This window comes from Bacteroides sp. 1001136B_160425_E2 (assembly GCF_015559655.1).
Taxonomy (GTDB): domain Bacteria; phylum Bacteroidota; class Bacteroidia; order Bacteroidales; family Bacteroidaceae; genus Bacteroides; species Bacteroides luhongzhouii.
The window spans coordinates 1-56,141 of record NZ_JADMQH010000028.1 but is presented as its reverse complement, the minus strand read 5'-3'; the positions used below and the strand labels follow the sequence as shown (position 1 = coordinate 56,141).

General features: G+C 41.1%; 48 protein-coding genes. 25 read left to right on the top strand and 23 right to left on the bottom strand.

Going from position 1 to position 56,141, the window contains the following annotated elements:
• Positions 1–142 precede the first annotated feature (142 nt).
• The 5 genes from I2I04_RS21650 to I2I04_RS21630 all read right to left on the bottom strand — a co-directional run bounded on the left by I2I04_RS21650 (position 143) and on the right by I2I04_RS21630 (position 3,898).
• On the bottom strand, positions 143–349 hold the full coding sequence (locus tag I2I04_RS21650) for a hypothetical protein (RefSeq protein ID WP_143260256.1): 207 nt from the start codon (positions 347–349) through the stop codon (positions 143–145).
• Positions 350–404: 55 nt separating this feature from the next.
• Positions 405–890 (bottom strand): cold-shock protein, encoded by a 486-nt coding sequence (locus I2I04_RS21645; protein ID WP_143260255.1) that lies wholly within the window; start codon positions 888–890, stop codon positions 405–407.
• Between the two features lie 59 nt (positions 891–949).
• On the bottom strand, positions 950–2,074 hold the full coding sequence (locus I2I04_RS21640) for a DEAD/DEAH box helicase (protein WP_143260254.1): 1,125 nt from the start codon (positions 2,072–2,074) through the stop codon (positions 950–952).
• Between the two features lie 94 nt (positions 2,075–2,168).
• Positions 2,169–3,242 carry an NAD(P)H-dependent flavin oxidoreductase gene (locus I2I04_RS21635; RefSeq protein ID WP_143260253.1) on the bottom strand — a complete coding sequence of 358 codons (1,074 nt, stop codon included), beginning with the start codon at positions 3,240–3,242 and terminating at the stop codon, positions 2,169–2,171.
• Positions 3,243–3,598: 356 nt separating this feature from the next.
• Positions 3,599–3,898 (bottom strand): RNA recognition motif domain-containing protein, encoded by a 300-nt coding sequence (locus tag I2I04_RS21630; protein WP_004315028.1) that lies wholly within the window; start codon positions 3,896–3,898, stop codon positions 3,599–3,601.
• Between the two features lie 331 nt (positions 3,899–4,229).
• Between I2I04_RS21630 and I2I04_RS21625 the strand changes: the two genes are divergently transcribed.
• Complete coding sequence (locus I2I04_RS21625) at positions 4,230–4,997, top strand: LuxR C-terminal-related transcriptional regulator (protein ID WP_195655856.1); 768 nt, start codon at positions 4,230–4,232, stop codon at positions 4,995–4,997.
• Between the two features lie 41 nt (positions 4,998–5,038).
• Here I2I04_RS21625 and I2I04_RS21620 read toward each other — a convergent pair whose 3' ends face one another.
• A complete protein-coding gene (locus I2I04_RS21620; protein ID WP_195655855.1) occupies positions 5,039–5,623 on the bottom strand; it encodes a phosphoglycerate mutase family protein in 585 nt (194 codons plus the stop codon).
• A gap of 133 nt (positions 5,624–5,756) precedes the next feature.
• Between I2I04_RS21620 and I2I04_RS21615 the strand changes: the two genes are divergently transcribed.
• Both I2I04_RS21615 and I2I04_RS21610 read left to right on the top strand, forming a co-directional pair.
• On the top strand, positions 5,757–7,820 hold the full coding sequence (locus I2I04_RS21615; RefSeq protein WP_195655854.1) for a HelD family protein: 2,064 nt from the start codon (positions 5,757–5,759) through the stop codon (positions 7,818–7,820).
• Positions 7,821–7,907: 87 nt separating this feature from the next.
• Positions 7,908–8,204: a DUF1905 domain-containing protein gene (locus I2I04_RS21610; RefSeq protein ID WP_143260277.1), complete on the top strand. Its 297-nt coding sequence runs from the start codon at positions 7,908–7,910 to the stop codon at positions 8,202–8,204.
• A 545-nt stretch (positions 8,205–8,749) separates the two neighbouring features.
• On the opposite strand, the gene I2I04_RS23345 is transcribed toward I2I04_RS21610, so the two are convergent.
• Entirely contained in the window at positions 8,750–8,935 is a 186-nt protein-coding gene (locus tag I2I04_RS23345) for a SocA family protein (RefSeq protein ID WP_229127027.1), read from the bottom strand.
• 156 nt (positions 8,936–9,091) lie between these two features.
• Here I2I04_RS23345 and I2I04_RS21600 point away from each other — a divergent pair, with 156 nt between their 5' ends.
• From I2I04_RS21600 to I2I04_RS21590, 3 genes are all read left to right on the top strand, one after another.
• Positions 9,092–10,747: a tetratricopeptide repeat protein gene (locus I2I04_RS21600; protein ID WP_195655853.1), complete on the top strand. Its 1,656-nt coding sequence runs from the start codon at positions 9,092–9,094 to the stop codon at positions 10,745–10,747.
• A 162-nt stretch (positions 10,748–10,909) separates the two neighbouring features.
• Positions 10,910–11,314, top strand: a complete 405-nt coding sequence (locus I2I04_RS21595) for an Ig-like domain-containing protein (RefSeq protein ID WP_195655852.1) — start codon at positions 10,910–10,912, stop codon at positions 11,312–11,314.
• A gap of 11 nt (positions 11,315–11,325) precedes the next feature.
• Complete coding sequence (locus I2I04_RS21590) at positions 11,326–12,612, top strand: leucine-rich repeat protein (protein ID WP_195655851.1); 1,287 nt, start codon at positions 11,326–11,328, stop codon at positions 12,610–12,612.
• Between the two features lie 136 nt (positions 12,613–12,748).
• Here the strand turns inward: I2I04_RS21590 and I2I04_RS21585 are convergent, their stop codons facing one another.
• Positions 12,749–13,456 (bottom strand): TIGR02757 family protein, encoded by a 708-nt coding sequence (locus tag I2I04_RS21585; RefSeq protein ID WP_195655850.1) that lies wholly within the window; start codon positions 13,454–13,456, stop codon positions 12,749–12,751.
• Between the two features lie 42 nt (positions 13,457–13,498).
• Positions 13,499–14,791 carry an MATE family efflux transporter gene (locus I2I04_RS21580; protein ID WP_195655849.1) on the bottom strand — a complete coding sequence of 431 codons (1,293 nt, stop codon included), beginning with the start codon at positions 14,789–14,791 and terminating at the stop codon, positions 13,499–13,501.
• Between the two features lie 442 nt (positions 14,792–15,233).
• Here I2I04_RS21580 and I2I04_RS21575 point away from each other — a divergent pair, with 442 nt between their 5' ends.
• A complete protein-coding gene (locus tag I2I04_RS21575; RefSeq protein ID WP_195655848.1) occupies positions 15,234–16,547 on the top strand; it encodes an aspartokinase in 1,314 nt (437 codons plus the stop codon).
• A 137-nt stretch (positions 16,548–16,684) separates the two neighbouring features.
• Here the strand turns inward: I2I04_RS21575 and I2I04_RS21570 are convergent, their stop codons facing one another.
• Entirely contained in the window at positions 16,685–18,025 is a 1,341-nt protein-coding gene (locus I2I04_RS21570; RefSeq protein WP_143260243.1) for a sigma-54-dependent transcriptional regulator, read from the bottom strand.
• Positions 18,026–18,155: 130 nt separating this feature from the next.
• Here I2I04_RS21570 and I2I04_RS21565 point away from each other — a divergent pair, with 130 nt between their 5' ends.
• The 4 genes from I2I04_RS21565 (at position 18,156) to I2I04_RS21550 (ending at position 22,569) form a co-directional block, all read left to right on the top strand.
• Positions 18,156–20,681, top strand: coding sequence for an FAD-dependent oxidoreductase (locus tag I2I04_RS21565; RefSeq protein ID WP_195655847.1), 2,526 nt, complete (start codon positions 18,156–18,158; stop codon positions 20,679–20,681).
• A 31-nt stretch (positions 20,682–20,712) separates the two neighbouring features.
• On the top strand, positions 20,713–21,063 hold the full coding sequence (locus I2I04_RS21560; RefSeq protein ID WP_143260241.1) for a MarR family winged helix-turn-helix transcriptional regulator: 351 nt from the start codon (positions 20,713–20,715) through the stop codon (positions 21,061–21,063).
• Positions 21,064–21,291: 228 nt separating this feature from the next.
• Positions 21,292–21,927 carry a DUF4136 domain-containing protein gene (locus I2I04_RS21555; protein WP_143260240.1) on the top strand — a complete coding sequence of 212 codons (636 nt, stop codon included), beginning with the start codon at positions 21,292–21,294 and terminating at the stop codon, positions 21,925–21,927.
• A 15-nt stretch (positions 21,928–21,942) separates the two neighbouring features.
• Positions 21,943–22,569, top strand: a complete 627-nt coding sequence (locus tag I2I04_RS21550) for a porin family protein (protein ID WP_004296194.1) — start codon at positions 21,943–21,945, stop codon at positions 22,567–22,569.
• A gap of 106 nt (positions 22,570–22,675) precedes the next feature.
• Here I2I04_RS21550 and I2I04_RS21545 read toward each other — a convergent pair whose 3' ends face one another.
• From I2I04_RS21545 to I2I04_RS21535, 3 genes are read right to left on the bottom strand one after another with little or no spacing between them, the layout of a single operon-like run.
• Positions 22,676–25,687: a glycoside hydrolase family 3 N-terminal domain-containing protein gene (locus I2I04_RS21545; protein ID WP_195655846.1), complete on the bottom strand. Its 3,012-nt coding sequence runs from the start codon at positions 25,685–25,687 to the stop codon at positions 22,676–22,678.
• Positions 25,684–26,517, bottom strand: coding sequence for a bifunctional metallophosphatase/5'-nucleotidase (locus I2I04_RS21540; protein ID WP_074558605.1), 834 nt, complete (start codon positions 26,515–26,517; stop codon positions 25,684–25,686). The genes I2I04_RS21545 and I2I04_RS21540 overlap by 4 nt, the downstream gene beginning before the upstream one ends.
• A gap of 27 nt (positions 26,518–26,544) precedes the next feature.
• Positions 26,545–27,330, bottom strand: coding sequence for a 5'-nucleotidase C-terminal domain-containing protein (locus I2I04_RS21535; protein ID WP_143260238.1), 786 nt, complete (start codon positions 27,328–27,330; stop codon positions 26,545–26,547).
• Positions 27,331–27,485: 155 nt separating this feature from the next.
• Between I2I04_RS21535 and rplS the strand changes: the two genes are divergently transcribed.
• Complete coding sequence (gene rplS / locus I2I04_RS21530; protein WP_008026232.1) at positions 27,486–27,839, top strand: 50S ribosomal protein L19; 354 nt, start codon at positions 27,486–27,488, stop codon at positions 27,837–27,839.
• Positions 27,840–28,117: 278 nt separating this feature from the next.
• Here rplS and I2I04_RS21525 read toward each other — a convergent pair whose 3' ends face one another.
• Positions 28,118–29,098, bottom strand: coding sequence for an ROK family protein (locus I2I04_RS21525; protein ID WP_004315007.1), 981 nt, complete (start codon positions 29,096–29,098; stop codon positions 28,118–28,120).
• A 179-nt stretch (positions 29,099–29,277) separates the two neighbouring features.
• On the opposite strand from I2I04_RS21525, the gene I2I04_RS21520 reads away from it, so the two are divergent.
• The 6 genes from I2I04_RS21520 (at position 29,278) to msrB (ending at position 36,208) form a co-directional block, all read left to right on the top strand.
• Complete coding sequence (locus tag I2I04_RS21520; RefSeq protein WP_143260237.1) at positions 29,278–29,994, top strand: ABC transporter ATP-binding protein; 717 nt, start codon at positions 29,278–29,280, stop codon at positions 29,992–29,994.
• Positions 29,995–30,084: 90 nt separating this feature from the next.
• The gene (locus I2I04_RS21515; RefSeq protein WP_195655845.1) at positions 30,085–31,344 is read left to right on the top strand and encodes an ABC transporter permease; all 1,260 of its coding nucleotides are present in this window, start codon (positions 30,085–30,087) and stop codon (positions 31,342–31,344) included.
• Positions 31,345–31,348: 4 nt separating this feature from the next.
• Complete coding sequence (locus I2I04_RS21510; RefSeq protein WP_195655844.1) at positions 31,349–32,590, top strand: ABC transporter permease; 1,242 nt, start codon at positions 31,349–31,351, stop codon at positions 32,588–32,590.
• A 56-nt stretch (positions 32,591–32,646) separates the two neighbouring features.
• Complete coding sequence (locus I2I04_RS21505; protein WP_195470583.1) at positions 32,647–33,747, top strand: efflux RND transporter periplasmic adaptor subunit; 1,101 nt, start codon at positions 32,647–32,649, stop codon at positions 33,745–33,747.
• Positions 33,748–33,756: 9 nt separating this feature from the next.
• On the top strand, positions 33,757–35,094 hold the full coding sequence (locus tag I2I04_RS21500) for a TolC family protein (RefSeq protein WP_143260234.1): 1,338 nt from the start codon (positions 33,757–33,759) through the stop codon (positions 35,092–35,094).
• Between the two features lie 85 nt (positions 35,095–35,179).
• On the top strand, positions 35,180–36,208 hold the full coding sequence (gene msrB, locus I2I04_RS21495) for a peptide-methionine (R)-S-oxide reductase MsrB (protein ID WP_143260233.1): 1,029 nt from the start codon (positions 35,180–35,182) through the stop codon (positions 36,206–36,208).
• 138 nt (positions 36,209–36,346) lie between these two features.
• On the opposite strand, the gene I2I04_RS21490 is transcribed toward msrB, so the two are convergent.
• Entirely contained in the window at positions 36,347–36,862 is a 516-nt protein-coding gene (locus tag I2I04_RS21490; RefSeq protein ID WP_195470581.1) for a DUF3836 domain-containing protein, read from the bottom strand.
• 312 nt (positions 36,863–37,174) lie between these two features.
• Here I2I04_RS21490 and I2I04_RS21485 point away from each other — a divergent pair, with 312 nt between their 5' ends.
• The gene (locus I2I04_RS21485) at positions 37,175–39,133 is read left to right on the top strand and encodes a biosynthetic peptidoglycan transglycosylase (RefSeq protein ID WP_195655843.1); all 1,959 of its coding nucleotides are present in this window, start codon (positions 37,175–37,177) and stop codon (positions 39,131–39,133) included.
• 27 nt (positions 39,134–39,160) lie between these two features.
• Here the strand turns inward: I2I04_RS21485 and I2I04_RS21480 are convergent, their stop codons facing one another.
• The 4 genes from I2I04_RS21480 to I2I04_RS21465 form a co-directional block, all read right to left on the bottom strand.
• Complete coding sequence (locus I2I04_RS21480; protein WP_195655842.1) at positions 39,161–40,426, bottom strand: hypothetical protein; 1,266 nt, start codon at positions 40,424–40,426, stop codon at positions 39,161–39,163.
• Between the two features lie 14 nt (positions 40,427–40,440).
• Positions 40,441–41,124 carry a DUF4476 domain-containing protein gene (locus tag I2I04_RS21475; protein ID WP_195655841.1) on the bottom strand — a complete coding sequence of 228 codons (684 nt, stop codon included), beginning with the start codon at positions 41,122–41,124 and terminating at the stop codon, positions 40,441–40,443.
• 26 nt (positions 41,125–41,150) lie between these two features.
• The gene (locus tag I2I04_RS21470; RefSeq protein WP_143260228.1) at positions 41,151–41,843 is read right to left on the bottom strand and encodes a DUF4476 domain-containing protein; all 693 of its coding nucleotides are present in this window, start codon (positions 41,841–41,843) and stop codon (positions 41,151–41,153) included.
• Positions 41,844–41,958: 115 nt separating this feature from the next.
• Positions 41,959–42,798: a S1 RNA-binding domain-containing protein gene (locus I2I04_RS21465; protein ID WP_195655840.1), complete on the bottom strand. Its 840-nt coding sequence runs from the start codon at positions 42,796–42,798 to the stop codon at positions 41,959–41,961.
• 185 nt (positions 42,799–42,983) lie between these two features.
• Between I2I04_RS21465 and I2I04_RS21460 the strand changes: the two genes are divergently transcribed.
• On the top strand, positions 42,984–43,985 hold the full coding sequence (locus I2I04_RS21460) for a malate dehydrogenase (RefSeq protein ID WP_195655839.1): 1,002 nt from the start codon (positions 42,984–42,986) through the stop codon (positions 43,983–43,985).
• Between the two features lie 70 nt (positions 43,986–44,055).
• On the opposite strand, the gene I2I04_RS21455 is transcribed toward I2I04_RS21460, so the two are convergent.
• A complete protein-coding gene (locus I2I04_RS21455; protein WP_195470577.1) occupies positions 44,056–44,496 on the bottom strand; it encodes a Fur family transcriptional regulator in 441 nt (146 codons plus the stop codon).
• Between the two features lie 7 nt (positions 44,497–44,503).
• Positions 44,504–46,456, bottom strand: coding sequence for a heavy metal translocating P-type ATPase (locus I2I04_RS21450; protein ID WP_195655838.1), 1,953 nt, complete (start codon positions 46,454–46,456; stop codon positions 44,504–44,506).
• Between the two features lie 206 nt (positions 46,457–46,662).
• On the opposite strand from I2I04_RS21450, the gene I2I04_RS21445 reads away from it, so the two are divergent.
• Positions 46,663–48,669: a lipoprotein gene (locus tag I2I04_RS21445; protein WP_195655837.1), complete on the top strand. Its 2,007-nt coding sequence runs from the start codon at positions 46,663–46,665 to the stop codon at positions 48,667–48,669.
• Between the two features lie 138 nt (positions 48,670–48,807).
• Here I2I04_RS21445 and I2I04_RS21440 read toward each other — a convergent pair whose 3' ends face one another.
• Positions 48,808–49,437 carry a porin family protein gene (locus I2I04_RS21440; protein WP_195655836.1) on the bottom strand — a complete coding sequence of 210 codons (630 nt, stop codon included), beginning with the start codon at positions 49,435–49,437 and terminating at the stop codon, positions 48,808–48,810.
• Positions 49,438–49,671: 234 nt separating this feature from the next.
• Between I2I04_RS21440 and I2I04_RS21435 the strand changes: the two genes are divergently transcribed.
• From I2I04_RS21435 to I2I04_RS21425, 3 genes are all read left to right on the top strand, one after another.
• On the top strand, positions 49,672–49,995 hold the full coding sequence (locus tag I2I04_RS21435; RefSeq protein ID WP_195655835.1) for a hypothetical protein: 324 nt from the start codon (positions 49,672–49,674) through the stop codon (positions 49,993–49,995).
• A gap of 116 nt (positions 49,996–50,111) precedes the next feature.
• The gene (locus I2I04_RS21430; RefSeq protein WP_195655834.1) at positions 50,112–51,455 is read left to right on the top strand and encodes an energy transducer TonB; all 1,344 of its coding nucleotides are present in this window, start codon (positions 50,112–50,114) and stop codon (positions 51,453–51,455) included.
• Positions 51,456–51,891: 436 nt separating this feature from the next.
• On the top strand, positions 51,892–53,994 hold the full coding sequence (locus I2I04_RS21425) for a BT4734/BF3469 family protein (protein WP_195655833.1): 2,103 nt from the start codon (positions 51,892–51,894) through the stop codon (positions 53,992–53,994).
• Positions 53,995–54,109: 115 nt separating this feature from the next.
• Here I2I04_RS21425 and I2I04_RS21420 read toward each other — a convergent pair whose 3' ends face one another.
• Positions 54,110–54,544 carry a DUF6078 family protein gene (locus tag I2I04_RS21420; RefSeq protein WP_195655832.1) on the bottom strand — a complete coding sequence of 145 codons (435 nt, stop codon included), beginning with the start codon at positions 54,542–54,544 and terminating at the stop codon, positions 54,110–54,112.
• Between the two features lie 192 nt (positions 54,545–54,736).
• Between I2I04_RS21420 and I2I04_RS21415 the strand changes: the two genes are divergently transcribed.
• On the top strand, positions 54,737–56,059 hold the full coding sequence (locus I2I04_RS21415; RefSeq protein ID WP_195655831.1) for an ATP-binding protein: 1,323 nt from the start codon (positions 54,737–54,739) through the stop codon (positions 56,057–56,059).
• Positions 56,060–56,141: the final 82 nt, after the last annotated feature.

Below are 56,141 nucleotides of genomic sequence, written 5' to 3'. Positions count from 1 at the left end.
TGAAAACAGAATACAGATATAAGAGGAAACTTACAACTGAATCCTGGTTCCATTTACACAAAATTGTGGACAGTGTCAAAAAATCCCTTGAACTTTTGAAGTTCAAGGGATTTTTTTATCCTTCTTTTGCATCTACAAGCACCTATACTTTGGAGCTATGTAGTTTTTTATAAACCTCTATACGAGCATCTATTTCTGCTTGAGTTAAATGTGCAGGAAGTTCAATGGTAGTCCGCGGAGTTATTGCTACCAGCACTACATCTCCCAAACCTTTTTTGTACTCCTTGATCACGTTTGCAGTAAACTGACTGGATGAAATAACATCACGCATTATATTACCTTTTTTCATATCTCAAATTATTTTTTTGTTTTTTGTTATATACACAAGCAGAATACAGATCTCCTTATACAGGCTCAGCTTGAGCTAAATTTTCCGGCTTAGATTTGTTTTCCAAAGAGATATTGATCGCATTCATACCTTTCACTCCACGTTCAAGGTCAAATGTTACGATATTATTTTCTGCAATATTACCAACGACATTGTTTACATGAAAAAAGTACTTCTCAACACCGGAAAGATCTTTAATAAAACCAAATCCTCTTGACTCATTAAAAAACTCAACCCGTCCTCTCAAAATAGTTGGCTCTTCATCCTCTTTTTTAGGAGTTGCTATAACTATTTCATCCGGGTTAATCTCTTCTTTTCTGACATTCTCTGTCGGAGGAGTTGACGTTATTCTCCCGTTCTCATCAACATAAGCAATCATATCTTCAAAGCTGTTTGAGCTGCCCGATAGTTTCTTACTTTCTTTCTTCTTTAATTTTTCTTCGCGTTTAGCGATTCTTTTCTTTTCATTTTCACGTTTACCTACTGTCATGGATTTTGCCATAGAAATAATATTTAGTTTATACTATATTTTTAATGAATAAATAATGTAATTGCTTACTTTCAAATAGTGAAATCAGCTTTATTGAGTTTCTTACCGGTTAACTTTTGAATATCATTCACCAGTTTACGTTCTTCCTGCGAACAGAATGTAAGTGCAGTTCCCGTATTCCCAGCTCTTCCTGTACGCCCAATACGGTGCACATAGGTTTCGGGAACATCCGGAAGATCATAGTTGATAACCAAAGGCAATTCGTTAATATCAATCCCTCTGGAAGCAATATCAGTAGCAACCATCACCCGAGTCTTTCCCGATTTAAAGTTGCCTAATGCAGACTGTCTTGCCGCCTGGCTCTTATTCCCATGAATAGCCTGGCTGCCAATTCCAGCCTTACCCAGAATCTTCACAATCTTATCAGCATTATGTTTCGTACGCGAGAAGATAAGTACTGACTGATCTTCTGCCTTCGACAATATCGAAATAAGCAACAGACTTTTCTCCTTCTTTTCAACAAAATACACCAGCTGTTTGATAGAATCTACAGTAGACGATTTCGGTGTTATATAAATCTTCACCGGGTTCTTCAACAGAGACTTAGTCAAGGAGATAATAGAATCAGGCATTGTTGCCGAGAAAAACAAAGTCTGCTTTTCTTTCGGAAGTTTGGGCAATATTCGCTTAATGTCATGGATAAATCCCATATCAAGCATACGGTCAGCCTCATCCAATACAAAATATTGGATGGCATCCAAATGTATATGTCCCTGATTCATCAGGTCAAGCAAACGCCCCGGAGTAGCGACCAGAATATCAATTCCTTTACGCAACAGATCAACCTGCGGGCGTTGATTTACACCACCAAAGATTACTCCATGGCGAATACGAGTATATTTTGAATAATCGTCAATACATTCACTGATTTGCAAGGCAAGTTCACGGGTGGGCGTCAATATCAAAGCTTTGATTCCCTGTCGTCTGGCAGCCTCTTTATCCAGTTGCAAATGCTGTATGATAGGAATAGCAAATGAAGCCGTCTTTCCGGTACCAGTTTGTGCACAGCCTAATATATCTCTTTTTGCCAGTGCAGCCGGAATTGCTTTTTCCTGAATAGGAGTTGGTACTGTATATCCTTTTTCTTCAATTGCTTTTAAAATCGGTTCGGTTATATTTAATTCTTTAAATGTCATAAATGTTATTTTTGCTGTACTCAAACAGCGATTAGTTTTATATATAGTGGGAAACTCAGACAAATTCAATCATGAAAATCCAGAGTTTCAATCATTAAGCCAGTTTATGGGTTGCCCAAAAAAACTCGCGTTCCAGTGTAGCCATAACTTCTTTTACGCTACTGATTTTTTCTGCGAGAAAGGCGTTGCTACCAGCAAATGCATAGCCTTTTTTCATATTTCCTCTAGCTGCATTATATAGAGCCTTAATAATGCAATAAGGACTTTTTGTATAATCACATGTTTTTATACAATGGAATGAGCAACTTTTAGGCCTCTCCAAACCATTATTCACATTGTGAATAAATTCTCCATCAATAGCCCTTCCCGGCATCCCGACAGGACTTTCAATAATAAGAACATCTTCGGACTTGGAATGAATATATACTTCTTTGAATGTTTCTGAAGCATCACATTCAAGGGTGGTAACAAAAATACTCCCCATTTGAACACCGGAAGCTCCCAATTCCATAAAATGTGCTATATCCTCACCTGTCGAAATTCCACCAGCAGCAATCACCGGAATTTGTTTCTGTTCTTTATAACTGGATGCAATCATCACCACTTCCGGAATCAATGCTTCCAGAGCATAATGCTGATCCTGTATTTGTTCTTTTTTAAATCCTAAATGCCCGCCGGCTTTAGGTCCTTCCACCACAATTGCATCGGGCAGATAGTTATAGTTTTTTTGCCACTTGTCACAAATAATCTTGGCTGCTCTTGAAGAAGATACAATAGGAACTAACTTGGTTACACTCTCCGGAGTCAGGTATGACGGCAAATCGAGCGGGAGTCCCGCACCGGAAAATACCACATCTATCTTTTCCTCAATCGCAGTACGCACCATATCGGCATAATTAGATAAAGCAACCATGACGTTTACGCCAATAATACCTTCTGTTTTTGTACGTGCCTTGTGAATTTCTTCTCTCAGTCCACTTATACATTTCTCCAGATAAGTGCCTTTCCCTTTGGGGTACAACAATCCCAGACCCGCACATGATATAACGCCTACTCCGCCTTCATTTGCTACTGCTGACGCCAGACCGGACAGTGAGATTCCTACTCCCATTCCACCTTGTATAACAGGTGTTTTAATTTCAATATTTCCTATAAAGAACGATTTCATATGTTTTATTTTGTATCGGCAAAACAGACAGATAGAGGTGAGCATACTTTATTCAAGTGCTCAATATTTGGTTCTGTCACGAATGATTTACCTTGTTGGATAATTTATTAAACTATTAGCTCCTGACTATTTCAAGAGTATTGTATTACAAAAAAGCCTAATAAATCTATTTTCAGAATGGAAAGTACAGGATTAGAAATTCCGAATTTTGCATAGAAGAGCCAGAATTAGCAGAACTTAAATGTAAAATGATTTTTCGTCCTCCCTATTCAGTAGAGACTCCTCCGTTGAATCATGAAACGGAAACAGCTTTTAAATAAAAGCAGAAGACAGTATCTTCTGCTTTCATTCGGATATTAATATCTTCTAGAGTTATTATAACCACCACGGCCTCCACCGTTTGACGGTCTTTCAGTACGAGGGCGTGCAACGCTTACTGAAATAACCTTCTGGTCGTATTCAACTCCATTCAGTTCATCAATTGCTTTTTGTCCTTCTCCATCGTTCGTCATTTCTACGAAAGCGAATCCTCTGGATCTACCAGTTTCTCTATCAAAAATAACTTTGGCTGAAGAAACTTCTCCAAACTCTGCAAATAAATTTGTTAAGTCGGCATCAGTTGTGCCATAGCTTAAACCTGAAATGTAAATGTTCATCTAAAAATTTTATTAAAATAAATACTATTTTGGAGTGAGGAGGATAATTACAGAAGAGGACTACTTACTAATAATATATTAAAAAGAAGAACTACACAATAATGATTCGTAACTCAAACTCTGGGAACAAAGGTAACACAATAAATTAGATAACTATGTTTTTATTCTATATTTTTCAATAGAAGCTCAATTATTATCATTTGTTAGCATGTCAATCACACAAAACAGTCACAATTAGCAATTCTCTCATTCATCCTTGACCATTTCCCATAATATATCTACTTTTGTTCCGGAACAATCATTAAGATACACCCTACAAATATATCCGAGGATGAAACTAAACACTACAACTAGAGAAGAAATGTGGGCAAAACAACATTTATCCGCTGTCGACATTAACTATGCCGTATGGGAACGGGATAAATCCATGCTTCATCAACTCTCGAAAATGGGTCGTAATTGCACATTTGTTGTCGATGTGTATAAATGCAAATATGCTTACGCCTCTCCGAATTTTGTTGATTTACTGGGATACGACAGCCACAAGATAGAAACATTAGAAAGACAGGGTGATTATCTGGAATCGCGCATCCATCCCGATGATCGTGCACAACTGGTAGCATTACAAGTCACACTAAGCCAATTTATCTATAGTCTGCCTTTTGAACAACGGAATAACTATTCTAACATTTACAGCTTTCGTATACTTAATGCGAAACAACAGTACATACGTGTCACCAGCCGACATCAGGTATTGGAACAGGACCGCAACGGTAAAGCATGGCTTATCATAGGAAACATAGACATATCACCCTACCAAAGAGCCTCTGAAACCATAGATTGTACCGTCCTGAATCTAAAGAATGGAGAAATATTCTCTCCTTCCCTATCGTTAACGCCTTCTACCAATCTTACTAATCGGGAAATAGAAGTATTACGTCTTATTCAAAAAGGCCTGTTAAGTAAAGAAATTGCAGACAAACTATGCATTAGTATTCATACAGTTAATATTCATCGACAAAATCTGTTACGTAAGTTAGATGTACAGAATTCCATTGAAGCCATTCGTTTAGGACAAGAGAATGGATTGCTAGGTTAATACATGCAATCTTTCTCTCCCCGCACAGTTATCCAATCCGGCTAGGGTATCCATTCTACCACGCCCGCAACCGGATGTAATCTTCTCCATTCCTCAAATTCCGGATAACTACGTACACCATCCTGAATCACAGCTTGATAATACTCCACTCCCATAATTTTTTCCGTATCAGGCGTTTCGTATTTTAAATTCAGAATAGCCAGTCTCATTTCATCTGTCAATACTGCAGAAATGCGTTCGGCTACCCTTTCAAAGTAGCCATCATAACGAGAGCCTTCTTGGATATGAATCATATCCATTTGCCAAAGTTCTCCTTCCATATCCTGATACCATGCATGCCACTCTATACACGCTTCTGCTGTATGTAATAAGTTCGTATATTCAATCTTCTTTACGGACGTATTTTCCGCCAATTCAGCCATCGCCCGAAAGCTGGCAGACAAATCCAAAGGAGAAGTGTAAATATGAAAGTCAATATCCCGATGCTTCATCAATAATCCCGTACGCAACGAACCTACCAGATTCACTTTGGCACCAATCCCCTCCCATATCCGGACGACACGGGTATCCTCTATAATCTCCCAAGCTTTCTGCTGGTTACGTTTGGCCAATTCAAGAATGTTCATCTTTCTCCTTTTTAAGCATGCAAAAATAGGGAAAAGGATACATATATAGCTATAAATAACTATTTAATCCTTAAATGGGTTGAGCTAACTTTGCCTGCAATTTCAATTCTTCATCATACAACTAAAAAAGATTATGATATTCAATCAAACAGAGAAACAGGAAAAAGAGTATTTACAGCAAGTCATTACCACTATAAATGATACGATTAACACCACCAGTACTTCCGTCAAAGAGCATATAGACACCCTGCAAGAGTACAAGGATTATCTATGGTCAAACAAAGATATCGATCCGCACGAAATCCGTTCCATGCGCGAAAGCATATTAAATCATTTTGCATTAGGTGAAAATGTAATTGACAAACGCAGGCGACTAAGCAAAATTCTGGATATCCCCTATTTCGGACGAATCGACTTTCAGGAAAAGAAAGACAAAAGCCAAGTTAGTCCAATCTATATAGGAATACATACTTTCTATGACTTCAATCAAAAAAAGAATCTGATTTACGATTGGCGAGCTCCTATTTCAAGCATGTTCTACGATCATGAATTAGGCAAAGCGTCCTACTCCTCTCCGGCAGGCAAAATTAACGGAACGATCTCACTCAAACGACAATATCGTATTCGTAAAGGAAAAATGGAGTATATGATTGAAAGTTCCGTAACTGTTCATGACGATATTCTGCAAAAAGAACTATGTTCCAATGCCGACAACAAAATGAAAAATATCGTCACGACAATTCAGAGGGAACAAAATCAGATCATCCGTAATGAAAATGCTTCTGTACTTATTATACAAGGTGTTGCCGGTTCAGGAAAAACCTCTATCGCGCTCCATCGTATTGCCTACCTGCTTTATGCACAGAAAGGACAGATTTCCTCCAAAGACATATTAATCATCTCCCCCAATAAAGTATTTGCCGATTACATTTCTAATGTACTTCCGGAACTTGGCGAAGAGACCGTCCCCGAAACCAGCATGGAACAAATTCTTTCGAATGTACTTGATAACAAATATAAATACCAGAATTTCTTCGAACAAGTAACGGAACTATTAGAAAACCCGACACCCGACTTTATCGAACGAATACAATACAAAGCCTCCTTCGAGTTTATATCACTACTTGACAAGTTCATCCTTTACATGGAAAACAACTATTTCAAAGCAACAGACGTAAAACTCACCAAATACATCACCATTCCTGCCGAATTTATTAACGAACAGTTCAAACGATTCCACCGCTACCCCATACGTCAACGATTTGAGACTATGACAGATTACATTCTGGAAATGATGCAACTACAATATAATCTCACTGTCAGCACTCCGGAGAAAAACCAACTAAAGAAAGAGATAAAAAAGATGTTCGCGGGCAATAACGATCTCCAAATCTATAAAGACTTTTTTGAGTGGATCGGAAAACCGGAGATGTTCAAGACACGCAAAAACCGCATACTGGAATATGCAGATTTAGCACCTGTGGCTTATCTGCATATTGCATTAAATGGGAACAACGTCCAATCTTATGTCAAACACCTTCTGATAGACGAAATGCAAGATTATTCTCCCATACAATACAAAGTGATTCAAAAACTTTATCCGTGTCGAAAAACAATTCTTGGAGACGCTTCCCAATCCGTCAATCCTTATGGATCTTCCACTGCCGGTATGATTCAGAAAGCATTTGCAACAGGAGAAATAATGAAACTTTGCAAAAGTTATCGTTCTACTTTTGAGATTACCAGTTTTGCACAAGAAATTCAACCGAACAATGAATTAGAACCAATTATGAGACATGGAGAGCAGCCCAAGATTCTTCCATTCAGAAATACAAAAGAAGAGATCCGAGGCATTACGGCTTTAGTAAACTCCTTCAAAAATTCCCATTATACCTCATTAGGGATCATCTGCAAAACAGAATCCCAAGCAAAAGAACTTGTTCAAAAGCTCCAGATATATGCAAACGACATCTCACTTTTGTCAAATCAAAGTTCTGCTTATGTGAAAGGAATTATCATCACTTCCGCCCATATGGCGAAAGGACTGGAATTTGACGAAGTAATCATTCCACAAACAGATGATAAGAACTATCATTCCAATATTGATAAAAGTATGCTTTATGTGGCAGTAACAAGAGCTATGCATAAATTAACTTTGACTTATTCTGTTTCTTCACCCGGTTGTCGATTCCTGTAATAGAATATAACATCAAAAATTAATTGAGAGAAAAAGAACAACCAATCTCCTATTATTCTCTATTTTTGTACAATGGAAAATAAAGGAATGAAATACGAGTTTACCGCAAAAGTTTGGAACTACTCATCGACCGTTGGAACGGGCGGTTGGCACATAGCCTGCCTGCCGAAAGAGATGTCCAAAGAAATAAGAGAAAATCTCGGTTTTTTAGAGGAAGGCTGGGGACGGTTGAAGATGACGGCCCAAATCGGCAATACCCAATGGGAAACCGCAATTTGGTTTGACACCAAACTTGATACTTATTTACTTCCTCTTAAGGCAGAAATCAGAAAAAAAGAAAAAATCGTAACTGATAAAGAGATAGAGATTATGATTTGGATTTAAAACAAGCAATTTCTAGTTTTTTTAGTGTATTTTGCGATTTAGTCAACACCTCATTAAACCAACAACTATAAAACTAAATGCTTTCTCTTTATTGCCCCTATAATCTACTCCTATTATTCTATTTGCTGATCATTTTTCTAATGTAAGCATTCGATTAAACTCGTCTTCTTAATATAATTCTCTTCTTTTACTAGTTTTTCTATCTTTCTTGGAAAAACTTGCAAAAGATTCAGAAACGACTTAGAGCTTTGTTAATAAATCTCATATATATATTTGATTGCCTTTCCTTTTTTCATCAACTTGCTGGAAGATTCCTTTCTTTTCTTCATATATATTATAAACTTAATATCCGTGGGAAAAGGATCAAGAAAAAACAGCCGGATTCATTTAAACAGAACACTGTTAACCATTTATTAGGACAAAGCTTAATATTACAACTGCCTCAAATCAAATACATAACTACAACTAAGCCATGCTGTTTTTCACTTTGAGGCCACGCTTCCCCAGCATGGCTCATTTCCGAAATTTCATTAACCTTACTCTACTCAAGACCCATAACTTATAGCTTGGCATTGTAACCCACTAATACCTTTACCATATTTCTTATAAGATAGAAAATCCGAATAGAATAATGATTTATTTAGTTTTGTAAAAACACCCTGTAATGGAGATGCAAAAAAGGTAATAATCCGCTTAACCTTCTTCGAAATTACAGAAACATAATCACTCATGTTTAAACGTAAGAACATATTTGAGAAATATTAACATTAGTCTGAGATATTCAATTCATATCTATTTCCCTACCTTTGCAAAATTAAACATCATAAGAATTATAAAGATATGACGATTCCATGTTAAACTCGAAATATTTTTATTACATTCACAGCATGAAATGCAGAATTATACTTGAACTGTTAGCAATTCTCCTTTTTACAGGATGTTATAATAGAGAACAAATGTCCCGGCTCGACGAGGCGGAAGCACTGTTACAGAATAAACCGGACAGCGCCTTAACAATATTACAACAACTAAAACCGGAAGGAAACCAAGCAGAACAGGCCAGATATGCGTTGCTTTATTCAGAGGCTTTAGACAAAAATCACATCAAAGTAACCAATGATTCGCTCATTCGCCGGGCTTGGAGCCATTATAAGCATCATCCCAAAGATTTACGCCGCCAATGCAAAACTCTCTATTATTGGGGACGGGTTAAACTGCGCGTAGGAGACAAGCCGGGGGCGTTACGTCTTTTCCTGGAAATTGAAGAGAAACTGAAGAATACCAATGAACCTTATTATACAGGGCTTTTATACAGTCAAATCGGTGAAGTGTATTATGACCAGATGAACTATAGCCGGGCTTATCATTATTTTCGTGAAGCTCGCAATAACTTCCGGCAGTCTGATAACACTCATGAAGAAACTGAGGCAACTCTCGATATGGCAGCCGCAACTTTCAATTCGAAAGATATGGAGAAAGCCATGCGACTCTATTCTGCCGCACTCGATTTGGCTGATGAGCACAAGTATGACAAGTTAGCCAAAGCCAGTCTCACCAATCTTGCTTCTCTCTACGTGGTATCAGGCAAGAAACAAATTCCTCATGACCTACTGCAACGTATAGAACTCTCTGCCCGGCAAGATACATTATACGGATACCATACATTAATAGATGTGAATCTCCTGAAAAACCGTATAGACAGCGCACGCTACTATCTGGCGCTCGCAGAAGCGCATACTACCGATATTCGTGATATGGCAGACCTCCAATACACCGCTTATCGGATTGAAGCGCAAGCCAAAAACTTCGAGAAAGCAACCGAGAAGATACACCATTATATCTATCTGACTGACTCTCTGACACGTTCGAATATGCAATTCTCTGCCGGTATGGTTGAACGTGAGTATTTCAAAGAACAATCGGGTTTTACCGAATACCGGATGAAAAACCGCATTATTTGGGAGACTGCCACAGCAGCCACAGTTCTCCTAATAATAGGGGTGGGCTACTATATCATTCGTCAACGTCTGCGCCTGCAACGTGAACGTACTGACCACTATCTGCTACTCGTCGAAGAAGCCAACTCCGAATACAAAAACCTGATCGAACATCTGGAAGGACAACGCAATGCAGAAAGTCATTTAAAAGGTTTGATAGCTTCGCGATTCGACATCATTGATAAACTGGGAAAGACTTACTATGAACGCGAAAACACCGCTTCTCAACAGGCAGCCATGTTTCAGGAGGTGAAGCAGATAATCACCAATTTTGCAGAGAACAATGAAATGCTGCAAGAACTAGAACTGATCGTAAATACCTGCCACGATAATGCCATGGAAAAACTTCGAAAAGATTTCCCGGCAATGAAAGAAGCTGACATCCGGCTACTTTGTTATATTTTCGTAGGTTTCTCTCCCCAAGTGATAAGCTTGTTTATGAAAGACACGGTCGCCAATGTGTACGCCCGTAAATCACGACTCAAATCGCGCATCAAATCGGCAGAAACCACCAATAAAGGCTTGTTTTTAACACTTTTCGGATAGGTGTTAGACGAGTGTTAGAAATCTTAGCATACAACGAACATAACCACCTGAATATCAATACATTTTAAAATAAAGTGTTAGATTTACAAGACCGCTTCATAACTCAAAAAAGATGTAATCTCACTACTTTTGTATTCGAAAAATTAGAAAAAAGAAAAGATTATGAAGAAGATTGTTATTCTATTAAGCGCCATACTTTTCATGGTAGCTTGCGAAAAAGGAAACGAAGAAGCGAAAGAAGCAAAAGTAGTAGTATCAGTTTATGATGAAAATGGAAAAATTGCAACGGGCGTTCCCGTAAAAATGTATAATGAAAAAGATTATAAGATTTTTGAAAAAGATAATCTGACCTTGCCTACTGCAAGCACCCAAACAAATGAAAGCGGTATAGCCACCTTTACCCTGCCACAAGAAGAATGGTTCGCTACGCAATCACAGCGATTCCTGACATTCGTGGTACAAGAAGGAGGTGGCCCCGCCAACTACCAGATATGGTCTGCCGGCAAGACCGTAGAAGCCGGAAAAATCATAAAAATAGAAATACGTTTAACCCAATTCCCTAACTAAACTTTTATCACATGAAACAAACCAGACTTCATAGCATTACAGCACTTTGCCTGCAAATGGCTATAACACTTATATTACTAAGTTGCAGCACTGAAAATGACGAGTACAAAAAAGATTCGCCTTTGGAGCAACAACCATCCGCTCCCACAGGAGCCTTACTGGAAGATTTCTCCATCGAACAGTTACCCTCAAAAACGATTTATGCATTAGGAGAAAATATAGACTTAACCGGCCTTAACGTGACAGGCAAATATGATGACGGGAAACAACGGCCTGTAAAAATTACCCTGAAACAGATCAGTGGTTTCTCTTCATCCACGCCTGTCGATAAACAAGAAGTAACCATCACACTGGAAGGAAAACAGAAAAGCTTTTCTGTTCAGGTTTCACCCGTCCGTGTAGAAAACGGAGTATTGACGGAAGTATTGAAAGGATATAATGAAATCAGACTTCCCAATAGCGTGAAATCAATCCCGAAAGCTGCCTTCAGCAACAGCCAAATAGCAAAGGCAGTACTCAATGAAGGACTAAAATCGATTGGAGATATGGCTTTCTTCAATTCAACCATTCAGGAAATAGTATTTCCATCAAGCCTGGAACAGATGGAGGAAAACATATTCTATTATTGTCATGACCTGAAAAAAGTAGATTTAAGCCAAACTAAGCTTGCCAAACTTCCCGCTAGCACTTTTGTATATGCGGGCGTTGAAGAAGTGCTGCTGCCTTCGACACTGAAAGAAATCGGAGCACAGGCATTCCTTAAGACATCTCAACTGAAAACGATTGAGATTCCGGAAAATGTAAAAACAATCGGATTGGAAGCATTCCGGGAAAGTGGCATTACAACCGTGAAGTTACCGAATGGTGTTACAACCATAGCGCAAAGAGCCTTTTATTACTGTCCGGAATTGGCGGAAGTGACCACCTACGGGAGTGCTTTCAATGATGATCCCGAAGCTATGATTCACCCCTACTGTCTTGAAGGATGTCCGAAATTGGCTCGCTTCGAAATACCTGAAAGTATCCGGATATTGGGACAGGGACTACTGGGTGGTAATAGGAAAGTGACCCAATTAACCATTCCGGCAAACGTCACACAGATTAATTTTTCGGCTTTCAATAATACAGGTATTAAAGAAGTAAAGGTAGAAGGGATAACACCTCCGCAGGTATTTGAAAAAGTATGGTACGGATTTCCGGATGATATTACCGTCATTCGTGTTCCTGCCGAATCTGTGGAAAAATATAAAAACGCAAATGGTTGGAGGGATTTCACAAACAAGATAACAACGTCCTAACAGTTCTCCAGTTTTTCGATTATAATCGAATAAAGTTGGTTTAATATCGACTTTTCCGGTTATAATCGAAATAACTTAAGAAAAACACTGTATTTTTAATAATAGCCGGAAAAATCAGTACTATTAGGTTATCTATTTAAATTTCCCCATTCACCCCTAATCCGAACAAGGCAAAATCGCCCAGACATGGATCATCCGGGAAGACCTCAGCCAATGCTGCCGTTATCTGACGGGCATTTTTCAAAGAAAAGGTTTCCGCATCTGTCAGCTTGAAATAATGGGCTACCCGACAGACGTGTGTATCTAAGGGAACAATCAAATCCCTGCGATCAAAACTCTCCCAAATACCCAAATCGACCGCCGAGTCCCTGCGAATCATCCAACGCAAAAACATATTAAGTTTCTTTTGAGGACTTTTGGCAGAGACTTCAAGAAATGCACATAGCTTTTCCATCGGTATTCCAGGGTATGTTTTCAAGGCTTCTTCCAGACTTTCAAACTGTGTATAAGCAATGTATAATCGCCGGAAATATCCATAGAAATCAGCATGTGACAGCATCCGATAAAAACTACCGGTTGCCCCTGATGGGAAATCTTTCTCCCACTGACGGGACAATACATACTGATAAGGCGAATCTCCCATTAGCCCGTGCAATTCGTCCGCTTTCTTCAAAATCTGTTTGCGATTGCCAAAACTCATAATTGCCGTCAGCAAACCGCTGACTTCGATATCCTGTTTCAGCGTGTAACGATGGGGAAACTGCACCGGATCACTTTGTATAAAGTCTGCGCAGTGATACATCTCCGCACACATTAAAAGTTTATTCTTTATATCTTCAGTCATTTCGAGAAAGTATCAAGTATTGAGAGTACAAAAATACATATTCTAGTTGGATTTCCTCTTTAAGTAAATGATAGATTGCATCCCCAAGAGAATAACAAACAAATATTCCGCTGCCATAAACACAGTCAGGGAAGCATGAAAATATCCACTCAACAGATACAAATAAACCAAATATATCAAAATAGTGCTTAATTGAAAGACAAAAGCGAGTCTCGTCTTTCCCATACCGGTAACAGCGTTGACATAAACATATCCGGGCAATGCAAAAGCATAATTCAACAGCATGACTATAAAAGGATAAAAAGCCAGTCTCACCAGCTCCTCATTATTCGTATAAAATCCGATAATCCATTGGTTACCCCAAAGAGCTATACCTATCAATGGAAGCCCCACGACATACCCCAGCCTAAGAACTTTACGGCAAACGGGAAAAAGTTCTTTGCCTTCTCCCGCTCCTATCAAATTACTGACCAATGAGCCCGTGGTGGACGCAAAAGAATTGACTATTACAAAAAAGACAGTAGAAACACTACGGGTTATATTGGAAATGGCAAGTTCCGTCTTTCCCAGATGTTCGATAGCAACAAAGAACAAAAACCAGGGAGCAACGCTGATAAAAGCATGAAGCATGCTCCATACAGACAATCGCAATAGCTTCATCAACAACTTCCCATCGTAGACGACCTTCAATCCATATTTCACTTTATCTATCTTCACCCACATATATAATAGGAGTATGGCAAAAGCTCCAAACTCTGCTAAAGAAGAAGCCATAGCCGCTCCGGATATGCCCAGATTCAATTTGAATATCAGTAAATAGTTGAAAGGAATATTGATGCAAACAGCCGTAGCAGCAGCTCCGGACAGTGCTTTGGTGGTTGTGATCCCTACCAGGAAAGAGCGGAAAGCTAAAAAAGGGAATGAGAACAACAGCCCGAAACTACGCCAATCCAGATACTGAATCACCGCCTGGTAGATTTCGTCGGAAGTAATCAATTGACACAGGATCAAGGGAGAAGCCCAATGGAGCAACAGGCAAAGAATGATTGCCATTCCCGACAGAAAGTATAACCCTTGAAAAAAAGTGCGTCCTGTCTCTTTATACTGCCGTTCCCCATTTCTCCGGGCAATCATCACCTGCATCCCGATGCTGAATCCGAAGCCCAACATATAAACAGCCAAATAATAGATTCCGGCAAGTGCGGAAGCTCCCAGTTCTACCTCTCCCACGTGCCCCAGAAAAACAGCGTCGGTAATATTGATTAATTGTTCCATCAGAATGCTCATCATCACAGGAAAGTTAATGAGCCATATTTGCTTATATGTATAATTCATTGCTCAACTTAAAAATAACACGATACGGCATACCACATTCCCATGGCAGTACACAGTTTCGCAAGTTTATAAAAATGGATATAAAACTCTTTGACAGACGAGTAGTTGCCTGTCAGATAGCTGAATAGCCTTATTAGAAATGATGCTATTCGTTGAGCGTAGCTAGATACAGAGTTTCATAAATGGATGAATATTACTGGTTTCTCAATCAATTACGCAACAAAGATAAGAAATCTTATTTTCATATCCCAATGTGGTATGGTATTGGCAGATTACTTATAGTAAGGAAATGCATCAGAAGCATCAATTACGATATTAATAAATTGATTTATAAAGATATACATATTTCGAAAGTAAAAAGAATGATGATAAGATATCTTTCTCTTTTGAAAAAAGCATATCATTTTGAAAAGAGTAGTAACCAATAAATAACCAGATAACAATGAAAATTTGCAAATTCGAGAAAATAAAAGATGAAGATGAAATAAGACAGGTAATCAATTGTATTCAAAACGAACATCCTTATGTAGCTGTAGTTCCTACATTGACACCATTGCAGGAATGGTTACAGTCTATTTCCGCCAGTTGGTTTCACGAAGAAGATGAAGTTTCCCATGCCACAGTCAATATCATCGGGGAGTATTGCTGCACCCTTGCCAATCATCTACTCACAGATCCGCAACTCAATCAGGAAATGAAAACCCGGATTCAAGAATGCATAAAGAAAATACATATACTTGTGGAGGACAAAGCAGATTTCCTGATTGATAAAATGATAAAAGCCAAGGTATACGGATTATCCGGCGATTTACTTACTTATTGCTTACGTCAACAAGGACTTCGGGCCCGGACTTTAGATACCGGCAAATTTATGCAGCTCAACCTGGAAAGAAAACCGGACATTCCATATATCCAGGAATCTATCCAATCATATATCGACGAAAACCGGAATGTAGATATTTTTATCGCCCCACTTTCCATTTGCAGAAACGTGTATGGTGAAATAGACTTCATGAACGAACAACGTAATGATTACTATGCCACAGTGCTTGCCGCCCTGTTCAAAGCCGACGAAATACTTTTATCTACTCCCATCAACCATATTTATGCAAACCGGAACTGCCGGAGGGAGCAACATTCTCTTACTTATGCAGAAGCAGAACAACTGATTAACAGCGGAGTACATCTGCTCTATGCAGACTGCGTCACCCTTGCGGCACGCTCCAACATAGTTATCCGCCTGACCGACCCGCACGACCTGACAACGGAACGGCTCTATATCTCTTCTCATGACGCAGGAAACAGTGTCAAAGCCATTCTCTCACAGGATTCGGTTACTTTTGTGCGTTTCACCCCATTGAATGTATTGCCCGGCTATTTGTTTATAGGTAAAATATTGGAAGTTATCAACAAATATCAAATTAATGTCATCTCAATGGCCTCATCCAATGTATCCGTTTCAATGATATTGACAGCCAGTCGGGACACGTTACGAATCATCCAAAAGGAACTATATAAATATGCCGAAATGATTGCGGATGAAAACATGTCTGTAATACACATCATCGGCTCACTTCATTGGGAACGTACCCAAGTAGAAAGCCATATTATGGATACCATCAAAGACATCCCTATATCTCTCATTTCTTATGGGGGAAGCGATCATTGTTTCACACTATCCGTGCACAGCACATATAAAAATAAACTAATCAGTTCGCTATCCAAACAATTTCTCGAAAACCAGTGCGCGGCCTGATTCAAATAAAGTGCATCTCAAAAGTCTTGTTTCCAACTTTTGAGATGTACTTCATCCCCATATAGAGGGTGGTAAAGAGTTGTTTCTTTTTAGTCAACCACTTTATAAGGATCGGCCACCTTATAAGAAAAATATATTCAGATTTTATATTCCTCTATCTTTCGATACAGCGTAGTAAGTCCGATTTTCAACAAGCGGGCAGCTTCCGTTTTATTCCCTTTCGTATATTCCAACACACGCGCAATATGCCTGCGCTCCATTGCAGCCAGTTCAAAACCACCTGTACTATCGTCCGAACATTCATAATGAGTGTTCTGGATTTCCAAAGGAAGGTCGCAAATATCCAGTCGCCCACCTTCGCAAACAATCAGGCTACGCTCAATCACGTTTCTCAACTCACGGATATTCCCTTTCCACGGCTGTTGTTCCAGTGCTTCCAGAAAAGCAGGGGTCATCTCATTGACGGCATACGAGAGCTTTTCAGAGAAACTTTTGACGAAAGCAGTCGCAAGAATCCTGATATCACCGGTACGTTCGCGAAGCGAAGGAAGATGCACCTGAAAAACCGAAAGACGATAAAACAAGTCCTCACGGAAATGTCCGGCTTTGATCTCCTCTTGCAAATTGCGGTTAGTGGCAGCGATGATACGCACATTTACCCGTGTCGGCTTGGTATCACCTATCTTTATATATTCTCCTGTTTCGAGGATACGCAGTAACTTTGCCTGCAATTCGAAAGCCATCTCCCCGATTTCATCCAGAAAGATCGTTCCGTTATTGGCCTCTTCAAAAAGCCCTTTCTTATCTTTCAACGCACCGGTAAACGAACCAGCCTTATGTCCGAACATCTCGCTTTCGAGCAGTTCTTTGCTGAAAGACGAACAGTTGACTGCCACAAAATTCTGTTTGCTCCGCTTACTACTATAATGTATAGCTTGCGCGAAGACTTCCTTGCCCGTTCCGGTTTCCCCCGTCAGCAATACGGGAACATCTGTCACAGACACCTTCTGCGCCAAAGATACCGACTCTTTCAGCACTTTTGACTCCCCCAGGATAGAATCGAACGAATACATCTGCCCGACTTTCTTTTCTAGTTTTTCCAAACGGACATTCATTTTTGCTTTCTCTACGGCACGACTAATGAGAGGGATAATCTTGTTATTATCATCTCCTTTCGTTATATAATCAAATGCACCGTTTTTGATAGCCTGCACTCCGTCGGGGATATTGCCGTGGGCAGTAAGAAGAATCACTTCTACATTGGGAGCTATTTTTTTGATATTCAAAACTAGATCCACTCCGTTTCCATCAGGAAGAAAAACATCGCATAAAGCTACGTCGGGCGATTGAATTTCCAGTTGTCTGACAGCAGTTTTGCAATCACCTGCCTGACACACTTCATAACCCTCAAGTTCCAGCATACGAGCTAAAAGGCTGCGAATCTGAACTTCATCGTCAATAATAAGAATTTTATTCATACAATTTGTCTACATTAATATAGAAGAATGAAAAACAGGGTGCGCAAATATAGTTTTTTTATCTGAATCCATGAACATTTCTTCCATACAGTTTGTTATTTCCATAGGAAACTATTTACACTATAAACAGATGAAAATAATTATTATTGGGGGAGTTGCAGGAGGAGCCACCACTGCTGCCCGAATCAGACGAGTAGATGAAACAGCAGAAATTATCCTTTTGGAAAAAGGAAAGTATATATCATACGCCAATTGCGGCCTTCCTTATTATATAGGAGGAGTGATAGAGGAACGGGATAAATTGTTCGTGCAAACGCCCGAAGCCTTCTCTACACGCTTCCGCGTGGATGTACGTACAGAAAATGAAGCGATTTTCATTGACCGGAAAAGAAAGACAGTGACCATCCGGCAAAGCAGTGAAGACACTTATGAGGAGAGCTACGATAAATTAGTCATCTCCACCGGAGCTTCCCCGGTACGTCCTCCCCTTCCGGGAATCGACCTTAGCGGAATCTTCACGCTAAGGAATGTTACCGACACGGATCGGATCAAAGAATATATCAAGAGCCACGCTCCGCGAAAAGCCGTTATCGTAGGAGCCGGATTTATTGGTCTGGAAATGGCGGAAAACTTACATACACAGGGAGCGAAAGTGTCGATTGTGGAAATGGGCAATCAAGTGATGGCTCCTATAGACTTCTCGATGGCATCGCTCGTCCACCAGCACTTGATGGATAAAGGAGTCAATCTTTATCTGGAACAAGCTGTCGCCTCTTTTAGCCGGGAGGGAAAAGGGTTGAAAGTAACGTTCAAAAATGGTCAGTCCATTTCTGCCGATATTGTTATCCTGTCGATCGGAGTACGCCCGGAAACCAGTCTGGCACGAGCTGCCGAACTGACTATCGGCCCTGCAGGAGGTATTGCCGTGAATGATTACCTGCAAACGTCTGATGAATCGATTTATGCTATCGGTGACGCAATCGAGTTCCGCCATCCGATCACCGGAAAACCCTGGCTCAACTATCTTGCCGGACCTGCCAACCGTCAGGGACGCATCGTTGCAGACAACGTTCTCGGGGCAAAAACACCTTACGAGGGTTCTATCGGCACTTCAATCGCAAAAGTTTTCGACATGACCGTTGCTTCAACCGGTTTACCCGGCAAGCGCCTGCGCCAGGAAGAGATAGACTATATGTCGTCTACCATCCATCCCGCCTCTCATGCCGGCTACTATCCGGATGCCATGCCAATGAGTATCAAGATCACTTTCGATAAAAAGACAGGAAGATTGTACGGCGGGCAAATCGTCGGTTACGACGGAGTGGACAAACGGATTGACGAACTCGCGCTTGTCATCAAACACGAGGGAACGATCTACGACCTGATGAAAGTGGAACAAGCGTACGCTCCTCCGTTCTCTTCGGCCAAAGATCCGGTAGCACTGGCAGGATATGTAGCGGAAGACATCATTACCGGCAAAACCAATCCGGTATATTGGAGAGAGTTGCGGGACATTGAAATGGAAAATAAGTTCCTGCTGGATGTCCGCACCCCGGACGAATATTCTTTAGGCAGCTTACCGGGTGCCGTGAATATTCCGCTGGATGAGCTTCGTGACCGGCTGGCCGAACTGCCGAAAGATAAAATGATTTATACCTTTTGCGCTGTCGGGCTACGAGGGTATCTTGCTTACCGGATATTGACTCAACATGGATTTAACAAGGTGCGTAATCTCTCGGGAGGGCTGAAAACTTACCGGGCTGCCACTGCTCCGATTATCATACGCGAAGAAAATGGAAATGAAATAGACGAATCACCCGAACAACAGGGAGGTAGTCCCCAAGTTGGGCAACCTGCGGCTGCTAAGGTTTCAGATACCACGGTTACTGCCGCTGCTGCCGTCACCGCAGACACCCCTGTAAGCCCCGCTAAAACAGTTCGGGTAGACGCCTGCGGATTACAATGTCCCGGCCCGATTTTGAAAATGAAAAAAACAATGGATACACTGGCGTCAGGCGAACGGGTGGAAATCACCTCAACCGATCCAGGATTTCCGCGTGACGCTGCCGCATGGTGCAGTTCAACGGGCAATCAACTGATTTCGAGAGACAGCTCCGGAGGAAAATCTATTGTTGTCATAGAAAAAGGAGAACCAAAATCATGCAATATTGTTACTTCATGTGAGGGCAAAGGAAAAACATTCATCATGTTTAGTGATGATTTAGATAAAGCTTTAGCTACCTTTGTGCTCGCAAATGGCGCAGCTGCTACGGGACAAAAAGTCACCATCTTCTTTACGTTCTGGGGACTGAACGTCATCAAGAAGTTGCACAAACCGGAAACCGAAAAGGATATTTTCGGAAAAATGTTTGGCATGATGCTGCCTTCCAGCTCCAAAAAGCTGAAACTTTCTAAGATGAGTATGGGCGGAATAGGCGGAAAAATGATGCGGTATATCATGAACAAAAAAGGGATTGATTCACTGGAATCCCTGCGCCAGCAAGCGCTGGAAAACGGTGTGGAATTTATTGCTTGCCAGATGTCAATGGACGTGATGGGAGTCAAACAAGAAGAACTCCTGGACGAGGTGACCATTGGCGGCGTAGCAACGTATATGGAACGGGCGGATAACGCAAACGTTAATCTATTTATTTAAAAAATGAACGAATGAAATATTTAAATAATGTATGAAAACAATATGTGCAATGCGTGATGTATTCAAAGCAATAGGTAACTTTGAAACAGCATTTGAAAAAATGTACCAGATATCGCTCAATGAAGCAATGATATTGTGTGCCCTCAAAGAGGCTTCGGACAAAGTGACGGCTACCAACCTGTCCAAGCAAACCGAACTAAGCCCCTCACACACATCTAAAATGCTGCGAATACTGGAGGAAAAAGGACTGATCGTCCGATCACTCGGAAGTGAAGACCGGAGACAGATGTATTTCCATCTGACTCAATTGGGTAAACAACGGGTAACTGAACTGGAACTTGATAAGGTAGAAATACCGGATCTACTAAAACCTCTGTTTTAATAAACGGATTTTTTCAAATAAATATCTGTAAATAATAAACGGTGAGCAAACTCCCTGATAATAGGGCAGAGCACTCACCGTTTTTCTTTCCGCCGGGCCAAAGAAATATGTTAATTTTCCGGCAAAAGAAATTTCCACGCGAACCTTTTTCCACCTTTCTTGTTGTTTGTATCAAAAGCCCAAGGTACCTGGGCGTGATTTTTATATAACCTAAACATTATAAAAGATATGAAGAAATTAATTCCTATTTTATTGGCGGTCTTTGCACTCGCTTCATGTGAAAAAGACCCGGACATGGGTAAGCTGGATGACAATTATCTGGTATACACTAACTACGACAAGAAAGCCGATTTCAAAGTTCCTACATTCTATCTGGCACCCCAGATTCTGGTTATCAGTGACAGTAAAGAACCGGAATATCTCGAAGGTGAAGGCGCAGAACAAATTCTGGCAGCTTATACAGACAATATGGAAGCTAGAGGTTACGCAGCAGCACCTGACCAGGAAAGCGCAGATCTTGGTATTCAGGTAAGCTACATCGCAAGTACTTATTATTTCACCAGCTACACACAACCTGAATGGTGGTGGGGTTATCCCGGATATTGGGGCCCTGGCTACTGGGGTGGCAACTGGGGTGGTGGATGGTACTACCCGTATGCTGTAACTTATAGTTATAGTACCAATTCCTTCCTGACGGAAATGGTAAACTTGAAAGCTGAACAAGGCGACAACAAAAAACTGCCTGTTGTATGGACAAGTTATCTGACCGGATTTGAGACTGGTTCCAAAGCTGTCAACCGTACTCTTGCAGTAGAAGCTGTCAACCAATCCTTTACTCAGTCACCTTATCTTACTAACAAATAAACAACTACAACTGTTATGAAAACAAGAAAAAATATATACTTCAAGGTAGTAGCCTTAGCGGCTATTGCCATCGCCTTCGCCATGCCGGCTAAGGCACAGCTATCGGACAATGGATATGCGAATATCGACTGGCAGTTCAATGCTCCGCTAAGTAATCATTTTGCAGATAAAGCAAGCGGTTGGGGTATGAACTTCGAAGGTGGTTATTTCGTGACTCCTAACATCGGCTTGGGTCTTTTCCTCAACTATCACAGTAACCACGAATATGTAGGTCGCGAAACCTTCCAGATGGGCGCCGGTGAAGTGACTACCGATCAGCAACATACCATTTTCCAATTGCCTTTCGGTGCTGCCGCACGTTACCAGTGGAATCGTGGTGGATCTTTTCAACCATACGTCAGTGCTAAATTAGGTGCTGAATATGCTAAAATCCGTTCTAATTTCAGCATGCTGGAAGCAAGAGAAAACAGTTGGGGATTCTACGCTTCTCCTGAAGTAGGTATCAATGTATTCCCATGGGTTTACGGACCGGGCTTGCACTTTGCTTTGTACTACAGCTATGGTACCAACAAGGCTGACGTACTGCATTACAGTGTAGATGGATTGAGCAACTTCGGCTTCCGCTTGGGTGTATCCTTCTAAAAAGAACTGCAACTATCAGAATATTACGTTAATAATACAAAGAATGCCCTTCTACTTTTGCAAGTAGAAGGGCATTTCATTTGACATCCCATCCAGTCCGGAATCATTATTTCTTTTTCATCGCATCATAAATAGCTCCTTGTATTCGCTCACGAATGTGCAGTTGATTCAGCTTGCGATTTGTTACATCCGGATAAATCCGGTTGCTAAGAAATACATAGACCAGTTCATTGACCGGGTCTACCCATGCGCATGTACCGGTAAAGCCGGTATGACCGTACACTTCGGCAGGTGCGGCAGGAGCACAATTTCCTTTCTTCGGATCATCAGCATCCGGTTTGTCAAAGCCCAAGCCACGTCGGCTGATTTTTGAGGTTTCAGTAGTAAACAGCTGACAGGTTTCTTTGCTTAGATAGCGTTGACCGTCTATTTCTCCTCCATTCAGCAACATCTGATAAACACGGGCTACATCACGGGCAGTAGAGAAAAGTCCGGCATTTCCGGCCAACCCGCCAAAGAAAGCGGAAGCCTCATCATGCACAAATCCCTGCAAAGTCTCTTTACGCAAGAAACGGTCTTTGTTGGAAGGGACAATTTCCGATTTGGCAAAACGGCGTAAAGGCAAGTAGCCCGTATGCTCCAACCCCATCGGTCCGTAAAACTCACGTTGCAAATAGGCTTCCATAGGCATACCGGCCAGTTGTTCTACCAACATCCCCAACAGAATGAATCCGACATCACTATATACATAGCGTTTCTGCTTTAACGGAGCTTCTGCTATTTTCTCTTCTATCACCTTCCGGAAGGAGCGGTTTAGCCACAAGCTATCGCAGATTTGAACAGTGTAATCACCGGTCTTGACGGGAGAGACGTATTCACTTTTGAATTTGAATTTCGGATTCGCCCATGAAGCCGTTCCCAACTGTAACGGATGATGAGCGTCTTTGCGTGCGCTGAACAATCTTCCGTCATAACTATCTTTATCGATGGCTTCTTGGTAGAAAGGAATCCAAGAAGGTAAACCGGACTGATGATACAGGATTTCCTGAATCGTTATATCTTTCTTATCGGTATGTTGCAAAAACGGCAAATGATCCGAAATCTTATCTGTCAGATTGAAACGTCCCTTATCGTAGAGTTTCATGATGGCAAGCAAAGTGCCCGTCGTCTTCGAGAGGGAAGCCAGATCGTAGATATTCGTAGATTCGACACGCGGACTTCCTTTGCCCGTATAAGTGCCGAAAGACTTGTCGAACATGACATGGCCGTTTTTCAACACTACCACCTGACAACCGGGATAAGCTCCCTGGCGAATACCGTCTAATGCGATGGAATCGATGCGCTTTAGATGAGTAGAAGAAAGCCCGTATTCTTCCGGCACGAAATGCAATGGCGTCTTGGGGGTAATGGTCACTCCTGCTCCCGTTGGAAACAGTTCTCCCAAGCTTGCCGACAACTGTCCGTCTGCGGATGCCTTGGCAAATAACACATCTGCTACCTGACGCTGCACGTCTCCATTATAACTGTGCCCCAACACGACTGCCGAAGCATGAGACACGGCCCGCTGAATCTGCAACATCATCTTCCCCGGAGTAAAAAACAGATAAATAGCCGGACTTTGAGGAGCAAACTTCGCAAAGAAAGGCTGATAAGAAGCCAACCGCTGTTCGCTAATGGCTACAATGATTCGTTTATAGGTAGACAGAGAATCACGCAACCGTTGATTTTCCTCTTCTGTCTGATTGGCGCGAAGGGGAAAACGTACCAAAGATGTATAACGGGAAAGTTGTTTGGCCAATACATCGGTTTCTCCGGGATCTCCCACTTCGAGCAGTGCAATCGCCTGCTCCTTGTCTGTATGTAGGGGGAGGATATGATTCTTATTGTTCAAAACGGTTATTGCCGCTAGATTCAACCGGCGAACCAAGTCACGTGTCTGCGGACTGTTAATGCGTTGTTCCAAACCGGATAATTGTACATACGATTTCTTCTTAAGTCCCAACACATATTTATAAGTCAAGACTTTGCGGCATTTGCTTTCAATCTCTTCACGGCTTAGTTCCCCTTTTTCAACAGCTTCCAGTACGGCTGGTATCTCTTCCTTTAGGTTCCGGGGAGACAGTACCATGTCATTACCTGCTTTCAAAGCTTGCAAACTGACATTTCCATTTCCTGCCACGCCTTTCATGGCAAGTGCGTCGGTAAATATCAGGCCTTTGAACGCTAGTTCATCGGTCAGCAAATCATACACGACATTGCGGGACAAGGAAGACGGAAGTCCGCCAATAGGTTCAATCACCGGCACTTGCAAATGGCCTACCATCATACCGCCCAGTCCGGCACGGATGGCCTCTTTAAACGGATAAAGCTCCACACTATCCAGACGCTCGCGAGTGAAAGGAAGTACCGGAAGCGCTTTATGCGAATCGACATCGGTATCTCCGTGTCCGGGAAAGTGTTTGCACACAGATAACACCCCTCCACCTTCCAAACCGGAAGCATAAGCGATTACCTTATCAGCCACTTGGATAGGATCTTCTCCAAAAGAACGGGTATTGATGACGGGATTTTTAGGGTTTATATTCACGTCCGCCACCGGAGCGAAGTTTACCTGTACTCCAATCTGCCGGCATTGACGGGCAACTTCACGTCCATACTCATAAAGCAGCCGGTTGTCGCGGATACATCCCAGCACCATATTTCGCGGGAAGACAGGCGTACCACGCAGACGCATGGCCAATCCCCATTCTCCATCAAAGGTAATCATCAAAGGGACTTTGGCTTGTCGCTGCGCCCGGTTCGTCAGTTCGACCTGGTTTTGCATCTTCCCTCCGGAAAAGAGAAGGCCGCCTACTTTATAAGTGTCGATGACTTCGCGCAGCAGTTCCAAGTTTCGTTTGGTGTCTACCGGAGCAATGGTATAGATGAACAACTGACCTACCTTTTCTTTAAAGGAAAGTTTATCCATAACCGAATCAACCCAGTGCTGACAGTCCTTGTCTTGAAGGGCTTTGTACACCAGCAGAGGTTCAACGGTTGTAGCATTCTGCGCCGGACTCGAAACTGTACCGACCGCGATAAGGAATAAAAGCGTTACTATTGAGGGAATTATCTTCATTTATGTTTCAATGTCAAATCGAGACGGCCTACACGAACACCATTTTTTCCTGTGTGCATGACAGGCACCTCCTTTCCGTCCATATTCAAGTATGTTTTGGGGCCTTCCATAAATGTATGGGAGTGTCCACCCAGAATCACGTCGATATTGTGCGTGCCGGCAACCAGCTGTTCATCCATCTGGATGCCCAGATGAGACAGGCATACGACCAGATCACAACCTTCTTCCTCTTTCAACAAGGTAGCTATTTCGTTGGATACACGGATCGGGTCTTCATAAACGACTCCTTCGCATTTATTGGCCTGAATCATTCCTTCCGGCTGGGTTCCGAGACCGAACACGCCGATTCTCAAGCCATATTTCTCCAGAACGACGTAGGGCTTGACTATATCTTTTAATGCCGTAGCATCCAGATTATAGTTGGCACAAACGACCGGAAAATCAGCCATCTTGAAAATGCGGGCCATATTATCCACATCGAAATCAAACTCATGGTTACCGATCGTCATTGCGTCATAGCCCATTTCATTCATCAGTTTGACTTCCACTTCTCCGCGGAACATATTATAATAAGGTGTCCCCTGGGAAATATCTCCGCAATCGAAAAGCAATACATTCTTATGCTCTTTGCGGAACTGTTCGAGAAAAGCAGCCCGACGGACAAAACCACCTTTGTTATAATATCCGTCGCCCTTCTGATTGATAGGTTCGATACGGCTATGCACATCGCTTGTTTGTAAAATGATAACTTCTTTGGTATCCTGCGCAAAGATTGAAAAAGTGAAACTCAATGCAAGACATAGCAGGAATAATATCTGAAATCTTTTCATATTCAATATTTTTAGATTCTCCTTTTTTTATTTTATCGTAATACGTCCGTCTAGTTTGGAGGTAATCACTTTGCCTTCGGCTGTTTGTTTGCGTACATAATCAAGAAATAGTCCGCGTAAGGTAGCATTTTCGGGGCATACTCTCTTTTCTGCCTGCAGGAAAGCATCCATTCGTCCGTTTCCGTCTGCCAGATAGTCGATAGTAGCCACTGTGTAAAGCTGGTCATCTTTTAGCGGTTTTCCGGCAATAAATGCGTTCAGCAGCTTTCCGTCTTTTGTGATTTCAAGACGGACACCGCTCACTCCTTCGCCATGCAGAGACGCTATTGCTTCACAAAGATGTCTCAAGTCCGTCCCTTTCATAGTCAATACACAAAGGGAGTTCTCGAAAGGAAGAATTTCAAAAACATCTCCTACCGTGATATCTCCTTCGGGCAAGATACTACGCAAGCCGCCCATATTTACCAATCCCATATCGGCCGGTTTCCCCAATACCTGGGTTGCCGCTTGCTGTAGAACACCCGCGACAAGGTCGGATAGCAAGCTTTCAGGAACTCCTTTATCCATTTTCATCGCACTGGTGCCAATGACTTCATACATCATCGCATCCACCTTTTCCTTATAAGGTTTTAAGATTTCGGTAGCTTTCACGTTGGGATTGGTGTCCCAAACAGAATCAATCGTTATCATGCTACCCTCTACTTTGGTTACTTCATACTGTGCCGTAGTCTCGCGTGCGGTCCGGCAGGAAGTGAACAGGAAACCTCCTGCAAACGCCGCCACCATCAGATACTTTACATAAGTCTGTTTCATGTTCGCTATTTTTAGATATGCCACAAATATACAAAAACATTTGGCTATCTGGCAAATAATTCGTTACTTTGCACCGCTTTCGCGCAATCGCTGTCAAGAGAAGAGATACTTGGTATGTTGCGTTGTAACGATGAAACAATTTAATAATAACAACAATGGATTTAATTAAAATTGCAGAAGAAGCATTTGCTACCGGAAAACAGCACCCGAGCTTCAAAGCAGGAGACACTGTAACAGTGGCATATCGTATTATCGAGGGTAACAAAGAACGTGTACAGTTGTACCGTGGTGTTGTTATCAAAATCGCCGGTCACGGAGACAAGAAACGTTTTACTGTACGTAAAATGTCAGGAACTATAGGCGTAGAAAGAATTTTCCCAATCGAATCACCGGCTATCGATAGCATCGAAGTGAACAAGGTAGGTAAAGTTCGTCGCGCTAAATTGTACTACCTGCGTGCTCTTACTGGTAAGAAAGCTAGAATCAAAGAAAAAAGAGTTAACGGCTAAGCCGAACTTTTCGATTCGAAATAAAAAAGGGAACTTCATAATGAAGTTCCCTTTTTTATTGCTATTATTCCCGCAAACAATTCTCAAAGCATTCCACCATGATGAGAAAAAATACTCATCGCAATGAGTATTTTTTCTCACAGTAATGAGAAGAAATTCTCATTACTGTGAGAAAAAGCCCTTTCCTGAATAGGCTGGCAGCGAGGAAGAATATAAAACAAAGCCCCGAAAGTCATAAACTCCCGAGGCTTCATCACCTTTATTATAATAATGATATATTATTCTTTCAAATCTTTCAGTTCCCAAGCCAATGCACTGGCACCCAGTACAGCAGCATCAGAATCCTTCAATTCGGAAACAAGCAATTTCGTCTTACCTTTATAGATATTCAGGATATTATCATCAATTGCCTTCTGAATCGGTTTCATTATATAGTCACCGGACTTGGCCAAGCCACCGAACAATACAATTGCCTCAGGACTGGAGAATGCAATAGCGTCTGCCAAAGCTTCACCCAAAATATTACCTGTAAATTCGAAGATTTCCTGTGCCAGTTTATCTCCTTGTACAGCTGCATCATACACATCTTTTGAAGTGATGTTTTCTGCAGGAATATTACGAAGCAGGCTAGCATCCGTACGAGCGGCAAGGAATTCGCGAGCTGTGCGAGCCACACCGGTAGCCGAACAGTAAGTTTCCAGACATCCCTTACGGCCACAACCGCAAAGACGACCATCGCGACGAGCGATCACGTGTCCTAATTCACCTGCAAAACCGTCATGTCCATACACCATCTGACCGTTGATAACAATACCACTACCCACACCGGTACCCAGTGTAATCATGATAAAGTCTTTCATACCACGGGCAGCGCCATAAGTCATTTCACCAATAGCTGCAGCATTTGCATCGTTTGTCAAAGCAGTGGGGATACCCAGTCTCTCTTCAAACATGGCAGCCAACGGAAGAATTCCCTTCCAAGGCAAGTTTGGAGCAAACTCAATCGTTCCCGTGTAATAGTTACCATTCGGGGCACCGATACCGATACCTCTGATTTTATCAACGCCACCATTAGCAATAATCAATGGAAGCAGACTTTTACACACTTCATCAGCGTATTCTTCTACTGTGGGATAACCAGATGTTTTAATTGAACTGCTGGCAATAATAGTTCCGCGTGCGTCTACAATTCCAAAGACGGTATTTGTTCCGCCTATGTCAATACCTACTACGTAGGGTTTTTCCATGTTTGAATTCATGATACTTTTATTTAAAAGGGTTAGTTAATTACAAAGTTTACTGCACACAAATTACGTAAAGAAGATTGAGTCTACAAAATGTTTTTTGAAAAAAGTTCAACCTATTTGCAACTTTTCGTATCTTTCGCACGTCTAACAATAGAAAATTATCAGAAAACAAGAACTAAATAAAGAAAATTGTGATACAACTAACGAATATCAACAAGACCTACAACAACGGAGCGCCTCTCCATGTACTTAAGGGTATTAATCTCAACATCGAACAAGGAGAATTTGTTTCCATCATGGGGGCATCCGGGTCTGGGAAATCAACTTTACTCAATATATTGGGAATTCTCGACAACTACGATACCGGAGATTATTATCTGAATAACGTACTCATCAAGAACTTAAGCGAAACCAAAGCTGCCGAATACCGGAACCGTATGATCGGATTTATCTTCCAGTCGTTCAATCTGATTTCCTTTAAAGATGCCGTAGAGAATGTAGCACTTCCTTTATTTTATCAAGGAATAAGCCGCAAGAAACGAAATGCACTTGCCTTGGAATATCTCGACCGTCTGGGTTTAAAAGACTGGGCACATCACATGCCCAACGAAATGAGTGGCGGTCAGAAACAACGTGTGGCAATCGCACGGGCTTTAATCACCCAACCGCAAATCATTCTGGCAGATGAGCCGACGGGGGCTTTGGACAGTAAAACGTCTGTGGAAGTAATGCAGATTCTGAAAGATCTCCATAAACAGGGAATGACGATTGTTGTTGTCACCCACGAAAGCGGAGTTGCCAACCAAACAGACAAGATTATACATATCAAAGACGGAATCATCGAACGCATTGAAGATAATATCGATCACGACGCTTCTCCTTTCGGAAAAGACGGGATCATGAAATAAGTATGAAGTAATAAGTATTAATTCCATGTGGTCGCAGCACAGCCTAATACTTAATACCTAATACTTACCTATCACTTAATACTTAAAAAAATGATTGATATTTGGCAAGAAATATACAGTACCATCAAGCGTAACAAGCTAAGAACTTTTCTCACAGGATTTGCTGTGGCATGGGGTATCTTTATGCTGATCGTCCTGTTAGGCGCAGGCAACGGATTGATCCATGCATTCGAGCAATCGGCTTCCGAACGTGCCATGAACTCCATCAAGATTTTTCCGGGATGGACCAGCAAATCATACGATGGACTGAAAGAAGGAAGACGAGTGCAACTGGATAATAAAGACGTAGATGCCACCGACCATTATTTTCCGGACCATGTCATTAAAGCCGGGGCAACTGTGTGGCAAGGAAGTATTAATTTAAGCTTCGGACAAGAATACGTCAGTTTGAATCTTTCCGGCGTATATCCCAACCATACGGAAGTAGAAGTGGTGAAACTCTTCAAAGGACGTTTCATCAATGAAATCGATATTAAAGAGCGCCGGAAAGTAATTGTGCTCCATAAAAAGACCGCAGAGATTCTTTTCGATAAAACTCATACCGAACCTATCGGGCAGTTTGTCAATGCCAGCAATGTGGTTTATCAGGTAGTAGGGCTTTATAATGATAAAGGAGACAGCGGAGACAGCGACGCTTACATCCCCTTCACCACCCTGCAAACGATTTACAACAAAGGAGACAAGCTGAACAACCTTGTCATGACTACCAAGAACCTGGAAACGGTAGAAGCGAATGAAGCATTTGAGACTCATTACCGCAAGGTACTGGGGGCCAATCATCGCTTTGACCCGACAGACCATAGTGCTATCTGGATTTGGAACCGGTTTACCAACTACTTGCAACAGCAGCAAGGCTCGAACATGCTACGTATCGCTATCTGGGTAATTGGTATCTTCACGCTGTTGAGCGGAATTGTAGGAGTTTCCAACATCATGCTGATTACCGTAAAAGAACGTACCCGTGAATTCGGTATCCGTAAAGCTCTGGGCGCCAAGCCGATTTCTATTCTTTGGCTGATTATCGTAGAGAGTGTCACCATTACCACGATATTCGGATATATAGGTATGGTGGCGGGTATCGGAGTGACCGAATGGATGAATAACGCCTTTGGCAATCAGACAATGGATACCGGAATGTGGACGGAAACTGTTTTCCTGAATCCGACAGTAGATATAAGAGTCGCCATACAGGCTACACTCACATTAATAATAGCTGGTACGTTAGCCGGATTATTCCCTGCCCGAAAAGCAGTCAGCATCCGGCCAATCGAAGCACTTAGAGCAGATTAAGACTATGAGAATAGACATGGATACCTGTGAGGAAATCCTCATTACCATTACAAGAAATAAAACGAGAAGCCTGCTGACTGCATTCGGTGTTTTCTGGGGAATCTTTATGCTTGTCGCCCTGATCGGCGGCGGACAAGGACTGGAAGGCATGATGAAAAAGAACTTTGAAGGATTCGCGACCAACTCCGGCTTCCTTGCCGCACAGAAAACGGGTGAAGCTTACAAAGGGTTCCGCAAAGGCAGATGGTGGAATCTGGAAGCTATCGACATCGAGCGTCTCCGCTCGAAAGTCAAAGATGTGGAGGTCATTACTCCTTCCATTGCCCGTTGGGGTTCCAAAGCCGTATACGAAGATAAGAAATACGATTGCAGCGTGAAAGGATTATATCCGGACTATCTCCACATCGAATCACAAGAAATGGCCTACGGCAGGTTTATCAACGAAGTGGATATACAGGAAGCGCGTAAAGTGTGCGTTATCGGAAAGCGTATCTATGAAAGCCTGTTCAAACCGGGAGAGGATCCTTGCGGTAAATACATACGTGTGGACGGAATTTATTATCAGGTGATCGGTATGTCTTCTTCCGAGGGGGACATGAACATACAGGGACGGGCTTCGGAAGCTGTCACCCTGCCTTTCACCACGATGCAGCAAACGTATAACTTAGGGGGACGGATCGATGTCATCTGCTTCACCGTGAAGCATGGAATCAAAGTGTCCGACGTACAACCGGAAATGGAACAGATTATCAAAGCTGCGCATTATATCGCTCCCAATGATAAACAAGCACTTATGTACCTGAATGCGGAAGCGATGTTCTCGATGGTAGACAATCTGTTTACCGGTATCAACATACTGGTTTGGATGGTAGGATTGGGGACTCTGCTGGCAGGTGCCATCGGCGTATCTAATATTATGATGGTAACCGTGAAAGAACGTACCACCGAAATTGGTATCCGCCGGGCAATCGGCGCACGCCCCAAAGATATCCTGCAACAGATTCTCTCGGAAAGTATGGTGCTTACCACCATTGCAGGAATGTGTGGAATCTCTTTTGCCGTCATGGTGTTGCAACTGGTAGAGATGGGAACAAACGCCGACGGAGGAGACGTCCGTTTTCAGGTTACCTTCGGACTGGCAATCGGCACTTGCGCCCTTCTGATCGCATTGGGAATGTTGGCAGGTCTCGCACCTGCTTACCGGGCTATGGCTATCAAACCGATTGAAGCTATCCGCGACGAATAAAGAGGTGCAAGAGATTTCAATCATCAATCGTAAATAATAAAATCATAAATAAAGTCATGAAAAAGTATCTGAAAATCACATTATTGGTAGTCATTGCTATCATTCTTGTCGGAACATTCGTATTCCTGTATCAGAAGTCTAAACCCAAGGTAATCACTTACGAAATAGTAAAACCGGAAATCACTGATCTCCAAAAGACCACAGTAGCTACCGGAAAGGTGGAACCGAGAGACGAAATTTTAATCAAACCGCAGATTTCGGGTATTATCGACGAAGTGTACAAAGAAGCCGGACAAGCGGTGAAGAAAGGGGAAGTTATCGCCAAAGTAAAAGTAATCCCTGAACTCGGTCAACTGAATTCAGCAGAAAGCCGTGTGCGCCTGGCAGAGATTAATACCACACAGGCAGAAACGGATTTTGCCCGCGTGAAGAAGTTGTACGAAGATAAACTAATCAGCCGGGAAGAATACGAGAAGAGTGAAGTAGCCTTGAAGCAGGCTCGTGAAGAGAGACAAACGGCTAAAGATAATCTGGAAATCGTAAAAGAAGGGATTACCAAAAACAGCGCATCGTTCAGTAGTACGATGATTCGTTCTACCATTGACGGATTGATTCTGGATGTACCTGTAAAAGCCGGTAATTCCGTGATTATGAGTAACACGTTTAATGATGGAACCACGATTGCTACGGTGGCCAACATGAACGACATGATTTTCCGTGGTAACATTGATGAAACGGAAGTGGGACGTATCCACGAACAAATGCCGATCAAGCTGACAATCGGAGCTTTGCAGAATCTGACTTTCAACGCCATTCTGGAATATATCTCTCCGAAAGGGGTAGAAACCAACGGTGCCAACCAGTTTGAAATCAAGGCTGCGATTACCATTCCGGATTCCGTTCAGATTCGTTCCGGATATTCGGCTAATGCGGAAATCGTGTTGCAAAGGGCAAATCAAGTATTGGCAGTGCCCGAAAGCACTATTGAGTTTAATGGCGACTCTACATTTGTGTACATCATGACAGATTCAGTGCCCGAACAAAAGTTCCAGCGTACACAGGTGACTGCCGGTATGAGTGATGGAATCAAGATAGAAATCAAGAAAGGAATAACTGCACAAGACAAAATAAGGGGTGCAGAGAAAAAAGACAAATAATTGAATTCAATGAAAATAATTCGTAAAACCATATCAGCTCTTCTGCTTGCCGGGATCGGAATCACTTCTATCCAAGCGCAGAACAACTCTCCGCAAGCATGGACATTGCGGCAATGTATTGACTATGCCATCGAGCATAATATAGAGATTCGTCAATCGGCCAACAGTGTTGAAGCCAATAAAGTGAGTGTAAACACTAGCAAATGGGCACGCCTTCCGAATTTGAGCGGCAGCGCCAGCCAAAACTGGAGTTGGGGACGTACTGCTTCTCCGATAGATAACTCGTATAGTGACATTAACAGTGCCAATACCAGTTTCAGCTTGGGAACCAACGTACCTATATTTACCGGTTTGCAGTTGTCTAATCAATATTCACTTGCCAAGTTGGATTTAAAAGCCGCTATAGAAGATTTGAATAAAGCCAAAGAAGACATTGCGATTAATGTCACTTCTGCTTATTTGCAGGTTTTATTCAACCAAGAATTAAGTAAGATTGCTCATAATCAGGTAGATTTAAGCAAAGACCAGCTTAAGCGTATCCAAGGACTTCACGGAGTAGGTAAAGCATCCCCTTCTGAAGTGGCTGAAGCGCAAGCCCGTGTTGCGCAAGACGAAATGACTGCTGTACAATCAGACAATACGTACAAGTTGTCATTATTAGACCTCACCCAACTTTTGGAATTACCTACGCCTGAAGGATTCGTGCTTGAAAGTCCTAAGGAAGAACTAGAGTTCGCCCCCCTCACTCCACCGGATGATATATACACACAGGCGCTTGCTTACAAACCAAGTATTAAGGCTGCAGAATACCGTTTACAAGGTAGTCTTAATAGCATTCGTATTGCTCAAAGTGCATTCTATCCACAATTATCCTTCAGCGCCGGTTTAGGTAGTAATTATTATACGGTGAGCGGAAGATCTGAAAACAGCTTCGGCAGTCAGATAAAGAACAACCTGAATAAGTATGTAGGGTTCAACTTGAGCATTCCGATCTTTAATCGTTTTTCTACACGAAACCGGGTACGCACCGCTCGTTTACAACAAATAGACTTATCTTTGAGATTGGATAACAGTAAAAAAATCCTTTATAAAGAAATTCAACAGGCTTGGTACAATGCTCTGGCTGCTGAAAGTAAGTATAACTCCAGTGAAGTGGCAGTGAAAGCCAATGAGGAGTCTTTCCGCTTGATGAGCGAAAAGTTCAATAACGGCAAAGCTACCTTTGTAGAATATAATGAAGCCAAACTTAATCTGACGAAAGCTCTTTCGGATAAGTTGCAAGCGAAATACGACTATCTGTTCCGGACTAAAATTCTGGATTTCTACAAAGGACAAGTCATTGAATAAAAAGAAATATATTTGAGTTTAGTTATAGTAGTTCCTTAAAACATATCCGTTGGTTCATTCGTTATTATAGAAAGAACTAACGGATATGAAGTATTTTATCATCATAGTGATCGTAATGATTAGTAATACATTTTTAGGAGTTGCTAAACCAATGAAAAATCAAGCTGAAATCTATTTTGCAGGAGGATGTTTCTGGGGAACAGAACATTTCCTGAAACAAATTCGAGGAGTAGAAAGTACTCAGGTAGGATATGCCAACAGCAACGTTGCCAATCCGAATTATGAACAGGTCTGTTCAGGAAAAACCAATGCTGCGGAAACAGTAAAGGTGGTTTATGATCCTAAAACGGTAGATTTAAATCTGCTGCTTGATCTGTATTTCAAGACAATTGACCCTACCAGCCTCAACCGTCAGGGTAATGATCGGGGAACACAGTATAGAACCGGAATTTATTATATAAATAAAGAAGATCTTCCTGTTATTAACCAGGCTATTAAACTATTGTCTGCACAATATAAGACTCCTATCGTCCTAGAAGTGAAACCATTGACTAATTTCTATCCCGCAGAGACTTATCATCAGGACTATCTGGATAAAAATCCGGGAGGATACTGCCATATCAATCCAGCTTTATTTGAAATGGCACGCAAAGCCAACGCACCGAAAACAAAAGTGTATCAAAAACCAGATGACTCAACCCTCCGTAAGAAACTGTCGGCAGAACAATATGCCGTAACCCAGAAGAATGCCACCGAACCGGCCTTCCACAATGAATACTGGAATGAGCATCGTCCCGGTATTTATGTTGATATTACCACCGGAGAGCCTTTGTTTGTCTCTACCGACAAGTTCGATTCGGGTTGTGGCTGGCCTAGCTTTTCCAAACCGATTCAAAAAGATATCATCGCAGAGAAGAAAGATACCTCGCATGGTATGATACGTACGGAAGTACGCAGTAAAACCGGGGATGCGCATTTGGGACACGTATTCACAGATGGCCCGAAAGAGAAAGGCGGATTACGTTATTGCATCAATAGCGCCTCCCTTCGTTTTATCCCGAAAGAGAAAATGAAAGAGGAAGGTTATGAAGAGTATTTGCCACTCGTTAAATAGGTATCGAAAAGTAATATAAATCAATAAAATAGTTTATCTGATAAACAAAACGGTGGATTATCCAATGAGGAAATCCACCGTTTTTTAATGCAGTTAAATTAAAAGAGAGAGAAGGAGTTTCACAACTCCTATTTATTTTTATCTGCTGGCGGTCAGCAGAGTTGCTTCATTCGTTGCGGGAGTAGCTACGTTCATAGCCCAATTCACACCGGATTCTTCAATCCACTTATCATTCCATTTATAGTTCATATAAGCTACCGGCATATTAGCGTCGTTCAATTCGTACACGCTCTTTTCAACAGCTGCATCGTAAGCTCTGTGAGAGTCATTCCAACGTGCGTATACCAAAGTGATTTCATTAGAAGAATAAGTATAATCAATCTTGAAGTACGGCAGCCATTTGTCAGTGGAAGCGTCCCATTTGAAAGCCTCTTTGGTAGCCATTCTCTTCTGATCGTCATAGGTAAAATCATATTTCATGTGACGATAAAGAGAACCATCCAATCTGTAAATCACTTTCGATACAACGAGATCATCTACTTTTTCTTCATTAGTAATGAAGTTATTGTTTTGTGCTTTCACTGTTGCATTAGAAATACCCGCAAATACCATAGCAACTAAAACGATCATTCTGAATAATACTGTAGTTTTCATAATTGTATATTTTTTATTTGTTCAACATTCAGTTTTTTGTTCTTCTGTTTATTAGACGGCTCAAGTGTCTCAAACGGTTGCAGCATTCTGAACTTTTTTCATTTTTCTTCGTTGTCCGCTTGCGACTATAGATATGCAACGAGCGTGCCAAAAAGATAACAAGCTAATAATCAGAAAGATTACAAACAGAGTGGTGTACGAAAATGAACAGTTGTACGCTTAGAATCGAACAACTAATAAAAAAAACAGTTTATATACCACGAAACAGAATATTGTCTACCTTTGCACCCGATAAATTATCAAAATCAAACGATGAAAAAGAACAGTAAGAAACATATTCTTCTGCTGTCAGCCAGTGGAGGTATACTCATCTGTCTCATCAGTATTTATTTAAGTCGCAACGCTCTCTTAAGAAGCATAGTCGACAAACGTACATTTCATATTGAACAAACTCACGGGCTACGTATTCATTACGATAATCTGGAAATGAATGGATTGGATGAAATCATCCTCGAAGGTCTCTCTGTTGTACCCGAACAACGGGACACATTACTGACACTCACATCCACCCGTGTCAAACTGAACTTCTGGAAATTACTAAGCAGAAAAATAAAAATACGTTATGTAGCCGCAGATGGAATTACACTTGCATTCACTAAGCGGGATTCCATCGCCAACTACGATTTCCTTTTTAGAAAGAGACCAGAATATCTCACTCGAACGTCGCCACAAACGGACACCCAAACAAATTACGCAGAAAGAATCAACAAAATATTAAATTTATGTTATGGTTTTATGCCCGAAAACGGACAACTAAACAATATCTGTATCACAGAAAGAAAGGACAATAATTTTGTATCTCTCACTCTTCCCTCTTTTATCATTAAAGAAAATCATTTTCAATCCGTCATCACCATACAAGAAGACAGTTTAGCACAGCATTGGATAGCCGATGGTGAACTGCACCAACATTACAACTCATTAAAAGCAACGCTTTATTCATCTGATTCTCTAAAAGTTTCCATACCTTATATAACACGTAGATATGGTGCTAAGATAACCTTTGATACTTTATCGTATAGCCTGAAAAAAGAAATTGGGCCTTCCAAACAAATCTATCTCAAAGGAAAAGCGAGAGTGAACGGACTGGACGTATTTCATAAAGCCCTCTCTCCTGAAATCATTCATCTCGATCGCGGACAGCTCTGTTACGAGATGAATATAAACGGACACTCATTTGAATTGGACAGTACTACCATTGTTGACTTCAACAAACTCCAGTTCCATCCTTATTTACGTGCCGAGAAGGAAAAAGGAAACTGGCATTTCACTGCGGCAGTCAACAAATCCTGGTTTCCGGCAGACGACCTGTTCAGTTCTCTGCCAAAAGGATTATTCAGTAATCTGGAAGGTATCAAGACAAGTGGCGAGCTGGCTTATCATTTTCTGTTAGATATTGATTTTGCGCAACTGGATAGTCTCAAACTGGAATCTGAATTGAAAGAAAAAGATTTCCGTATCATAAGCTACGGAGCTACTTCACTCTCCAAGATGTCCGGTGAGTTCATTTACACAGCTTATGAGAATGGAGTGCCGGTACGAACCTTCCCTATCGGTCCTTCATGTAAACACTTTACCCCTTTGGACAGCATTTCCCCCATTCTAAGAATGTCTGTCATGCAAAGCGAAGATGGAGCATTCTTTTATCATCGCGGTTTCCTGCCCGATGCCTTACGGGAAGCACTGATTTACGACCTGCAAGTGAAACGCTTTGCACGAGGAGGAAGTACGATCACCATGCAACTGGTAAAGAATGTATTCCTGAACCGTAACAAAAACTTTGCGCGTAAGCTGGAAGAGGCATTGATTGTGTGGCTGATAGAGAATGAAAGATTAACTTCCAAAGAACGTATGTACGAAGTATATCTGAATATTGTAGAATGGGGACCGCTCGTTTATGGTATTCAGGAAGCTTCTGCTTACTATTTCAAGAAACGCCCTTCGCAACTGACCACGGAAGAAAGTATTTTCCTGGCTTCCATCATCCCGAAACCCAAACATTTCCGTAGTTCTTTTGCAGAAAGCGGACAATTAAAGGATAATATGGAAGGTTATTACAAGCTGATTGCAAAACGTCTTGCACAGAAAGGAGTAATAAGTGAAATCGAGGCGGATAGTATCCGCCCCGATATCCAAGTTACGGGCGACGCCCGGAATAGTCTAGCCGGTGAAAAACCGGAGTCTAGTTCTCCTTCCGCTGAGGAGCAATGAGATTGATATAAATAATAAAGGAATAGGTTATCTTCTTGAATTGCTGTTTCTTTCAGAGGAACGAGAAGAGCCTTGAGTGCTATTGCTTCTCGTACTTCCGGAAGAAGAACGTCTTTCTGTTTGTCCGCTGGAAACATTGCTCCGGGTAGAGCTACCACTGCTTCGAGTAGAGCTCGAACTACCGCTACTACGGTTAGAGGTAGTACTGCTGCTACGGCTAGAAGTATGGTCACTACTGCGACTGGAATTACTGCGGCTAGAGCTACTACGACCGGAAGAACTATTGTTTCTTTCAGAACTGTTATTTCTATTATAGGAACCACTACTATCGTTTCGTCTACTTGAACTTTCCCTTGAGCTGCTACTTGTTTTTCCACTTTCACGGTTGGAACCAGTACTTGTTGAACTTCCGCTTGTCGGTCTGCGGTTAGAGTTTGAAGAACCGGAACTTGTTTCCGGGCGACGACCTGGATTACGCTCCCCTTCTACTCTATTTGTATTCCCGTTTCTATTAGGAACAACATCTTTATTCGGTCTCCCACTTCCGGACGGTGTAGACGGTCTGACAGAAGTCGAAGGTCTATCTCCTGATTCCGGACGGGGACGAGTCGACGTACCAGGCCGTGTTGTCGATGAACCCGGACGGGAAGAATTACCCGGACGTGTCGGTGCATTATGCGGACGAGTAGAAGTATTCGGGCGAAACCGGACAGAGCCGAAATCCGAACGACGATAAGAGTGATATACTCTCTGATCTCTCACCCGGTGCGATGCAGAGTAATGGTTGAAATTAGTATATCTTCCCCGATAGTAGCTTGTATGGTGAAAGTGTGGACGATAATGCGCTCCACAATAAGTACGGTAATGATAAGGCACACCGAAATAAAACAAGCTACGGTTTGGGTAATTGACGTAAACCCTGAAACTCCATTTCCCTCCGGTTACATAAATCGGCCGATAGAAATACTCTGCCCCCAGAAACCGGCGATACTGCGCATCACTCAATACCCATCGAAGATCGTCGTTACGGATATCCAGAGCTTCATAATAATCATCCAATGCCCATTCGTAACCACGCGCTACGTAATCCATTATATTACGGACAGAATAAATAAAATCGTAATTAATCTCATACGCATCATTATATTGCTGTGTACTCAAGCTCAATTCATACGCCATCTTATCGGTAAGAAAACGTGTCTCCTTACGTACCTTGCTAGTGCTCATTCCAGCCATTACGGTCATATTGGCGGTCAGACCGACAGCAAAGACTAAAAACAGTATTCGTTTCATAATTTAATCTCCTATCATTTATTATTCCGATGATATTCCTCAATAAACTTATGCATCTCATCCTTATATGCATTAGAAAATAAAATATCGATCACCTTATTAAAATTCCGTTTATCCCTTACATAAGGATACAATTTCTTCATCATCTCTACCTGGTCAGGAGTATAAGAAATCTCTTTCACTATTTTCACGCATTGATTTGAAGTGACATCATACGTTCTCAACATCTGATTGATGAGTTTCTTCTGGTCTTCATTCATGACCGTGAATTTGAGCTTATTGATGAACTCATCAAACTCCTGGTCCGTCATTAAACGAGGCTCTTCCGCCTGTTCGTGATTAGGATAAACCTCCACGGTAGTGTTTACAGCGGGGGGCACCATAACGGGATGCATCGGCGAAGGTCTGCCATACCCCCTGAACGTATCCATACTGACCACTTCTCTATTTACAAACTGGACGACTATTGTCATAGGCTCCGAGGTGAGTACAGGCGTACCGTTATCACGATGGAACTCCCATTCTTCCATATCACCGTCAAAACGCCGGAAATCAGGTTTTCCCAAAATGGACTCTACTTGTGATTGAGACATTCCCTGATGTATACCCATCACCTGTTTGGTAGATACATAGCTGGTAAAACAGCTACTAACCAATATTCCCAACGCCAAACACAGCATAAGATGTATCTTTTTCATAACCGTATCATTTTTAGTTAATAGTATCAACGCCTACCGTATTCTATCACAAAATCTTTCATCTTTTCCTTACTGGAACTAAATGTCAAGGTATTAATTACCAAAAGGAAAGCTTCTTTATCCACAATCCGGGGATACATCATCTTCATAATCTCCATCCGGTCATCATCGAATGTATAAAGTTTGGTCAGTTGGAGACATTGGGCAGATGTAAAATCAGAACCGGCCAATGCAGCATTAAGCAACTTTATACGGTCATCTTTAAAAGGCTCCTTCTTCATCTCATTATAAAACGTTTGAAAGAGCTGATCGTTCATGACCCTGTTGTAACCATATCCCGGACGGTGTTCTCCTTGTCCCGGACGATGTTCTCCCTGGCCGGGGCGGTCGGGTCTTTCCGGGTGCATGTTATCACGTCCGTCCACCCATATCTCTTTCACTCCCCGTCCATCAAAATAAACGTAGTCTTTATACAATTTTTCTCCTTTCCATACTCGCTCTCCCGGACGGGTAAAGCGGGTAGCAAACACTTCAACAGTATAATGTCCGGGATTCAAATTGGCTATAAAGCAGGTAGTAGTAGGCAAACAGATCTGGTTTCCTCCCAAGTAAACAAGAATCGGAGTATTTCCGCCGTCGATACGGATTCCTTTAACAGACTGCGCTTTTAAGGAAAGGGCAGCGAACAGGATGCAGAAACTTATTATAATCTTACGCATAGCTTATCTAGTTTTTATTATTTATATCTTTAATCTGATATCACAAAAATAGGGTGAGGAAACTCCCCACCCCAATGATTCTCTCTATTCGTATGTAGGGAAATCCCTATTCTGTTTAGGAATCCGCCAAAACAATGCCATCCTCGTGCAAGGTAATCAGACGTTTCTTATACAAGTCGCCCACGCCTTTCTTAAAGGTTTTCTTGCTGACACCAAACGTGTCGTAGATATCTTCCGCAGGACTTTTATCATTCAAACTGATTCGTCCCCCGTGCTCTTTGATATAGTCTAGCAGCGTTTTCGAAAAATCATCTATCTTTTCAAAACCGGGTTTCTGAAGAATCAAATCTACCTTACCATCTTCACGCACCTGTTTCACAAAAGCTTTCATCTCCATCCCTGTCTCCAACGGACAGAATATTTCATTTTCATACAATAAACCGCTATACTTGTCATCTATAATTGCTTTAAAGCCTAAGTCCGTCTTCTGCCAGATAAGAATATTCACCTCTGCTCCCGGAGTATATTCCGGCTTTTCTTTCGACAGATAACGTTCCACTTTTGCCGAAGCTACAATACGATAACTCTCTTCATCCACATGCGCATGAACCACATACTTCCGTCCAACCTGCATTTTCATCTTCTGCTCACGGAACGGCACAAACAGATCTTTCATCAATCCCCAGTTCAGGAAAGCTCCGTATTGATTTACCCAGGAGACTTCCAGACAAGCAAACTGTCCGACCTGCACTAACGGAGTCAGTGTCGTAGCAATCAGCCTCTCATCCATATCCAGGTAAAGAAACACATTCAAAAAATCTCCGATCTTACAATCCTCGGGCACATAGCGGGTAGGCAACAAAATTTCACCTTCTTCCCCACCATCGAGATATACGCCGAAATCGACTTCTTTCACGACTTCAAGCTGGTTGAACTTTCCTAATTCAATGCTCATATTCTTATCTATTTATTATATAGAATACAAAGATAATCTATTTTGAATAGATCTCTCAATCAGTCAGCTATAACTTTTCGTTATCGGGCAAAACTATTTGCAATGAACAATTTGCTTTCTAATATGTTAACTTTGTAGCGACAAAAAGAAAGAGTAAATTATTCACCTTTTAAACATATAAGATTATGGAATTTCTAACCAACGAGAAACTTACGATTGTGGGAGCTGCCGGAATGATCGGCTCCAACATGGCACAAACAGCCATGATGATGAAACTCACTCCGAATATTTGTCTCTATGATCCATTCGCACCTGCTTTGGAAGGAGTAGCTGAAGAACTGTATCACTGCGGTTTTGAAGGTGTCAACCTTACCTATACTTCCGACATCAAGGAAGCGCTGACCGGAGCTTCTTATATTGTTTCTTCCGGTGGGGCAGCCCGTAAGGCAGGTATGACCCGCGAAGATCTGTTGAAAGGAAATGCAGAGATTGCCGCTCAATTCGGAAAAGACGTTCATCAATATTGCCCGAACGTAAAACATATCGTTGTTATCTTTAATCCTGCGGATATCACCGGGTTGATTACTTTATTGTATTCAGGTTTGAAACCGTCACAGGTTTCTACATTGGCCGCACTGGATAGCACCCGCCTGCAAAACGAACTGGTGAGATACTTCCATATTCCTGCTTCTGACATTCAGAATTGCCGTACGTATGGCGGTCATGGAGAACAAATGGCTGTATTTGCATCTACCACCAAAATAAAAGGAGAACCCCTGACCGATTTCATCGGTACTACCCGCCTTCCGTTGACGGAATGGGAAGCACTGAAAGTACGTGTCATCCAAGGTGGAAAACATATCATCGACCTGCGCGGTCGTTCTTCTTTCCAAAGCCCGGCTTATCTGTCTATCGAAATGATTGCCGCAGCTATGGGGGGACAACCATTCCGCTGGCCTGCCGGAACGTATGTTTCCAATGGCAAATTCGACCATATCATGATGGCGATGGAAACTTCAATCACTAAAGACGGCGTCACTTATAAAGAAGTAGCCGGAACTCCTGCCGAACAGGAAGAATTGGAAAAGAGCTACGAACATTTATGTAAACTTCGTGACGAAGTGATTGAAATGGGGATCATCCCAGCCATTAAGGACTGGCATGCATTGAATCCCAATATTGACTAATCAAACAATATCAGCGAAAGCAAAAGGCCGAAACCTGACGATCTTTTTATCGTTCCGGGTTTCGGTCTTTTTATTTCATTGCCAATGTCATTCCCACGGAAGAACACTCCGGACAAATGCCTTTCAGCACATAGTTTATACTATGCAAAGTAAATCCTTTAGGCAAATCAATCACCGGGATATGGGTACCTTCCAAGCAGAATGTCCGATGACATTTCTCACAATAAAAATGCGAATGTAAATCCTGCACCACACAATTGCAAGAGTTGTCGCAAACGGCATACTTCAACGAGCCGCTTCCATCGTCTATGCTATGTATGAGGTGATGAGACAAGAAGAGAGCAATGGTACGGGATATAGTCGATTTATCAACAGTGTCGAGTAGTGTTTCGAGGTCCAGCAATGACACTGCACGCTCTGCCTGCATCATCTCTTTTATCACCAAAAGCCTTATCGCAGTTGGCTTGATATCTCTTCTGACCAGCTTATCCAAATAAATATCTTCTTCCATCTTTCTCCTATTTTATCATTTTCTGTATTCTGACGGCATTCATTATAGCAAGTAACGCAACGCCTACGTCTGCGAAGACAGCTTCCCAAAGAGTAGCGATTCCACCGGCTCCCAAAATCAACACAAGCAATTTCACTCCAAATGCCAATGATACATTCTGCCAAATAATTCTTCGTGTCAGCCTTCCTACTTTGATAGCTTCAGCTACTTTCGACGGCTGATCTGTCTGTATCACAACATCGGCTGTCTCAATAGCCGCATCACTGCCCAATCCTCCCATAGCAATACCGACGTGACTTAAAGCAAGCACCGGTGCGTCATTCATTCCATCGCCGACAAATGCAATCTGATTTGCCTCATCCTGCCGCAACTCTTCCAAGTGTTTCACTTTCCCTTCCGGCAGTAAGTCGCCATAGGCTTTCGATATGCCGAGCTTCTCCGCAAAGTTAGTAACAATACTCTGTTTATCACCGGATAATATCTGTATGTTTTCAATATTTAAAGCTTTTAAGCGGTCAATAGCTACCTTTGCGTCTTCTTTCAGGGCATCAGCCAACAACAGATAACCTGCATAACGGTTTCCAACAGCACAGACTACAATGGTATCCGTTATCTTCAATAATTCTTGCGGAAAGGATATATCAAACTTGGACAGTAACCGACAATTACCAACCAGAACCGGTATTCCGTCTATCGTTGCTTCCAATCCGAAGCCGGCATATTCTTTCGTACCGGTAACAGCTACACGTTCTATGTTTTGTTCTTTTGCATAGTTTACAATAGCTTTAGCAATCGGATGTGTACTATCACTTTCTACCGAAGCAATCAGTTTCACTAATTCTTCTTCCGAAATATCGCCTGCACTTTTACAGGCCTGCACGTCAAAGGTTCCTTTTGTCAGGGTTCCTGTTTTATCGAATACCACCGTATTGATCTTAGTGATAGCGTCCAGATAATTACCGCCTTTGAATAAAATACCCAATCGGGATGCCGCTCCGATACCACCAAAATAGCCTAATGGAATACTAACCACCAATGCGCATGGACATGAAATCACCAAAAAGACCAAAGCTCTGTATAGCCAATCATTAAATGTGAATACAAATGCAGAATTGATAAGTGAATAAACAAATGGAGATAATACAATTAATACGGCCAGTATGATAACAATCGGTGTGTAAACACGGGCAAACCTGCGAATAAACAATTCTGCCGGGGCTTTACGTTCGGCGGCATTCTGAACAAGTTCCAATATTCGGGCGAGTGCGCTCTTGTCAAAAGGTCTCGTCACTTCGAGTCGGATTACCTTGTCGGTTGCAATCATTCCGGCAAGCACTTCCTCCCCTTTCCGAATATTACGAGGCACGCTTTCGCCCGTTAATGCAGCTGTATTAAAAGCGGCAACCTCATTCTGCATGGTTCCATCAAGTGGCACTCGCTCACCTGCCTTTATTTCTATGATTTCACCGACTTTTATCTTTTTAGGACTTTCAATAACAAAATTACCCTCTCTAAGTACCAATGCTTTTTCGGGTCTTACGTCCAATAAGGCTCCGATATTACGTTTGGCCTTATCTACCGCTTTACCCTGAAACAGTTCTCCTACTGTATAAAATAGCATCACGGCTACTCCTTCCGGATATTCGCCAATATAGAAAGCTCCCAAAGTAGCAATAACCATCAGGGTGAACTCACTGAAATAGTCTTTTTCCCTGATGCTTTCCCAGGCTTCTTTCATCACCGGAATTCCTACCGGGATATAAGCTAATAAATACCAAACTAAAGCGACTGGTCTTTCACGAAAGAAAGCTAAATCCGTCACATTCATCACAATACCGCTTATCAACAAGATAAACGAAAGTCCTACTTTCCAATATTCATGGAATATCGTTTTCTTTTTATCTTCATATTTTTCGGTTGCACATTCATGTGTATGTGTGCAACAACTACAATGTCCCATACTTATTCATCCTTTATTTCTGATACAAAGGTAGCGAATGATTTGTGCAACTAAGTTGCAAAAATGATTTCAAATAAAAAAACATCCAAATAATCTCGTTTTTTAAACATTTAATCTCCCTTATTTGCTATTCATTCCATATATAAGAAATAAAGGAGAAATTATTTGTTTATTTTATCATATCTTTGTACTTCAATCATTTATATATGAAACAATACATTTTTCTGTTTTTATTTTTATTTTTGTTGTCAGGATGTGGTAAAGATGAGGATGTTCCGGTAAATAAAACCAATCCATCTGTTCCTGATAATCTAAAAGAGTGGGTAACTGACGATGTCGTTTGTCTCACAAGTAATCAGAAGGAACATATTATTGATAGTAATGAAGGAGTATTATATTTTAATGCTAATACGCCTACTGAACTATTGCCAACTACGGGAGAGATTATCCTTGAAAATGAACTTTCAGATAAATTTCCTTCAGGCTTTTATGGAAAGGTAGCACAAGTGAATAAAGAAAATGATCATTTTGTTGTAAGTACAGAATGGGTTCCACTCAGTGAAGCTTTTACATCACTTCCTGATCAAACTTTTGACATAGCTGATTATATTACAGGGTTTGTCCAGTCAGACGGAGAAGAAGCTGTAGTACAAAAACATTATGCAATAAATCCTATAACAAAAGGAATAGAACTCGGGACAGAAGTCAATATTAAACTTAAAGGAGATGGTTGGTCTGTGGAAGGTCCCTTTGACATGAAAGCTAAAATACTTTTTTCAGGTGGAGATATTCATAATTTTCGAGTTGACTTAGATTATGAGATAAAAAGTAAATTGAACGTTTCGTTTACAAAAGAAGTTGAATTTAAGAAAACGGCAACAGCTACACCTCCTAAGAAAATAGGCGAATTTATAATAAGAGTAATTCCTGCCAATGTTGTAATTACTCCAGTCATTGTGGTGTATGCTCAATTGGATGGCAACGGTAAGGTTTCATTAAGCGCATCATTAACGGCTAATTCTCGAATGCAACCATACATACAATATAATCAAGGACAATTTGGTTGCGGCTTAGAAAACCCTGCATGGCCATTGTTAGACTTCAAATTGAATGGCATTGAAATGGAGGCGGAGTTAAATGAAAGTTTAGCTCTTGCATTTCAGGCCCGTCTTTTTAATTATGAAAATATACGTATTGAGTTAGGAACTCGTCTAATATTTACAGAAAAGGCAAAATTCAGGCTTAACTACTTTAGTAATGCTTCATTGCAGAATGGAGAAGCATACGCTTCATTAAATGAAAATGAATTATCTTGCATCTTTAAGGTTTGTGTATATGCCGAAGCTGTTTGCAATTTAATAACAAAGAAAAAAGAAGATTCTAATGATAAGGAAAAGAATGAGGATAAGAAAAAGGAAATAGAAGTTAAAGGTAGTTGGGAGGAACCTATAATCCCTGAAATAGAACTTCTGAAACGAAAACTTTTACCTGCTCTTGAAGATTTAAATTTTGATGTACAGCATAAGCAGCATAAAGCGACATTTTCTTATCAATGTTCAGGGTATCTTTTCACAGAATCTGTACAGATGGGATACGCCTTATATGATTTAGATGATGAGAATAATCAGCCAATCCGCATGGTATTGAAAGATAGTTATTACGTGAAAAGTGATATGGAAGTCGGAAAACGAGTGTTTAAATTTGAGATAGAGAATTTAGAAGAGGGAAAAAATTATTATGTCCGCCCGCTATTCAAAATATATGATAAAACAATGGTATCTGACGACCGTGCTGAATATGAGATTTTAGTTGGAAAATGGCAAGTCATAACACAAATTGATACTTATATTAACAATAGTGATGGCAACCAAGCTATTTACCGTTGCAAACATCCTGGAACATTCGAGTTTAAGTCGGATAAATCTGGTGTTCAAACTGGGATGCATTACGGTGATGTGGATGATGGGACAGAGGATCCTGATGCCGATTGGCATCCTGAAGCCAAAATATTATTCAATTGGATAAAAAACGATAAGCAATTGATGATAAACATTGTCAGAACAGAGGGAATCCCGATGAATAATATTCCGACAACTATTGATGCGTTAATCGGAGATGTTACATCTGAAAAATTAGTATTCAGTTATCCAATCAATACGATACCTGAAGAAACAGCTTTCAGAGTAATAACATGTAAACGCATAGAGGAATAATCGTTTTTTAATGGATAAATAGGCACTGTTCACAATTTTGTGTAAATGGAAGACACTGTCCACAGTTTTGTGTAAATGGAAACAGGATTCAGTTGTAAGTTTCCTCAATTTAAAAATCCCTACCCTCAACTTATTTTTTTAGAACATATATCCCAATGAAATCATTAGGTTCCTGTTCTTCATCCCCAAATCTTTTGCCACTTCTACCAAACCGAAGTCATAACTTATAGCAACCTGATATTTCTTACTGAACTCAACACCTGCTTTCAAGCCAAGACCGAAGTCGAACCGCTTTAGCCCATCATCGCCAAATATATTTTCGGATGCAGAGTTACCACCAAACTCTCCTAAATCGGCAATATTACCATCAACTTTTGCTTTAGCCTTTCCAAACAAGCCGACAGCAATGTAGGGGCCCACACTACCAAATAATGCAAAGTCATCATTTACTGCATATTTATAACCAACATGTACCGGTACTTCCAAATAATACGGATTCATCTTGAAACTTGCAAGTGAGCCTGCATCAATCTTCGCACCTTTTAATGTCAACAACGCAGCAAAATCCATATATGCACCACTTGCTTCTTGCGATAACCCCAATTCAGCTTTTACACCTGCATGAAAACCTATCCTGCTGTCAAATCCGGTAATAGTGTATTTACTGACATTCATACCTGCCATCACACCCCATTTCAGATTATCCTGCGCGTTGATACTTACCACGCTTATCGCTACTAAAGCGAAAAATAACAAAACCTTTTTCATAAGAATAAATAATTTAATTATTGTTTAGAAATCATGTGCTACAAAAATAGTAAGATTTTACAGAATATCAACAAATCTTGGATGAATATAATTACCTGTTGAAAAACAAACAAGTCTGACAATGATTAATACTGATTATTAGTTGATTTCCTTTGTAATAGGGATTTTCCATATTTAACTTTGTTGGCAGAGTATTATCTCATTATTATTGAATTACCATAAACTAATTACACCATGATTAAAATTGACCTTTACACCAAATTTGTGCTGACAATTATAGCATTCTCGCTATCTGTCATAGCTTATCGCAACATTGAGTTTATTCCTTCCGCCAACGCGAATCCCGTTAGATTTGCACCTCAGGCTTCCCCTATTGATGTGAACATTGTTTCTATTCCTTATAACGGACTGGATGTAAATGTGAAAAATACAGTGAAAGCCAAGCTTGATATTCCCTACGAAGGGATAGATGTAAATGTAAAGAACAAGATAGAAGTTAAATCTTCATCCTACAAAGGACTGGACGTAAATGTTACTAATTACAAGGATTTCAAATAAACTTAATTAGTAAATATAAGGTTTCATAGCATTATTGTCCCCTATTATGCTTATATTTATAGCCATCTTTGTATCACACAAATGAGCAATGCTTTCAACGAAAATAAAGAAGTATTATGAAAAAGTCAATTAGCCTTTTTATCGCTTTTATTTTTGCGACATACAATTATGCCCAAACAAAGCCGGATAGTTCCAGGGATTCTCTAATGACACTAGACGAAATACCAGCGTGGATATTAAAGAACATCCAGTTTCCACAAGAAGCATATGAATACGGTGCAGCAGGTATCGAGCAGGTATGTATCAGTGCTTCATGGGATGGGAAAGTTTTTATAACAAGGAAATTGAATACACTAATTCCTGCTTTTGAGAAAGAAATAATGAATGTGGTAAGCAAAGCTCCCAAGTGTCGATATAACGGAAGCCAACCTCAAGACATATATAAATTCATGTTGATTGATTTCTACAAATATATCCCTGAAGACCGACAGGCAGAAATGCAGAAAATCACTTTACATACTCCACCGCGTCTGGCAAATATAACATCCAATCCTTTTTATGCCAGAGACAAATATATTGAATGGATACACAAAAATATACGAATTCCATCCATCTTGAAATGTTATTCAGATACCATCTCTTTTCAATATACGGTGACGAGAGACGGAAAAGTTAATGCTATATCCATTTTACAATGCAAGGATGACAGAGCAAAAGAAGCACTGAAACATACATTGAAAAAATCTCCCGAATGGAAGCCATCCATTGCCAACGGAACGACTCCGATAGATGTTACGATATGCGACAAGATCATCATTCAAACAGATGATAAAGGCAAACTTTTACCTTTAACCAACTATATTGATGATATATTTTGCAATACCAATAGCATACCTACCGACCCTGATATGATTATTGTCAACCCCGAAATAAAAGCGATATATAACGAAGAAGGTAGCTTTTTAAAGAATATTATGCAAGATGTAGTCATTGACAAGAAAATATCCGTGAATGGTTCGTTTATTATAGAAAGAGACGGTACAACCAGTCACATCAATATTGCCAATAGCCCTGACTCAAAGACTGATAGTATTGTCACGTCAGCTATCACCCGGACAAAATGGATTGCAGCTACCCAAGGCGGAACTCCGGTACGTACACTTTATCCATTCGGTATAAAAACCCAGCCCCGGAAGCAAAAGCAATCCCAGGAAATTTCTTATTATGACATCTTTGGCAAATATTTTATAGCCCTCCAAGCCAGTCCAATGCGAACCTCATATCGTTTCATTCAAAGAGATGGAAGCATACATAATTACCCTTTCAATAATCAGGGACTATTTGATTATGAGGCTTATTATAAAGGAATGTTATATTACCACCAACATACATCCGGTAAAAATGGAAATCTTTCAAAAAAATATTTTAATCAAATCTACAAGATATATGTCGAACATTAGGCTCTACTATAAAGTTTGAAAAACGTAAAACATCTTGCACCTTGCACTTTCGGAATTTACTAATCTAATATATAGCATTTTACAGAGTGTAAGATACAGTTGCAGATATGTGCAAGATACATTTATCTTGCACTCGGGTAAAGTTCAAAAAAGACCGCAATAAATTCATAAAACCCACGTAGTAATTTACAGAATCCATGCAGATAATGAGTTTTTCATACCTGCAAACAACTTGTTTTGTACCTTGAAACAAAGTGTTTGCTATAGGGAAACAAAGTGTTTCAAGCGCTTGAAACAAACCGGAACTGCAATCAACCGGAAGCAAGCTGTTAAGTTATTACAGAAAAGTCTTAACTTACGGATAAAACAACCGGATTTACTTGCCAGACTGGATAGATATAGTTACCTTTATAGACTATTTAATTCAATAAAAATCATGAAGGTTACTCAATTGAGAGTCAAGGAAAAAACCACTGCTTTAACTACAATGGAAATCGAAACATGGATAGAAAAAACACGAACTGAAACAAAAGCACAGCCTGTATCCGCTTTCAGAGAAGTGTTACGATATAGCCTCCCCGACTCACGCTGCTATGAAGCAGACAAATTACCGAAGATTCTTCCTGCCGCAGAATTCCGCAGAACGGAAGGTGGCATACAGATGAAAAGCTATAACGGTATAGTAGAACTCACCGTCGGTCCGCTGGCAGGCAGTTCGGAAATCGTATTAGTGAAACAACTCGCTTGGGAACAACCGCAAACGTACTGCGTTTTTACCGGTTCCAGCAAACGGACCGTGAAGATTTGGGTGAAATTTACCCGTCCCGACAATTCGCTTCCTCAAAAAAGAGAGGAAGCGGAAATATTCCACGCACATGCCTACCGACTCGCCGTGAAATGTTACCAGCCGCAAATTCCATTCAATATCTTACCGAAAGAGCCTTCGCTGGAACAATATTCACGACTATCATACGATACGGAGCTCAAGTACCGACCGAACTCAGTACCGTTTTATCTGTCGCAGCCCATGGGAATGCCCGAAGAACTATCTTATCGGGAAGCCGTACGTTCTGAAAAGTCACCGTTGACACGAGCCATACCGGGATACGATACGGAGAGAGCTATATTTATGTTCTTCGAAGCGGCGCTGAGAAAAACACATGAAGAGATTTACAAAGCAGAAGACGAAGGTGCACGTCCGAGAGAGGGAGACTTTCAGGCAATAGTGACACAATTGGCTGTCAACTGTTTTCAGTCGGGTATTCCTGAAGAAGAAACTGTGAAACGTACTATTTTTCACTATTACTTGAGAGATCAGGAAGCGATTATCCGTCAGTTAATCAAAAATGTATATAACGAGTGCGAAGGATTTGGCAAGAAAAGTAGTCTGAGCAAAGAACAGGCGCTGGCTTTCCAAACCGAGGAGTTTATGAAACGGCGTTACGAATTCCGCTACAACACCCAGATAGGTGAAGTGGAATATCGCGAACGAAATTCATTCCGGTTTTACTTCAATCCGATTGACAAACGGGTATTAAACAGCATCGCACTGGACGCACAGACAGAAGGCATCCCCTTGTGGGACAGAGATATCAGCCGGTATATATACTCCAATCGCGTATCGGTATTCAATCCGTTGGAAGATTTCCTTTACCATCTCCCGATTTGGGACGGACGTGACCGTATCCGTGGGCTTGCGCAAACTGTACCCTGCCGGAATCCGTATTGGACGGATCTGTTTCACCGCTGGTTCCTGAATATGGTAATGCATTGGCGTGGAACAGATAAAAAATATGCGAACAACGTGTCTCCCCTATTGGTAGGCGGACAAGGAACTCGTAAATCCACATTTTGCCGAAGCATTATTCCGCCTGCCATACGGGCATATTATACAGATAGTATCGATTTCTCACAAAAAAAGGAAGCTGAACGGTATCTAAATCGGTTTGCGCTGATAAACATCGATGAGTTCGACCAGATAAGCACCAATCAGCAAGGATACTTGAAGCATATTCTTCAGAAACCGGTGGTAAACATGCGCAAACCTTACGGAAATGCCGTATTGGAAATGCGGCGTTATGCATCTTTCATCGCTACGAGTAATCAAAAAGACTTGCTCACCGACCCTTCGGGTAGCCGCCGTTTTATCTGTATAGAAGTGACGGATACAATAGACAACAGCCATGCCATAGACTATGAGCAACTTTATGCACAAGCTATGTATGAGCTGGATCATAACGAACGTTATTGGTTTGACCGGGAAGAGGAACGGATGATGACGGAAAACAACCGGGAATTTGAACAGACTACACTCGAAGAGCAACTGTTCTATCGCTATTTTCGTCCGGCCAAAGAACAGGAAGAGGGTGGCGAATGGCTTTCTCCCGCAGAAATACTGGAAGATATTAACAAAAACAGTACTATTTCATTGTCTAATAAGCGGACAAGTGTATTCGGCAGGATACTCTGCAAGCACAATATTCCTTCCAAACGTGCCAATCGAGGTACTCTCTATCATGTTGTAAGGCTTTCATTATAAAAAATAGATGCGTGCAAGATAAAAGTATCTTGCACGCATCTGCAACCGTATCTTACACTCGATAATCAATTATTATTCAGCAGATTAACCGCAAGAAGTGCAAGGTGGCAGATAATTACCACTTATATTCTTCTGTGTAGGATTCAAATGACGGCTCCTCCGTAATCCCTTTCTGACGGAAAATTCTACGAATATATTCTTGCTGTTCAGGAGACAGATATTTTTCTTTACGATAGAAGCGGTAATATAGTCCCCGCCCGAAATGGCTTAACATCATACTTTTAAGCTGTTCCGCATCCTTATGGGGCACATTATCCAACAAGCGCTTAACTCCCCACGCTACGCGTATTTTCTGTATCGACTTATAAAAAGAACAAGTATTCGCATCCTCCGGAATGCAATGGGGGTTTACTACAGACAGAGTAGGATACTGATCGGTACTATGCATTGCTACCAAGCGATGCAGACATTTTTCTCCTTTCGGACATTGGTTGTTGAAGCAGTGGGTAAAACCATAGGGCACTGCCTGGTAGTCAAAATCATCTTCCATTATCATATTTTATTTTGCTTTCTTATTTGACGAAACAAAGTTACAGCAAATTGATTAGTAAGACAATTTATATCGCAATTTATTATCCGTCTTTTCAATAAAAGGAAAGAAAACTTTGTTATTCTCCAAAGAATACATACTTTTGTAACAGCCGTTACTGTAACCAGCGTTACTAACACTAAATCATTGATTATGAAATTTTATAATAGAGAAGAGGAGCTTAAAGAGTTGAAGAGAATTCAGCAATTGGCATTCGAGGAGAATTCAAGAATGACAGTCGTCACGGGGCGTCGTAGGATTGGAAAAACAAGTCTTATTATGAAAGCAGTTGAACAATCGCCCACTGTTTACCTGTTTGTAGGTCGTAAGAATGAAGCTACTCTATGCGAAGAGTTCATACCACTTATCACACAGTCCTTACAAACTTTTGTACCGGGAGAAATCCGGAGTTTCCGAAGCTTGTTTCAATACCTGATGCAACTTGCCACCCAACAAGCTTTCAATCTGGTTATTGACGAGTTTCAGGAATTTTATAATATCAATGAATCCATATTCAGCGATATGCAAAATATATGGGATCAACATCGGAAATCCTCACACATGAATTTAATCGTCAGTGGTTCCATCTACTCTCTGATGCAAAAGATTTTTCAAGATAATAAAGAGCCACTTTTCGGGCGGGCGGACAATATAATTAAACTGTCAGCGTTCAGCCTTCCTGTTTTAAAGGAAATAATGCATGAGTATGCACCGGCACATTCGAATGACGACCTTTTAGCTCTTTATACTTTTACCGGTGGAGTCCCTAAATACGTAGAACTTTTTTGCGACAATCATGCACTTAGTGTAGAAAGCATGATTCATTTTATGGTTCGCGACAATTCTCCCTTTACCGAAGAAGGCAAAAATCTACTGGTGGAAGAATTCGGGAAGAATTACGGAACCTATTTCTCTATTCTGAGTGCGATTGCCGGGGGGAGAAACACACAAGCCGAAATCGAGGCAACACTAGGAGAAAAAAGCATAGGTGGATACTTGAAGCGTCTGATAGATGATTATAATATCATCATTCGTCAACGTCCGATTCTGGCAAAAGAAGGTTCGACAACTGTCCGGTACGAGATATGCGATAATTTTATCAGACTTTGGTTCAACTATTTCGACCGCAACCGTTCATTGATAGAAATTAAAAACTTTGTAGGATTACGCACTATTATAGAAACCGATTATCCTACTTATAGTGGAAAAATACTGGAACTTTACTTCAAACAAAAATTTGCAGAGAGTTATCAATTCCGAGCCATCGGTTCGTGGTGGGAAGCCAAAGGTAATCTAAATGAAATAGACATCGTCGCACTCCGTTTGGAAAAGAATAAAGCAGTAGTTGCAGAAGTTAAACGCCAACGTAAAAACTTTAAACCGGAGTTACTGGCACAGAAAGTTGAACATCTAAAGAAAAAATTATTACCCCGATATTCTATTGAGACAATGTGCCTGTCACTGGAAGACATGTAATACTCAGGGATATTCAGTAAATGTTCCTCTTTCTAAAAAATCAAGAGAAAAGCTTTGCTTTACGTGAGCTTTTCTCTTGATT

Excerpts from the sequence above, each read along its gene's own strand:
- I2I04_RS21650 (WP_143260256.1), bottom strand. The coding sequence starts at position 349 with ATGAAAAAAGGTAATATAATGCGTGATGTTATTTCATCCAGTCAGTTT.
- I2I04_RS21645 (WP_143260255.1), bottom strand. The coding sequence starts at position 890 with ATGGCAAAATCCATGACAGTAGGTAAACGTGAAAATGAAAAGAAAAGA.
- I2I04_RS21640 (WP_143260254.1), bottom strand. The coding sequence starts at position 2,074 with ATGACATTTAAAGAATTAAATATAACCGAACCGATTTTAAAAGCAATT.
- I2I04_RS21635 (WP_143260253.1), bottom strand. The coding sequence starts at position 3,242 with ATGAAATCGTTCTTTATAGGAAATATTGAAATTAAAACACCTGTTATA.
- I2I04_RS21630 (WP_004315028.1), bottom strand. The coding sequence starts at position 3,898 with ATGAACATTTACATTTCAGGTTTAAGCTATGGCACAACTGATGCCGAC.
- I2I04_RS21625 (WP_195655856.1), top strand. The coding sequence starts at position 4,230 with ATGAAACTAAACACTACAACTAGAGAAGAAATGTGGGCAAAACAACAT.
- I2I04_RS21620 (WP_195655855.1), bottom strand. The coding sequence starts at position 5,623 with ATGAACATTCTTGAATTGGCCAAACGTAACCAGCAGAAAGCTTGGGAG.
- I2I04_RS21615 (WP_195655854.1), top strand. The coding sequence starts at position 5,757 with ATGATATTCAATCAAACAGAGAAACAGGAAAAAGAGTATTTACAGCAA.
- I2I04_RS21610 (WP_143260277.1), top strand. The coding sequence starts at position 7,908 with ATGAAATACGAGTTTACCGCAAAAGTTTGGAACTACTCATCGACCGTT.
- I2I04_RS23345 (WP_229127027.1), bottom strand. The coding sequence starts at position 8,935 with ATGAGTGATTATGTTTCTGTAATTTCGAAGAAGGTTAAGCGGATTATT.
- I2I04_RS21600 (WP_195655853.1), top strand. The coding sequence starts at position 9,092 with ATGAAATGCAGAATTATACTTGAACTGTTAGCAATTCTCCTTTTTACA.
- I2I04_RS21595 (WP_195655852.1), top strand. The coding sequence starts at position 10,910 with ATGAAGAAGATTGTTATTCTATTAAGCGCCATACTTTTCATGGTAGCT.
- I2I04_RS21590 (WP_195655851.1), top strand. The coding sequence starts at position 11,326 with ATGAAACAAACCAGACTTCATAGCATTACAGCACTTTGCCTGCAAATG.
- I2I04_RS21585 (WP_195655850.1), bottom strand. The coding sequence starts at position 13,456 with ATGACTGAAGATATAAAGAATAAACTTTTAATGTGTGCGGAGATGTAT.
- I2I04_RS21580 (WP_195655849.1), bottom strand. The coding sequence starts at position 14,791 with ATGAATTATACATATAAGCAAATATGGCTCATTAACTTTCCTGTGATG.
- I2I04_RS21575 (WP_195655848.1), top strand. The coding sequence starts at position 15,234 with ATGAAAATTTGCAAATTCGAGAAAATAAAAGATGAAGATGAAATAAGA.
- I2I04_RS21570 (WP_143260243.1), bottom strand. The coding sequence starts at position 18,025 with ATGAATAAAATTCTTATTATTGACGATGAAGTTCAGATTCGCAGCCTT.
- I2I04_RS21565 (WP_195655847.1), top strand. The coding sequence starts at position 18,156 with ATGAAAATAATTATTATTGGGGGAGTTGCAGGAGGAGCCACCACTGCT.
- I2I04_RS21560 (WP_143260241.1), top strand. The coding sequence starts at position 20,713 with ATGAAAACAATATGTGCAATGCGTGATGTATTCAAAGCAATAGGTAAC.
- I2I04_RS21555 (WP_143260240.1), top strand. The coding sequence starts at position 21,292 with ATGAAGAAATTAATTCCTATTTTATTGGCGGTCTTTGCACTCGCTTCA.
- I2I04_RS21550 (WP_004296194.1), top strand. The coding sequence starts at position 21,943 with ATGAAAACAAGAAAAAATATATACTTCAAGGTAGTAGCCTTAGCGGCT.
- I2I04_RS21545 (WP_195655846.1), bottom strand. The coding sequence starts at position 25,687 with ATGAAGATAATTCCCTCAATAGTAACGCTTTTATTCCTTATCGCGGTC.
- I2I04_RS21540 (WP_074558605.1), bottom strand. The coding sequence starts at position 26,517 with ATGAAAAGATTTCAGATATTATTCCTGCTATGTCTTGCATTGAGTTTC.
- I2I04_RS21535 (WP_143260238.1), bottom strand. The coding sequence starts at position 27,330 with ATGAAACAGACTTATGTAAAGTATCTGATGGTGGCGGCGTTTGCAGGA.
- rplS (WP_008026232.1), top strand. The coding sequence starts at position 27,486 with ATGGATTTAATTAAAATTGCAGAAGAAGCATTTGCTACCGGAAAACAG.
- I2I04_RS21525 (WP_004315007.1), bottom strand. The coding sequence starts at position 29,098 with ATGAATTCAAACATGGAAAAACCCTACGTAGTAGGTATTGACATAGGC.
- I2I04_RS21515 (WP_195655845.1), top strand. The coding sequence starts at position 30,085 with ATGATTGATATTTGGCAAGAAATATACAGTACCATCAAGCGTAACAAG.
- I2I04_RS21510 (WP_195655844.1), top strand. The coding sequence starts at position 31,349 with ATGAGAATAGACATGGATACCTGTGAGGAAATCCTCATTACCATTACA.
- I2I04_RS21505 (WP_195470583.1), top strand. The coding sequence starts at position 32,647 with ATGAAAAAGTATCTGAAAATCACATTATTGGTAGTCATTGCTATCATT.
- I2I04_RS21500 (WP_143260234.1), top strand. The coding sequence starts at position 33,757 with ATGAAAATAATTCGTAAAACCATATCAGCTCTTCTGCTTGCCGGGATC.
- msrB (WP_143260233.1), top strand. The coding sequence starts at position 35,180 with ATGAAGTATTTTATCATCATAGTGATCGTAATGATTAGTAATACATTT.
- I2I04_RS21490 (WP_195470581.1), bottom strand. The coding sequence starts at position 36,862 with ATGAAAACTACAGTATTATTCAGAATGATCGTTTTAGTTGCTATGGTA.
- I2I04_RS21485 (WP_195655843.1), top strand. The coding sequence starts at position 37,175 with ATGAAAAAGAACAGTAAGAAACATATTCTTCTGCTGTCAGCCAGTGGA.
- I2I04_RS21480 (WP_195655842.1), bottom strand. The coding sequence starts at position 40,426 with ATGAAACGAATACTGTTTTTAGTCTTTGCTGTCGGTCTGACCGCCAAT.
- I2I04_RS21475 (WP_195655841.1), bottom strand. The coding sequence starts at position 41,124 with ATGAAAAAGATACATCTTATGCTGTGTTTGGCGTTGGGAATATTGGTT.
- I2I04_RS21470 (WP_143260228.1), bottom strand. The coding sequence starts at position 41,843 with ATGCGTAAGATTATAATAAGTTTCTGCATCCTGTTCGCTGCCCTTTCC.
- I2I04_RS21465 (WP_195655840.1), bottom strand. The coding sequence starts at position 42,798 with ATGAGCATTGAATTAGGAAAGTTCAACCAGCTTGAAGTCGTGAAAGAA.
- I2I04_RS21460 (WP_195655839.1), top strand. The coding sequence starts at position 42,984 with ATGGAATTTCTAACCAACGAGAAACTTACGATTGTGGGAGCTGCCGGA.
- I2I04_RS21455 (WP_195470577.1), bottom strand. The coding sequence starts at position 44,496 with ATGGAAGAAGATATTTATTTGGATAAGCTGGTCAGAAGAGATATCAAG.
- I2I04_RS21450 (WP_195655838.1), bottom strand. The coding sequence starts at position 46,456 with ATGGGACATTGTAGTTGTTGCACACATACACATGAATGTGCAACCGAA.
- I2I04_RS21445 (WP_195655837.1), top strand. The coding sequence starts at position 46,663 with ATGAAACAATACATTTTTCTGTTTTTATTTTTATTTTTGTTGTCAGGA.
- I2I04_RS21440 (WP_195655836.1), bottom strand. The coding sequence starts at position 49,437 with ATGAAAAAGGTTTTGTTATTTTTCGCTTTAGTAGCGATAAGCGTGGTA.
- I2I04_RS21435 (WP_195655835.1), top strand. The coding sequence starts at position 49,672 with ATGATTAAAATTGACCTTTACACCAAATTTGTGCTGACAATTATAGCA.
- I2I04_RS21430 (WP_195655834.1), top strand. The coding sequence starts at position 50,112 with ATGAAAAAGTCAATTAGCCTTTTTATCGCTTTTATTTTTGCGACATAC.
- I2I04_RS21425 (WP_195655833.1), top strand. The coding sequence starts at position 51,892 with ATGAAGGTTACTCAATTGAGAGTCAAGGAAAAAACCACTGCTTTAACT.
- I2I04_RS21420 (WP_195655832.1), bottom strand. The coding sequence starts at position 54,544 with ATGGAAGATGATTTTGACTACCAGGCAGTGCCCTATGGTTTTACCCAC.
- I2I04_RS21415 (WP_195655831.1), top strand. The coding sequence starts at position 54,737 with ATGAAATTTTATAATAGAGAAGAGGAGCTTAAAGAGTTGAAGAGAATT.